The 57514-nt window shown below is 45.9% G+C and carries 55 protein-coding genes, 1 tRNA gene and 2 pseudogenes (2 of these 58 cut by a window edge); 19 read left to right on the forward strand and 39 right to left on the reverse strand.

Translation table 11 applies throughout. The features are described from left to right. Together tig and C8D85_RS04750 are read right to left on the reverse strand one after the other, a co-directional pair. Positions 1 to 714: the 5' portion of a trigger factor gene (gene tig / locus C8D85_RS04745; RefSeq protein WP_133560190.1), read on the reverse strand. 621 nt of this gene lie to the left of the window's left edge; 714 of the gene's 1335 nt are visible here — the first part of the coding sequence; it begins with the start codon at positions 712 to 714; its stop codon lies beyond the left edge, outside the window. A 108-nt stretch (positions 715 to 822) separates the two neighbouring features. Further along, positions 823 to 899: transfer RNA gene (locus tag C8D85_RS04750), tRNA-Arg, on the reverse strand. A 342-nt stretch (positions 900 to 1241) separates the two neighbouring features. On the opposite strand from C8D85_RS04750, the gene C8D85_RS04755 reads away from it, so the two are divergent. Beyond that, entirely contained in the window at positions 1242 to 2093 is an 852-nt protein-coding gene (locus C8D85_RS04755) for a YihY family inner membrane protein (RefSeq protein WP_133560191.1), read from the forward strand. A 33-nt stretch (positions 2094 to 2126) separates the two neighbouring features. Next, on the forward strand, positions 2127 to 2675 hold the full coding sequence (locus C8D85_RS04760) for a hypoxanthine-guanine phosphoribosyltransferase (protein ID WP_133560192.1): 549 nt from the start codon (positions 2127 to 2129) through the stop codon (positions 2673 to 2675). Between the two features lie 71 nt (positions 2676 to 2746). On the opposite strand, the gene sthA is transcribed toward C8D85_RS04760, so the two are convergent. The 9 genes from sthA to C8D85_RS04805 form a co-directional block, all read right to left on the reverse strand. After that, positions 2747 to 4141, reverse strand: a complete 1395-nt coding sequence (gene sthA, locus C8D85_RS04765) for a Si-specific NAD(P)(+) transhydrogenase (protein WP_133560193.1) — start codon at positions 4139 to 4141, stop codon at positions 2747 to 2749. An 18-nt stretch (positions 4142 to 4159) separates the two neighbouring features. Then, complete coding sequence (gene nqrM / locus C8D85_RS04770; protein ID WP_133560194.1) at positions 4160 to 4393, reverse strand: (Na+)-NQR maturation NqrM; 234 nt, start codon at positions 4391 to 4393, stop codon at positions 4160 to 4162. Between the two features lie 17 nt (positions 4394 to 4410). Continuing rightward, complete coding sequence (locus tag C8D85_RS04775) at positions 4411 to 5427, reverse strand: FAD:protein FMN transferase (protein WP_133560195.1); 1017 nt, start codon at positions 5425 to 5427, stop codon at positions 4411 to 4413. 74 nt (positions 5428 to 5501) lie between these two features. Continuing rightward, positions 5502 to 6725: an NADH:ubiquinone reductase (Na(+)-transporting) subunit F gene (nqrF, locus tag C8D85_RS04780; RefSeq protein ID WP_133560196.1), complete on the reverse strand. Its 1224-nt coding sequence runs from the start codon at positions 6723 to 6725 to the stop codon at positions 5502 to 5504. 42 nt (positions 6726 to 6767) lie between these two features. Further along, positions 6768 to 7376 (reverse strand): NADH:ubiquinone reductase (Na(+)-transporting) subunit E, encoded by a 609-nt coding sequence (nqrE, locus tag C8D85_RS04785; protein WP_133560197.1) that lies wholly within the window; start codon positions 7374 to 7376, stop codon positions 6768 to 6770. Continuing rightward, entirely contained in the window at positions 7377 to 8039 is a 663-nt protein-coding gene (locus C8D85_RS04790) for an NADH:ubiquinone reductase (Na(+)-transporting) subunit D (protein WP_133560198.1), read from the reverse strand. It lies immediately after the preceding gene. A gap of 2 nt (positions 8040 to 8041) precedes the next feature. After that, positions 8042 to 8839 carry a Na(+)-translocating NADH-quinone reductase subunit C gene (locus tag C8D85_RS04795; protein WP_133560199.1) on the reverse strand — a complete coding sequence of 266 codons (798 nt, stop codon included), beginning with the start codon at positions 8837 to 8839 and terminating at the stop codon, positions 8042 to 8044. After that, complete coding sequence (locus tag C8D85_RS04800) at positions 8832 to 10028, reverse strand: NADH:ubiquinone reductase (Na(+)-transporting) subunit B (RefSeq protein ID WP_133560200.1); 1197 nt, start codon at positions 10026 to 10028, stop codon at positions 8832 to 8834. Before C8D85_RS04800 ends, C8D85_RS04795 begins: the two co-directional genes overlap by 8 nt. Positions 10029 to 10031: 3 nt before the next feature. Further along, positions 10032 to 11369, reverse strand: coding sequence for a Na(+)-translocating NADH-quinone reductase subunit A (locus C8D85_RS04805; RefSeq protein ID WP_133560201.1), 1338 nt, complete (start codon positions 11367 to 11369; stop codon positions 10032 to 10034). A 399-nt stretch (positions 11370 to 11768) separates the two neighbouring features. On the opposite strand from C8D85_RS04805, the gene folX reads away from it, so the two are divergent. From folX to C8D85_RS04820, 3 genes are read left to right on the forward strand one after another with little or no spacing between them, the layout of a single operon-like run. Then, positions 11769 to 12134, forward strand: a complete 366-nt coding sequence (folX, locus tag C8D85_RS04810) for a dihydroneopterin triphosphate 2'-epimerase (protein ID WP_133560202.1) — start codon at positions 11769 to 11771, stop codon at positions 12132 to 12134. Positions 12135 to 12164: 30 nt separating this feature from the next. Continuing rightward, complete coding sequence (mfd, locus tag C8D85_RS04815; RefSeq protein WP_244936898.1) at positions 12165 to 15548, forward strand: transcription-repair coupling factor; 3384 nt, start codon at positions 12165 to 12167, stop codon at positions 15546 to 15548. After that, a complete protein-coding gene (locus C8D85_RS04820; RefSeq protein ID WP_133560204.1) occupies positions 15545 to 16318 on the forward strand; it encodes a hypothetical protein in 774 nt (257 codons plus the stop codon). The genes mfd and C8D85_RS04820 overlap by 4 nt, the downstream gene beginning before the upstream one ends. A gap of 98 nt (positions 16319 to 16416) precedes the next feature. Here C8D85_RS04820 and C8D85_RS04825 read toward each other — a convergent pair whose 3' ends face one another. The 3 genes from C8D85_RS04825 to msrP all read right to left on the reverse strand — a co-directional run bounded on the left by C8D85_RS04825 (position 16417) and on the right by msrP (position 18325). After that, positions 16417 to 16662: a hypothetical protein gene (locus tag C8D85_RS04825; RefSeq protein ID WP_133560205.1), complete on the reverse strand. Its 246-nt coding sequence runs from the start codon at positions 16660 to 16662 to the stop codon at positions 16417 to 16419. A gap of 66 nt (positions 16663 to 16728) precedes the next feature. Then, a complete protein-coding gene (locus tag C8D85_RS04830; protein WP_244936900.1) occupies positions 16729 to 17334 on the reverse strand; it encodes a protein-methionine-sulfoxide reductase heme-binding subunit MsrQ in 606 nt (201 codons plus the stop codon). A 1-nt stretch (position 17335) separates the two neighbouring features. After that, positions 17336 to 18325: a protein-methionine-sulfoxide reductase catalytic subunit MsrP gene (gene msrP / locus C8D85_RS04835; RefSeq protein ID WP_133560206.1), complete on the reverse strand. Its 990-nt coding sequence runs from the start codon at positions 18323 to 18325 to the stop codon at positions 17336 to 17338. Between the two features lie 151 nt (positions 18326 to 18476). Between msrP and C8D85_RS04840 the strand changes: the two genes are divergently transcribed. The 3 genes from C8D85_RS04840 to C8D85_RS04850 are packed head-to-tail and all read left to right on the forward strand — an operon-like array spanning position 18477 to position 19994. Next, positions 18477 to 18728 (forward strand): hypothetical protein, encoded by a 252-nt coding sequence (locus C8D85_RS04840; RefSeq protein WP_133560207.1) that lies wholly within the window; start codon positions 18477 to 18479, stop codon positions 18726 to 18728. Between the two features lie 44 nt (positions 18729 to 18772). Continuing rightward, complete coding sequence (locus C8D85_RS04845; RefSeq protein ID WP_133560208.1) at positions 18773 to 19240, forward strand: CreA family protein; 468 nt, start codon at positions 18773 to 18775, stop codon at positions 19238 to 19240. 43 nt (positions 19241 to 19283) lie between these two features. Next, entirely contained in the window at positions 19284 to 19994 is a 711-nt protein-coding gene (locus C8D85_RS04850; protein ID WP_244936902.1) for an endo alpha-1,4 polygalactosaminidase, read from the forward strand. Between the two features lie 42 nt (positions 19995 to 20036). Here the strand turns inward: C8D85_RS04850 and lldD are convergent, their stop codons facing one another. Beyond that, positions 20037 to 21173 (reverse strand): FMN-dependent L-lactate dehydrogenase LldD, encoded by a 1137-nt coding sequence (gene lldD, locus C8D85_RS04855; protein WP_133560210.1) that lies wholly within the window; start codon positions 21171 to 21173, stop codon positions 20037 to 20039. 49 nt (positions 21174 to 21222) lie between these two features. Beyond that, positions 21223 to 22920 carry an L-lactate permease gene (locus C8D85_RS04860; RefSeq protein WP_133560211.1) on the reverse strand — a complete coding sequence of 566 codons (1698 nt, stop codon included), beginning with the start codon at positions 22918 to 22920 and terminating at the stop codon, positions 21223 to 21225. A 173-nt stretch (positions 22921 to 23093) separates the two neighbouring features. Between C8D85_RS04860 and C8D85_RS04865 the strand changes: the two genes are divergently transcribed. Next, the gene (locus tag C8D85_RS04865) at positions 23094 to 23993 is read left to right on the forward strand and encodes a LysR family transcriptional regulator (protein WP_133560212.1); all 900 of its coding nucleotides are present in this window, start codon (positions 23094 to 23096) and stop codon (positions 23991 to 23993) included. Between the two features lie 73 nt (positions 23994 to 24066). Here the strand turns inward: C8D85_RS04865 and ribB are convergent. From ribB to rutA, 9 genes and pseudogenes are all read right to left on the reverse strand, one after another. After that, positions 24067 to 24666 (reverse strand): annotated as a pseudogene (gene ribB / locus C8D85_RS04870) (3,4-dihydroxy-2-butanone-4-phosphate synthase); the annotation flags it as partial. A 43-nt stretch (positions 24667 to 24709) separates the two neighbouring features. Beyond that, the gene (locus C8D85_RS04875) at positions 24710 to 25468 is read right to left on the reverse strand and encodes an SDR family NAD(P)-dependent oxidoreductase (RefSeq protein ID WP_133560214.1); all 759 of its coding nucleotides are present in this window, start codon (positions 25466 to 25468) and stop codon (positions 24710 to 24712) included. A 101-nt stretch (positions 25469 to 25569) separates the two neighbouring features. Next, entirely contained in the window at positions 25570 to 27051 is a 1482-nt protein-coding gene (locus tag C8D85_RS04880; protein ID WP_133560215.1) for an NCS1 family nucleobase:cation symporter-1, read from the reverse strand. Positions 27052 to 27189: 138 nt separating this feature from the next. Further along, positions 27190 to 27753: a flavin reductase gene (locus tag C8D85_RS04885; RefSeq protein ID WP_133560216.1), complete on the reverse strand. Its 564-nt coding sequence runs from the start codon at positions 27751 to 27753 to the stop codon at positions 27190 to 27192. After that, on the reverse strand, positions 27746 to 28336 hold the full coding sequence (locus tag C8D85_RS04890; protein ID WP_133560217.1) for a malonic semialdehyde reductase: 591 nt from the start codon (positions 28334 to 28336) through the stop codon (positions 27746 to 27748). The genes C8D85_RS04885 and C8D85_RS04890 overlap by 8 nt, the downstream gene beginning before the upstream one ends. Before the next feature lie 10 nt (positions 28337 to 28346). After that, positions 28347 to 29123 (reverse strand): pyrimidine utilization protein D, encoded by a 777-nt coding sequence (rutD, locus tag C8D85_RS04895; protein WP_133560218.1) that lies wholly within the window; start codon positions 29121 to 29123, stop codon positions 28347 to 28349. Positions 29124 to 29142: 19 nt separating this feature from the next. Further along, positions 29143 to 29535 (reverse strand): pyrimidine utilization protein C, encoded by a 393-nt coding sequence (gene rutC, locus C8D85_RS04900; protein WP_133560219.1) that lies wholly within the window; start codon positions 29533 to 29535, stop codon positions 29143 to 29145. A gap of 10 nt (positions 29536 to 29545) precedes the next feature. After that, on the reverse strand, positions 29546 to 30256 hold the full coding sequence (rutB, locus tag C8D85_RS04905) for a pyrimidine utilization protein B (protein WP_133560220.1): 711 nt from the start codon (positions 30254 to 30256) through the stop codon (positions 29546 to 29548). Next, positions 30253 to 31344, reverse strand: a complete 1092-nt coding sequence (gene rutA, locus C8D85_RS04910) for a pyrimidine utilization protein A (protein ID WP_133560221.1) — start codon at positions 31342 to 31344, stop codon at positions 30253 to 30255. The genes rutB and rutA overlap by 4 nt, the downstream gene beginning before the upstream one ends. A 415-nt stretch (positions 31345 to 31759) precedes the next feature. Between rutA and rutR the strand changes: the two genes are divergently transcribed. Further along, on the forward strand, positions 31760 to 32455 hold the full coding sequence (gene rutR / locus C8D85_RS04915; RefSeq protein WP_133560222.1) for an HTH-type transcriptional regulator RutR: 696 nt from the start codon (positions 31760 to 31762) through the stop codon (positions 32453 to 32455). A 12-nt stretch (positions 32456 to 32467) separates the two neighbouring features. Here rutR and C8D85_RS04920 read toward each other — a convergent pair whose 3' ends face one another. Continuing rightward, positions 32468 to 33277, reverse strand: coding sequence for a TSUP family transporter (locus C8D85_RS04920; RefSeq protein ID WP_244936904.1), 810 nt, complete (start codon positions 33275 to 33277; stop codon positions 32468 to 32470). 105 nt (positions 33278 to 33382) lie between these two features. Between C8D85_RS04920 and C8D85_RS04925 the strand changes: the two genes are divergently transcribed. Beyond that, entirely contained in the window at positions 33383 to 34294 is a 912-nt protein-coding gene (locus C8D85_RS04925) for a LysR family transcriptional regulator (protein ID WP_133560223.1), read from the forward strand. A gap of 28 nt (positions 34295 to 34322) precedes the next feature. Here the strand turns inward: C8D85_RS04925 and C8D85_RS04930 are convergent, their stop codons facing one another. Beyond that, positions 34323 to 35180, reverse strand: a complete 858-nt coding sequence (locus tag C8D85_RS04930; protein WP_133560224.1) for a delta-class carbonic anhydrase — start codon at positions 35178 to 35180, stop codon at positions 34323 to 34325. Positions 35181 to 35416: 236 nt separating this feature from the next. Between C8D85_RS04930 and C8D85_RS04935 the strand changes: the two genes are divergently transcribed. Further along, entirely contained in the window at positions 35417 to 37180 is a 1764-nt protein-coding gene (locus tag C8D85_RS04935; protein WP_133560225.1) for a hypothetical protein, read from the forward strand. A gap of 32 nt (positions 37181 to 37212) precedes the next feature. Here C8D85_RS04935 and C8D85_RS04940 read toward each other — a convergent pair whose 3' ends face one another. Beyond that, positions 37213 to 37794, reverse strand: a complete 582-nt coding sequence (locus C8D85_RS04940) for a 3'-5' exonuclease (protein WP_133560226.1) — start codon at positions 37792 to 37794, stop codon at positions 37213 to 37215. Between the two features lie 282 nt (positions 37795 to 38076). Between C8D85_RS04940 and C8D85_RS04945 the strand changes: the two genes are divergently transcribed. Then, positions 38077 to 39384, forward strand: a complete 1308-nt coding sequence (locus tag C8D85_RS04945; RefSeq protein ID WP_133560227.1) for a YjiH family protein — start codon at positions 38077 to 38079, stop codon at positions 39382 to 39384. Between the two features lie 196 nt (positions 39385 to 39580). Next, a complete protein-coding gene (locus C8D85_RS04950) occupies positions 39581 to 40435 on the forward strand; it encodes a PA4780 family RIO1-like protein kinase (RefSeq protein ID WP_133560228.1) in 855 nt (284 codons plus the stop codon). A 56-nt stretch (positions 40436 to 40491) separates the two neighbouring features. Here the strand turns inward: C8D85_RS04950 and C8D85_RS04955 are convergent, their stop codons facing one another. Continuing rightward, on the reverse strand, positions 40492 to 41562 hold the full coding sequence (locus tag C8D85_RS04955; RefSeq protein ID WP_133560229.1) for a GGDEF domain-containing protein: 1071 nt from the start codon (positions 41560 to 41562) through the stop codon (positions 40492 to 40494). Between the two features lie 289 nt (positions 41563 to 41851). Here C8D85_RS04955 and C8D85_RS04960 point away from each other — a divergent pair, with 289 nt between their 5' ends. Continuing rightward, positions 41852 to 43192 carry a GH1 family beta-glucosidase gene (locus C8D85_RS04960; protein ID WP_133560230.1) on the forward strand — a complete coding sequence of 447 codons (1341 nt, stop codon included), beginning with the start codon at positions 41852 to 41854 and terminating at the stop codon, positions 43190 to 43192. A 66-nt stretch (positions 43193 to 43258) separates the two neighbouring features. On the opposite strand, the gene C8D85_RS04965 is transcribed toward C8D85_RS04960, so the two are convergent. The 4 genes and pseudogenes from C8D85_RS04965 to C8D85_RS18280 form a co-directional block, all read right to left on the reverse strand. Next, positions 43259 to 43603: a cupin domain-containing protein gene (locus C8D85_RS04965; RefSeq protein WP_055461276.1), complete on the reverse strand. Its 345-nt coding sequence runs from the start codon at positions 43601 to 43603 to the stop codon at positions 43259 to 43261. Between the two features lie 186 nt (positions 43604 to 43789). Beyond that, positions 43790 to 44770, reverse strand: a complete 981-nt coding sequence (locus C8D85_RS04970; RefSeq protein ID WP_133560231.1) for a hypothetical protein — start codon at positions 44768 to 44770, stop codon at positions 43790 to 43792. A 34-nt stretch (positions 44771 to 44804) separates the two neighbouring features. Further along, the gene (locus C8D85_RS04975; protein ID WP_133560232.1) at positions 44805 to 45317 is read right to left on the reverse strand and encodes a hypothetical protein; all 513 of its coding nucleotides are present in this window, start codon (positions 45315 to 45317) and stop codon (positions 44805 to 44807) included. Positions 45318 to 45629: 312 nt separating this feature from the next. Beyond that, positions 45630 to 45773 (reverse strand): annotated as a pseudogene (locus C8D85_RS18280) (IS91 family transposase); the annotation flags it as partial. A gap of 652 nt (positions 45774 to 46425) precedes the next feature. Here C8D85_RS18280 and trpB point away from each other — a divergent pair. After that, complete coding sequence (gene trpB, locus C8D85_RS04985) at positions 46426 to 47676, forward strand: tryptophan synthase subunit beta (RefSeq protein ID WP_133560233.1); 1251 nt, start codon at positions 46426 to 46428, stop codon at positions 47674 to 47676. A gap of 2 nt (positions 47677 to 47678) precedes the next feature. Next, on the forward strand, positions 47679 to 48464 hold the full coding sequence (trpA, locus tag C8D85_RS04990; RefSeq protein ID WP_133560234.1) for a tryptophan synthase subunit alpha: 786 nt from the start codon (positions 47679 to 47681) through the stop codon (positions 48462 to 48464). Positions 48465 to 48535: 71 nt separating this feature from the next. Here the strand turns inward: trpA and C8D85_RS04995 are convergent, their stop codons facing one another. The 6 genes from C8D85_RS04995 to C8D85_RS05020 all read right to left on the reverse strand — a co-directional run bounded on the left by C8D85_RS04995 (position 48536) and on the right by C8D85_RS05020 (position 55752). Next, positions 48536 to 50542, reverse strand: coding sequence for a methyl-accepting chemotaxis protein (locus tag C8D85_RS04995; protein ID WP_244936906.1), 2007 nt, complete (start codon positions 50540 to 50542; stop codon positions 48536 to 48538). A gap of 151 nt (positions 50543 to 50693) precedes the next feature. Next, positions 50694 to 51689, reverse strand: a complete 996-nt coding sequence (locus C8D85_RS05000; RefSeq protein WP_133560236.1) for a YeiH family protein — start codon at positions 51687 to 51689, stop codon at positions 50694 to 50696. An 85-nt stretch (positions 51690 to 51774) separates the two neighbouring features. Further along, positions 51775 to 52845, reverse strand: a complete 1071-nt coding sequence (locus tag C8D85_RS05005) for a TRAP transporter substrate-binding protein (protein WP_133560237.1) — start codon at positions 52843 to 52845, stop codon at positions 51775 to 51777. A 39-nt stretch (positions 52846 to 52884) separates the two neighbouring features. Then, entirely contained in the window at positions 52885 to 54177 is a 1293-nt protein-coding gene (locus C8D85_RS05010) for a TRAP transporter large permease (protein ID WP_133560238.1), read from the reverse strand. A gap of 56 nt (positions 54178 to 54233) precedes the next feature. Beyond that, the gene (locus C8D85_RS05015; RefSeq protein ID WP_133560239.1) at positions 54234 to 54785 is read right to left on the reverse strand and encodes a TRAP transporter small permease; all 552 of its coding nucleotides are present in this window, start codon (positions 54783 to 54785) and stop codon (positions 54234 to 54236) included. Between the two features lie 64 nt (positions 54786 to 54849). Continuing rightward, positions 54850 to 55752, reverse strand: coding sequence for an aldo/keto reductase (locus C8D85_RS05020; RefSeq protein ID WP_133560240.1), 903 nt, complete (start codon positions 55750 to 55752; stop codon positions 54850 to 54852). A 321-nt stretch (positions 55753 to 56073) separates the two neighbouring features. On the opposite strand from C8D85_RS05020, the gene C8D85_RS05025 reads away from it, so the two are divergent. Together C8D85_RS05025 and C8D85_RS05030 are read left to right on the forward strand one after the other, a co-directional pair. Next, on the forward strand, positions 56074 to 56790 hold the full coding sequence (locus tag C8D85_RS05025) for a GntR family transcriptional regulator (RefSeq protein ID WP_133560241.1): 717 nt from the start codon (positions 56074 to 56076) through the stop codon (positions 56788 to 56790). A gap of 28 nt (positions 56791 to 56818) precedes the next feature. Continuing rightward, positions 56819 to 57514, forward strand: the 5' portion of a protein-coding gene (locus tag C8D85_RS05030; RefSeq protein WP_133560242.1) for a Gfo/Idh/MocA family protein. 429 nt of this gene lie beyond the right edge of the window; the window shows 696 of its 1125 coding nt (coding positions 1–696); it begins with the start codon at positions 56819 to 56821; its stop codon lies off the right edge, out of view.

Here is a 57514-nt window from a genome sequence, read left to right on the forward strand (position 1 = left end):
GTGGGCAGTAATTTTGAATGATGCTTCTTTACCCGCTAGGTGCTCAGCTTGGTAGCTTTCTGGGAACGTTACAGTGATTGTACGCTCTTCGCCAGCTTTGATACCTACGATACCTTCTTCGAAGCCAGGGATCATTGAGTTAGAACCTAGAACCAGTTTGTGGCCTTGTGCTGCGCCACCTTCAAATGCTTCTTCACCTAAGAAACCTTCGAAGTCGATAGTTACTTGATCGCCGTCTTTCGCTTCACGCTCAACTGCAGACCACTCAGCATTTTGCTTACGTAGTGTTTCAAGCATAGTATCAACGTCTGCTTCTGTTACATCAGCAACAACGCGATTTACTTCAATTTTAGAAGCGTCTGCAAGTTCAATCGTTGGGTAAACTTCAACTTTTGCAACGAACTCTAGATCAGCGCCTTCAGCGATGTTCTTAGGTTCGATAGCAGGCATACCAGCTGGGTTAATTGATTCAGCTTGGATTGCCTCAACGTAAGCGTCACGCATAACTTGCTCAAGCGCTTCCATACGGATGCTTTGACCGAAACGCTTTTTAACAACGCTAACTGGCACTTTACCTTTACGGAAACCATCGATACGTACTGTCTTAGCTGTTTTAGCTACTTCAGCGTTAACTTTATCATCAATACGTGCAGCAGGAACGCTAATAGTAAGAACGCGTTCGATTGGAGACGTTGTCTCTACAGAAACTTGCATAAAACTTCCTCTTGGGAACGTGCTTTATTTGTTGACGCCGCCGCGAAGAATCACGACTTAACTTATAGCTCAGTCAACAAGACCAAAAATTTTATTAACGTAATGTAATGGCACGCCTGGAGGGATTCGAACCCCCGACCATCCCCTTAGAAGGGGGATGCTCTATCCAACTGAGCTACAGGCGCAGATACTACATCACAAATAGTGACGCGCTATTATATGGAAGGAATATCAATCGTCAACTCAAAGACATAAAAAAGCCCAGCAAAGCTGGGCTAAAAGATAATATATGACTTTTCGTCACCAAGGAACCGAGAATATATCTAAGCTATACCCTAGTCACTCAACAGTACAAATATCACAAAAGGAACGAGAGTGATATTAGTCGCCTGCGTACTGTTTTGCAACCAAAATGGATCACTTTTATTCCCCTTGCACTATAGATGTGCACTTACCACATTACTTACACATTAGATTGATTGAGCTTTTCTCGCTACAATCCTCTTAAGCTGTTTGAGGTAACAAGAATGGAAACGAAAGCTGTTAAAAATGCCGCATTACAAAGCTATCAGCTATTAAGATTGGTTTGGAACAGAGCGCTGCGCTACCAGGTATCTCTTAGAGCCGCACACTTAACCTTAGCAACGTTACTTGCCGCAGTCCCGATTATTACGATTGTATTTGGCATACTTCGCCTCACGCCTGCGATGGTTGCCATGCAAGATTCTCTCGTAGCGTATGTGGAAGCACATCTTGCCCCCGGCAGTAGTAGCACCGTAATCCCCTATTTATTATCGTTTTCAGAACAAACCAAAAACCTACCTGCCGCAGGCATTGCCACCTTGATACTGACAGCACTTCTTCTTCTCAATAGCTTTGAGGGCTCAGTACAAGCCATTTGGCAAATTAAGCAACGAAGAAAAATCCGTGAAAGACTGCTTACCTATTGGGCTATTTTAACGCTCGGCCCCATCATGCTCGCAGTAGTAATGAGCTTATATGGCACGCTACTTTCCTATCAGTTAACAGGAAATTACATACCTAGTGTGCTGGAAGGACTGTTTGAGTTCAGTAGTTACGTGGTTTACTTTCTTCTGCTCTTTACGATTAATTTTTTAACTCCTAACAACGAGGTAAAAGTGAAATTAACTGCGATTTCAGCAATGCTTGGCGCGATCGCAATTGTTTTACTGAACTCTGTGTTTGCCAATTTCGCACAATTTTTTGCCAGCTATCAGATTGTTTACGGAGCCTTCGCCGCACTTCCTATTTTTCTAATTTGGCTGCAAGTTAGCTGGCTAATCATATTGCTAACCGTCAGTCTTAACGCAACTTTGCATAAACTGGATCGCTATAAAGAGCATTCTAAGTTAGAATGATCGGTCAAACTTTCCTATTACCTAAATATACCTATGCATAATATCGACGAACTGAATTCCATTATGAACGAGGCGGATTGCCTAATTTCTGAGGCTGAACTGAATGACGCCCTAGATAAAATGGCAAAACAAATCACCAACGACCTAGCAGACAAACTTCCTTTGGTTATCTGCGTCATGAATGGCGGTTTATTACCAACAGGCGCACTTATGCAGCGTTTGCAATTCCCACTTGAGCTAGATTACGTTCATGCTAGTCGCTACGGCATGGAGACAACTGGCAGCACTCTAAACTGGACTCGCTATCCGCAAGCAGACTTTAAGGGTCGCGATGTGCTCATCGTTGATGATATTTTTGATCAAGGACACACCTTAGAAGCTATCATCAAATGGTTTGAGGAAAACGGCGCGCAAAATGTTTACTCTGCAACGGTCGTTAACAAGCTACACAACCGTAAAGTTGATATGCGCCCAGACTACAATGGCCTAGACGTAGAAGACCGCTTCTTATTTGGTTACGGCATGGACTACCAAGGTTACTTCCGCAACTTACAAGGCATATACGCAGTAAAGGGTAAATAAGAGACTCGAAGGCGTATCAAGAAGCATAAAAAAAGGCGCCTAGCGCCTTTTTTTGTGGGTTTAACTCGACGTTAGAATACTCGGTTAAAGCCGTTCAATGCCGCAACACGATAAGCTTCAGCCATTGTTGGGTAGTTAAACGTAGTATTTAAGAAATACTTCAAAGTATTCAATTCACCTGGCTGCTTCATGATTGCCTGACCGATGTGAACGATCTCAGAAGCTTGGTCACCGAAGCAGTGAATACCAAGGATCTCAAGTGTTTCTCGGTGGAACAGTAGCTTCAGCATACCCACCGCTTCACCAGTAATCTGAGCTCGAGCCGTATTCTTAAAGAATGCACGCCCAACTTCATAAGGCACTTTTTCAGCCGTTAATTCCGCTTCAGTTTTACCTACTGATGAGATTTCAGGGATAGTGTAGATACCTGTCGGAACTTCTGAAATAAAGTGTCCACCTTCAAGACCTAACATGTTAGCCGCAACAGAACGACCTTGGTCGTAGGCAGCACTCGCTAAGCTTGGCCAACCGATCACATCTCCGGCCGCGTAGACGTTCTCAACGGCCGTTTGATACGTATCATTAACAGCTAGCTGGCCACGAGAGTTCGTCTCAAGGCCAATATTTTCAAGACCAAGATTCTCTGTATTGCCAGAGCGACCGTTACAGAACAACAACGCATCAGCACGGATTTTCTTTCCAGACGCCATCGTCATCACTACATCACGATCAGAACCTTCGACTTTCTCAAATGTTTCGTTATGGCGAATCAAGATACCACCATCACGTAAGTGATAACTTAGCGCGTCTGTGATTTCATCATCCAAGAAGCTCAATAGTTTCTTGCCTGGGTTAATCAACTCAACTCTTACACCTAGACCACAGAAGATCGAGGCATATTCACAACCGATAACGCCCGCACCGTAGATAATCAAGGAACGTGGAGTATGGCTAAGCGTTAAAATACTATCAGAACAGTAAATACGTGGATTCGTGAAGTCGATGTTCGCAGGGTGATATGGTCGCGAGCCTGTCGCGATCACAACTTTCTCAGCCACTAGCTCTTCAGGACCTTTCTCGTAGGTGTTTACTTCAATAGTGTGTGCGTCTTTAAAACGACCGCGACCAAAAAATACATCGATACGGTTTCGAGCGTAGTATTCCGTACGACCTAGTACCTGCTTATCGATAACTTTGTTTGCATGCTCAAGCACTTTCGGAAAAGAGAACCAACGTGGCTCACCGATGTCTCGGAACATAGGGTTGGTGTTGAAAGCAATAATCTCTTTAACCGCATGACGCAGTGCTTTCGACGGAATAGTACCTAAGTGAGTACAGCTACCGCCGACTCGCGGACTAGCTTCAATGACTGCAACTCGCTTACCCGCTTTAGCTGCATTCATCGCAGCCCCCTCCCCAGCGGGACCGGTACCTAGTACCACGACATCATAATGTCTAGTCGTCATAAGATTTTACTACCTCATCTATTTCGTTGCGTCATAAAACTGATCATCAGAGACCTTGGCTGCTTGTGCTTTCTTAGTTTCCTTTTCGCACTTCCCTTTATCACCGCCACAAATATCACAAGCCACTTCCATGCCCAGAGCGCTCATGCCGCCACAAGAACCAGAAATAGGCTTACGCCCCATCAGAACACCCACTGCCATGGCTACTACCAAAGCAATCATTAATACAAATGCTAATACAATCGTTGTCATAGTTACCTCAATACAGCTTAATTAGAAAGATAAGGTTCAAATGCATCGGAGTATTGCTCCGCAAAACCAAAGTCTTCTTTCACTAACATATAGGCTGCAATATTGTTGTCTTGAGCAAATTTCAAGCCCGCTTCGGGACCTAACACCGTTATCGCAGTTGCCAAGCCGTCCGCGCGGGTTGCATTGGCATCAATTACCGTTACAGACACTAATCGATGTGTAATTGGCTTACCGGTTGTTGGATCAATCGTGTGCGAATAACGCACACCATTCTTTTCAAAATAGTTTCGATAGTCACCAGAAGTCGCAATCGCAATATCGTTTGCTTCGATAACACGCTGAGCGACGTTATGACCGCCAGCAGGACTTTCCACCCCTACCAGCCAAGCACTACCATCAAGCTTAGTTCCTGAAACAGACAATTCGCCACCTACTTCAACAAGATAGTTTTGAATTCCCGCTTTTCTAAGCACTCGCGCCACTTCATCAACACCGTAACCCTTGGCAATAGAAGATAGATCGACATATACATTACGAGCCTTGGTTAATTCATTGTCTTCCAGGCGCACATAGTGATAACCAACTCTCTCTTTGGCTTCTGCGATATCAGTATCCGTTGGAACTTTATCTTCATGTTTACCTGGACCGAAACCCCATAAGTTAACCAATGGTCCAACAGTAACATCGTATTTCCCAGCGCTTAATTCACTGATTTTGAGCGCTTCACCCACCACATACGCCATGCCATCAGACACTGTCACAGTCGAACCAGCTGGCTGCTTGTTAAACAGTGACAACTCAGAGCTCGGGTCATAAGTGGACATCAACTTGTTCACATGAACCAAAACATCATCAACCAATGTTTTTAGCTCTTCTCGAGAAGGGGCATCGGCTGTCGTGGTGTATTTAATGGTATACGTTGTTCCCATCGTTGGACCTGAAAAGCTTTCCAACTCTGGAGAAAAAGAAACTGCTTTAAAAAGAATGGTGGCAAGAACAATGGCCACTAAAGCCAGTAGAAATTTGTTTTTCATAGAGACCTAACGTCCTAACAGGGAAAGAAAAACAAAGACCCACCAGTTACGGTGGGTCTGTGTTTTACTCAGTGCTAGCCACCAAAGTCATCAAGAAGAATGTTTTCCTTCTCAACGCCTAAGTCTTCTAGCATCTTGATTACAGACGCGTTCATCATTGGAGGTCCACACATGTAGAACTCACAATCTTCTGGCGCTGGGTGATCTTTCAGATAGTTTTCATACAACACGTTGTGAATGAAACCAGTCTTACCTTCCCAGTTATCTTCTGGTTGTGGATCAGATAGAGCTAGGTGCCACACGAAGTTATCGTTCTCTTCTTGTAGCATGTCGTACTCTTCTGTGTAGAAAGCTTCACGCAAACTACGCGCACCGTACCAGAAAGACATCTTACGCTTAGAGTTCAGACGCTTAAGCTGGTCGAAAATGTGCGAACGCATAGGCGCCATACCCGCACCACCACCGATGAATACCATCTCAGCATCAGTATCCTTAGCGAAGAACTCACCAAACGGACCGTATACCTTAATTTTATCACCTGGCTTCAAGCTGAATACGTAAGAAGACATTTGACCTGGTGGTACATCGTCTTTACCTGGTGGCGGTGAAGCGATACGAATGTTGAACTTAACAACACCTTTCTCTTCAGGGTAGTTCGCCATTGAGTAAGCACGAATAATGGTCTCATCAACCTTAGAAACAAATTTCCATAGGTTAAAGTGATCCCAATCACCACGATACTCTTCTTGAATATCAAAGTCTTTGTAGTTAACCGTATGTGGTGGCGCTTCAAGCTGCACATAACCACCAGCACGGAAGTCTACGTTTTCACCTTCCGGTAGACGCAACGTCAACTCTTTAATGAAGGTCGCAACGTTCGGGTTAGACTCAACAGTACATTCCCAAGCTTTTACGCCGAATACTTCTTCAGGCACTTCAACGTCCATGTCTTGCTTAACAGCAACCTGACATGAAAGACGGTAACCTTCTTTTTCTTCACGGCGTGTAAAGTGTGACTGCTCAGTAGACAGCATTGAGCCACCACCAGATGTCACTTTACATTTACACTGAGCACAAGTACCACCACCGCCACATGCAGACGATAGGAAAATACCACTATTCGCTAGGGTTTGTAGAAGCTTACCACCGGCTGGTGCTGTCACTTCCTTTTCCCCATTAATTCGGATTGTCACGTCACCGCTGCTAACTAGGCGAGCACGGGCGAACAAAATGATCGCCACTAGCGCTAGTACGATAGCGGTAAACATCACAACACCTAGAATGATTTCTAAGTTCATGCTAGTTAAACCTTATTCTTGGTTGTCCCAACAGTGCAGCGATTAAAGCTGCACACCAGAAAATGACATGAAGCCCAAGCTCATCAAACCTACAGTGATGAACGTGATACCCAAACCGCGAAGACCCGCAGGTACGTCAGAGTATTTTAGCTTCTCACGGATACCGGCCAGAGCTGCAATCGCAAGCGCCCAACCAATACCAGCACCGACACCGTAAACCAAACTTTCAGAGAAGTTGTAGTCACGCTCTACCATGAATAGAGAGGCACCCATGATGGCACAGTTTACAGTGATCAGTGGAAGGAACACGCCCAATGCGTTGTACAACGCAGGCATGTACTTATCCAATGTCATTTCCAAAATTTGTACGATCGCTGCAATAACACCGATGTAACTTAATAGACCCAAGAAACTAAGGTCAACGTTTGGCAGACCAGCCCAATCCAATGCACCTTCAGCTAGAAGGTTTTGGTAAAGCAAGTTGTTCACAGGAACCGTTACCGCCAATACGATAACTACCGCAATACCAAGGCCGATCGCAGTCTCAACTTTCTTAGATAGTGCCAAGAATGTACACATACCTAGGAAGAAAGCCAGCGCCATGTTTTCTACGAAAACCGCCTTAATAAAAAGACTAATTAGGTGTTCCATTTATAGGGCCTCCTGAGAACGCGAGTTTTTCGCAATCTTAAACTCTGGCTCTTCAACCTGTTCTTTCTTGTATGCACGTAGCGCCCAGATAACTAGACCGATTACGAAGAAAGCACTTGGTGGAAGAAGCATCAAACCGTTTGGCTGGTACCAACCGCCGTTTTGAACTGTTTCGAAAACAGGCACACCAAACAATTTACCGGCACCAAGAAGCTCACGGAAGAAACCTACAATGATCAGCATTGCACTGTAACCCAGACCGTTACCGATACCGTCAAGGAAACTCATTGCTGGACCATTTTTCATCGCGTACGCTTCAGCACGACCCATTACGATACAGTTCGTAATGATCAGACCAACGAATACCGAAAGTTGCTTACTGATTTCGAAAGCAAATGCTTTTAGTACTTGGTCTACCACAATTACCAACGAAGCAATGATAATCATCTGTACGATGATACGAATGCTGTTAGGAATGTGTGAGCGGATCACCGCGATGAACAAGTTAGAAAATGCTGTTACAAGCGTCAGTGCGATGGACATAACCAAACTAACACTTAAGCTACTTGTAACCGCTAACGCAGAACAGATACCAAGGATCTGAAGCGCGATCGGGTTATTTGAAAGAATCGGTCCAAAGAGGACTTTTTTCACATCAGACATGCTTACACTCCCTCACTACGCAGCTTGGCAAGGAAAGGACCGAAGCCATCTTCACCCAACCAGTATTGAACTAGGTTCGTTACACCACGGCTTGTCAACGTTGCACCAGAAAGACCATCTACTTTATGAGACGCTTGTGGATCGTTAGGATCAACAGCACCTTTCGCTAGGGCAATCACAGCATCACCCTGCTCATTGTAAACTTCTTTACCTTCCCACAATGCTTTCCAAGCTGGGTTATCTACTTCACCACCTAGTCCAGGTGTTTCAGCTTGTTGGTAGAAACCAAAACCAACCACTGTAGAGAAATCACCTTCAAGCGCCATAAAGCCGTACATTGTTGACCATAGGCCGTAACCATGAACAGGCAAGATGATACGCGCATCAGCGTTTTCGTCTTTCACAACATAAACTGTTGCAAAGTTAGCACGACGTTTGATGCTTGCAGGATCCTGATCACCGCTCAAAGAAACAGACAATGCAGGGTCTTTAGCGGCTGCTTGTTGGTTGTAAGCCGCAACAGTAATACCTGCTTGCGCAAGCTCTTCTTCTGTCGCAAAACGACCTTCAGCTACATTTACTAGACGCTTCTCAACGTTAGCAAACACCTCATCAATATTTTGACCAGGCTGAAGCATTTGTGCAGCGGCCAAGATATTGCGCTTACGGTCAAGGTCACGGTTTTCTTGCTGAATTGGCTTTAGACCAACCGCAGCACCCGCAACGAAAATTGAACATACCAAACACAGTGCAACCGCAACAATGATGGTTTTTGAAATGCTATCGTTACTGCTAGCCATTGCGAGCGATCCTCCGTTTGATGTTTGCTTGCACTACAAAGTGGTCAATGAACGGAGCAAACAAGTTAGCGAACAAGATCGCCAACATCATACCCTCTGGGTATGCTGGGTTAACCACACGAATCATCACAACCATCACACCAATTAGTGCACCGTAGAACCACTTACCGCGGTTAGTCATAGACGCAGACACTGGGTCAGTCGCCATGTACATCATACCGAAAGCGAAACCACCGATAACAAGGTGCCAGTACCATGGTGTAGCAAACATAGCGTTAGTGTCAGAACCAATTGCATTAAATAGCAAAGAGGTAGCCACCATACCAAGCATCACACCAGCTACGATACGCCAAGCAGCAATCTTCATAATTAGTAGTGCGCCACCACCAATTAGGATCGCAAGAGTAGACGTTTCACCCATAGAACCTTGGATAACACCGAAGAATGCATCAGACCAAGCAACAGAAACAGCTTCTACACCGCCTGCTGCCATCTGGCTTAACGCTGTCGCACCAGAGTAACCATCCACTGCAGTCCAAACCGCATCACCAGACATAGATGCTGGGTAAGCGAAGAATAGGAATGCACGACCAGCAAGCGCTGGGTTAAGGAAGTTTTTACCTGTACCACCAAATACTTCTTTACCTAGTACCACACCGAAAGTGATACCTAGCGCAACCTGCCACAATGGGATCGTTGCTGGAAGAGTTAGAGCAAACAGGATAGAAGTAACGAAGAAACCTTCGTTTACCTCGTGCTTACGCACAGCAGCGAACAACACTTCCCAGAAACCACCCACAACGAACGTTGTTAGATAGACTGGCAAGAAGTACATCGCGCCATAAATCATGTTGTCCCAAATACTGTCCACATTGTATGCAGTTAACGCACCAATGATACCTTGACGCCAAGTATCAGCAGGCGCTGCACCCATTGCGTCAAGCGCAGTATTCGCTTGGAAACCAATGTTGTACATGCCAAAGAACATGGCAGGGAATGTACACATCCACACCAAGATCATGACACGTTTCATGTCAACCGCATCACGAACGTGAGAACCACCTTTAGTTACGTGGCTTGGGCGATAGAAAATCGTATCAACCGCTTCGTACAATGCGTACCATTTTTCGTATTTTCCGCCTGAGTGAAACTCTGGCTCCATTTTATCTAGAATAGTTCTAAGACCCATGGATTAACCCTCTTTCTCAATCGTTGTGAGACAGTCTCGTAGAATCGGGCCGTATTCGAACTTACCAGAACAAGCGTAAGTCATTAACGCTAGATCTTCTTCGTCAAGTTCAAGAGCACCCAATTTCTGTGCCTGCTCAGTGTCGCCTACTACCAAAGCGCGCAATAATTGAGTTGGAAGAATATCCAACGGCATCAAACGCTCAAAGTTGCCAAGAGGCAGCATAGTACGATCACTACCATTCGTCGTGGTGGTCATATTGAACGTTGACTTACCTGTAAGCTTAGAGATAAACACGTTCAATACAGAGTGTTTCTCAAAGCCGGCACGTAAGTAATGTACCATTTGACGCTCACGACCTTCTGCAAGCACTACAACTTGAGAGTGGTATCGACCAAGGTAAGCGTATGGGCCAGTCGCTTTGCGACCAGACAACACAGAACCTGATATAATACGATTGTCGCCTTCAAGTAGTTCACCAGCCAATAGCTGAGTTAGTTCGGCACCCAACACAGTGCGTAGTAGTCGAGGCTTAGACACTTGTGGTCCACCAATCGATACAACACGTGTTACATCTAATACACCATTAACAAACAGCTCACCAATCGCTACTACATCTTGGTAGTTGATTGACCAAACCGTTTTCTTATCGCTAACAGGGTCTAGGAAATGGATATGCGTACCCGCTAAACCAGCAGGGTGCTTGCCCGCGAACTCTTCGACAACAACATCAGATGTTGTTGGAATACTGCTTTCAGGAGCCTTACAAAGGAACACCTTACCTTCAGTCAAACGAGTCAACACGGTTAAACCATCTGCAAACGCTTCAGCCTTATCAGCTAATACCACTGCAGGATCAGCAGCCAGCGGATTTGTGTCGATAGCGGTTACAAAGATTGAGTGCGGTACTGAATCAACTTCAGGAACCTTAGAGAAAGGACGAGTGCGGAGTGCAGTCCAAAGACCAGACTCGACAAGGTTTTCAACAACCTTTTCACGCTCAAGAGATTTCAACTCAGAACCAGAGTATTTGGCAAACTCAACTGCTTCATCGCCTTCAACTGTAATCACTACAGATTGAAGCATACGACGCTCACCACGATTAATCGCAGTCACAGTACCTGAGGCTGGGGCGGTATACTTTACACCTTCCGTCTTTTTATCCGTAAAGATAACCTGCCCTTTTTTGACCTTGTCACCTTCCGCAACCATCATGGTAGGTTTCATACCATGGTAGTCAGGACCGATGACCGCAACCGATTTCGCGGCTGGAGCCTCCTCAATCACCTGATTGGGAGCACCACTGATCGGTAGATCTAGGCCTTTCGTAATTTTATACATATGTTCTGCCCAACAAAAATTGAACACCAAAGCGCACTTACGTTACTGTGCCAAATCCCCTCCGGGAAAGCATTTTGGCACTCACACCATAAATGGTAGTTTTATAACGTAATATCACTTCACCGAAAAAACCGCTGTATTATAGAGATCATTACCATCGTTGACTACTCTTCGACGCTCTCTTTACCCACATTGGCGAGGCAAAAACGTAGAAATAACAACTATAAGCGCCATTTATTTTAGTATCTGCGACAGATTTTTTGTTTTTTTCTTCCTAAATTGAAAGCCCCCTCCATTTACGCTTTTTTCCCCTGCTGTTTGCACTTCCATGGTTGCGACAACGAGGCTTACGCGCCAAAATACTGGCTCGACACGAATCTCGTAATAAGGAAGCAAGTTATGTCTCAAGCTGTTGCTCAAATTCGTATTAAGAATCTACGCCTTCGAACGTACATTGGCTTTAACGAAGAAGAAAAGAAAAACCGCCAGGACATTATCGTCAACGCCTTGATCGAATACCCAGCCCAGCATGCTTGCGAAACCGATGACGTGGCCAACGCTGTCAACTACAAAACCATCTGTAAAGAGATGATTGCCCACGTTGAAACAAATCGATTCTTACTTCTAGAAAGCTTAACCGAACAACTTTTGGACATCTGTCTCAAACCAGACCAAGTGACTTTTGCTGATGTTGAAGTGGATAAACCTCACGCCCTTCGCTTCGCAGATTCTGTATCCTTCCGTTTAGCCAAACACAAATCATAATTAGCCAATCAGATGACCAAACAAAACGTAATGAATTTTTCTGCCGGGTTCAAAAACCATCTAGAGGCTCAGAACCTTAGCCACAAAGCCAAACAGATCGTTGATCTCGTTGCGCAACATAAAAAACCGCTGCTCTACATCGCAGCCAGTGCGACGGAATTAAATGAAATTGAAGACAACATCCGTTTCTTTGCCGACCAAGCAACACCCGTATTACGTTTCTCAGATTGGGAGACTTTGCCCTACGACAGTTTCTCCCCACACCAAGACATCATTTCTGATCGCCTTAATACCTTAGCTCAAATTCGTGATTTGTCAGCTGGAATTGTTTTAACAACGACTTCTTCAGCCTTGACTCGAATCTGCCCTGAAGAACACATCGATGCTCAGCGCTTTGAGATCGTGTTAGAACAGAAGATCGACCAAAAGCAACTCGTAGATCGTTTGACCAATGGTGGCTACCTAAATGTTGAAACCGTCAACACCCATGGTGAGTTCGCTGTTCGCGGTGCCATTATGGATGTTTTCCCAATGGGGGTTGAGCACCCTATTCGAGTTGAATGGTTTGATGATGAAATCGAATCCATTCGCTGGTTTGATGTGGACAGCCAGCGCACCATTGAAAAAGTCACTGAGATCAAAATTCTTCCGGCACGAGAAATCGCGACCACGCAGCATGGTATTACTGGATTCCGTAAGCGCTTCCGTGAACGTTTCGACATCGACCCACTAAGTAGCCCTATATATCAAGACGTCAGTGAAGGCATTATCCCTGGTGGGATCGAATATTATTTACCACTCTTCTTTGATCAAACAGGCACATTATTCGACTATTTATCAAAAGACACACTGATTGCTCGAAACGAGCAGATCAACGAATATGTCGGAGCTACATTACTTGACTACAAAACACGTCACGAATCGTTAGCTTACGACATCCAAAAGCCGATTTTAAAACCGAGTGAGCTTTGCCTGATCGAAGATGAGTTTTTCGCCAAACTGAACCAACATCCTGGTGTTATTTTTGGTCAGATAAGTGACTCTGAATCTTTGCTACCCAACTTAGCGACAGACCCTCAAAATCGTTCTAGCTTTGATAAGCTCAGTCACTTTATTGAACAGCAAAACAGTACGTTAATTGTGGCAGAGTCAGCGGGTCGTCGTGAGGCGTTACTGGATCTACTACACGACGCCGCAATTCGTCCTAAAGTCTGTGAGGATTGGCAGGACTTCCTCACGAAAAATGACGGCGTTTTTATCACCGACGGTTTGCTCTCAAAAGGTTTCTTACTAGATGAACACAATGCACTCGTGGCCGAAAGTGATTTACTCGGCGAACGGGTCACTCAATCCCGTCGTCGCAAAGCCTCCAACATCGATGAAGATGCCATCATACGTAATCTCACAGAGTTACGCATGGGCGCTCCTGTCGTTCACATTGATCATGGTGTGGGACGCTATCTAGGTCTGACTAACTTATCGATTGATGGACAAGAAACGGAACTACTGACCTTAGGCTACGCAAACGACGCCAAGCTATATGTACCCGTTTCCTCGCTTCAGCTAATTTCTCGCTACACTGGCGCTGATGAAGAGCATGCACCGCTGCATAAATTAGGCACAGAAAAATGGAGTGCAGCGAAGCAAAAAGCCGCGGAAAAAGCCCGTGACACGGCTGCAGAACTGCTCGACATTTATGCTAAACGTGAGTCGAAAAAGGGTCATGCCTTCGCTTCACCGGATGAGGCTTACAAACAATTTTCGGCAGGCTTCCCGTTTGAAGAAACCCCAGATCAACAGCTGGCTATTGATGCAGTCATTCGCGATATGTCTTCAGCTAAAGCCATGGACCGCCTAGTGTGTGGTGACGTAGGTTTTGGTAAAACAGAAGTCGCCATGCGCGCGGCGTTCTTAGCGGTTCAAGATGGTAAGCAAGTCGCAGTGTTAGTCCCTACCACTCTGCTGGCACAGCAACATTACGACAACTTCTGTGACCGTTTCGCTGATTGGCCCGTTCAAGTAGAGCTGCTATCACGTTTTCGTTCAGGCAAACAGACCAATGCTGCCATCGAACGTATTCAAGAAGGCAAAGCGGACATTGTCGTCGGGACACACAAGCTGATCCAAGGTGATATTAATTTTGCCAATTTAGGACTGGTCATCATCGATGAAGAACACCGCTTTGGAGTGAAGCAAAAAGACCAGTTCAAAGCACTCCGTGCAGAAGTCGATATTCTAACGCTGACAGCAACACCGATCCCTCGAACACTCAACATGTCCCTGAGTGGTATTCGCGATCTATCGATCATCGCCACGCCACCAGCAAAACGCCTGTCAGTCAAAACATTTGTCAAACAAAAAGACGACCATCAAATCCGTGAAGCGGTTCTACGTGAGCTGTATCGTGGTGGCCAAGTGTATTACCTACACAATGAAGTCCAAAGCATCGAAAAAGCAGCGGAAGACCTCAAAGCATTGGTTCCAGAAGCACGTGTGATTGTGGGTCATGGGCAAATGCGTGAGCGCGAGCTGGAACAAGTAATGTCCGACTTTTACCACAAACGCGCCAATGTACTGGTATGTTCAACCATCATCGAAACCGGTATTGACGTTCCAAATGCCAACACCATTTTGATTGATCGAGCAGACAAATTTGGTTTGGCTCAATTACACCAGCTACGTGGCCGAGTGGGACGCTCGCACCACCAAGCTTATGCCTATTTGCTTACGCCGAACGATCGCAAGATCACACCAGATGCCGAGAAGCGACTTGAAGCAATTAGCATGGCAGACACTCTAGGAGCAGGCTTTACTCTAGCCACCCATGACCTTGAGATTCGAGGCACCGGTGAGCTGCTAGGTGAAGGACAAAGTGGCCACATCGAGCACGTTGGCTTCTCTTTGTTTATGGAAATGTTAGATCGTGCGGTTCAGTCTCTTAAAAATGGCGAATCTCCTGATGTCGACATCAGCACTCCATCGCAAACCGATATTAACCTTCGTATCCCAGCTTTGATCCCTGAAGACTACCTTGGGGATGTACACACTCGCTTAATGTTGTATAAACGCATAGCAAGCGCCAAAGATGATGCGCAGCTAAAAGAGCTACAAGTTGAAATGATCGACCGTTTTGGACTTTTGCCTGATCCGACGAAAAACTTATTCCGTCAAACAGCACTGAAGTTCAAAGCAGAGAAATTAGGCATCAGTAAAATCGAGGCCAACCAAAGCGAAGGTAAAATTCACTTTAAAGCCAACACACCTGTTGACCCGATGAAGCTGATCACTTTGATTCAAACCAAGCCTGATCAATTCAAGTTATCTGGTTCGGACACCTTGCGCTTTATTGCTAAAATGCCGAATGCTGACGAGCGTTTTACTCACACATTAAAAACATTGGAATTGTTACATTGAAAGCCATCTCTCTAATTTTGTTAGGCCTGCTGTGCAATACATACGTTCAGGCCAACTCACTTGACTCATTAGACTTGAACAAAGCACGTGCCTACCAAGCTTACGTTATGACCTTTGTGTGGCCAGAGAATATGACCTCCGAAGACATCGAATACCAAGATATCTTCTCTCATGAAGGCATTCAGCCTTTAGCCGACTGGTCAGGCGAAAACGATGGTGCAGCAATGCCTGCGTCATCTCCGTTTGAAGCATTCACTAAAACCCTATCAGCTCGCACTGAGGTGTTAAGCAATAAAACGTGGACATTGATCTTTCCAGACACTGGCAGCTCTATCAGCGAATCTTTTCATAGCGCTCAAGCTGAACATGGCTATCCTGTGATGACCGCCAATGTCACCTTTACTCTGGGGCGCTATTTAGAGAGCAACCTGCATTATAAGCACTATCAGTTTGGTCAACCTGTCGCAACGGTAGAACACCAGACACAAGATGGAGTTATGTCGCCAATTGATGCAACCACTACGAATAACGCATCAGTATATAGTTCTAACTCTCAAGTGACAGGCCTAAATACCGCCGCTTATTCAAGTACAGATTACAATGTCTGGAATGGGCCAACTCAAGTGCTACCGCTGCACTTCGTCAACAAAACCGCTAGTAAAAAGCTTAACTACATCGATCACCCTGTCATTGGCACACTTATTTACTTTGAGCCGTTAGACCTTGAAGAGGCCATCGACATGGTGACGCACGCAAGCGTTGCTCAGTAACAGGAAGGGCATAAAACCCATTAGGGGATAGATGGGATTGTACAGCAGTCGTCCTATATAGGACGACTGCTATGAGTCACTAACAAGAGTGGGAGTTATCAGTGTTTGGTCGGTCCACGGCGAACCAATTCCTTGCCGTTTTCAAACACCTCTTGAGTGACCCAACGCCCTAGCAACAACTGATGATTATCGTCTAACACAGCAACGAATGGGCGGCCATCAGCATTATTTGTCGCCAAGGCAACGCCCGCTACATTGTTCAAACCGAAACTGCCATTCTCTACCGCTAGCAAAAACTCCTCTAGCTCTTCAAGGTTATCAATCACTCGTTCGTCGTTAATCATTACCAATACTCAATTACCGCTTTAAAACAGATAGGATACCAGTTATCCGATTACGCCAACACCTATTCACAAACTGAACACACGCCTTAAACTCTTTGAATGAATAACCAATCGATAAACCAGTAAGCCGCCTAATATCAACGTAAAGACAACCGCCAGCGAAGTATCGCTTTTAACCTGCCACCACAAGTGCGCAATCATCGCGAGAGCCGCAAGATAGACAAAACGGTGTAAGCGTTTCCAATTGCGCCCCAGTCGCTTCATCATATTTTTCGTACTGGTCACAGCAAGCAGCAATAAGATGACAAGCGCCAACACTCCCGCATAAATATAGGGTTTCTCCACGAGATCTGAACGAATCCACGTCCAGCTTAGACCAGCAAACAGCACCAAATAAATAATCAGATGCAGCACTGTGTAGAAAAACGCTGCCAACCCTGTAAAGCGCCGATACCTTGCTAAGTTTTTAAATCGTTGAAACGTCATCAATGGCATTACCGACAATGCTCCCGCCATAAACACGCAAGCCCAAATGCCGCTTAAACGCATCAAAAGCTTACCTGGATCAGGAAAATATCGCCCCAAGAATAACGAGCAAAACATCCATAAGAATGGCAATAAGAATACCGCCAAGACATAAGGCTTTTCTTTTCGATCCCAGAATGACTTCACGTTAGTAGTTTCTCTTTAGATCCATGCCTGCGTATAGGCTGGCAACTTCATCGGTGTAGCCATTAAACATTTGTGTTTCAATCACATTTGGAAACAGCACACCACTGGGCAATCTTCGCTCTTCTTTTTGAGACCAACGAGGATGATCTACCTCAGGGTTCACATTCGCGTAGAAACCATATTCATTGGGTGCCAAGGTACTCCACGTTGTGATCGGCATACTTTCCACAAAGCGAATTTTGACAATCGACTTGATGCTCTTGAAACCGTACTTCCAAGGCACAACTAGACGTACAGGAGCACCATTTTGATTCGGCAAAACACTGCCATACATACCCACACTCAACAACGCTAAGGGGTTCATGGCTTCATCGATGCGTAGGCCTTCTCGATAAGGCCAATCTATAGAACCGCCCCGCTGCTCTGGCATTTGCTTCGGATCGTACAATGTTTCGAAGTAGACATATTTAGCCTTAGAAGTCGGCTTAAACTTCTTCAACACATCTGCCAACGGGATACCAATCCAAGGCACCACCAAAGACCATGCTTCAACACAGCGCAAACGATAGATGCGCTCTTCTAACAATGACTCTTTAATAATGTCATCTAAATCGAATACACCGGTAACATCCGCTTCTCCTTCAACAGTAATCGTCCAAGGTCGAGTTTCTAATGAGCCCGCTCTTTTTGCTGGGTCACCTTTGCCGTAACCGAACTCATAGAAATTATTGTAAGACGACGTCACATCATAGGGCGCTGGGGTTTCATCTTTGCCATATGGTGTTTCGATGACACGATCAAATGCAGCTTGTAGTGGTTGAGCGGGAGATAAAGGATTACCCGATTGCAATGCCGCAAACGCATTACCAAAACCCAAGCCAAGTGCTGTACCACCTGTCACCTTCATAAATTGTCGACGGTTTAGATAAACGGATTGATCCGTCACCTCATTCTCCGAGCAGTCAGACCGTTTTTTATGTTTAATCAGCATATCGCGCTCCTTGGTTACTCTTAGGATGGACTATCAAAGTGTGTTCTGGTTCGAGCATTACCGGTATCGTCACATTTAAACCACAATCGTTGACAGGTACTCAGTGAGCAGTCAGGATGGCCCACTTTCCCGTCAACACGAGCGAAGAGTCATGGCAAAACCGAATAAAAAAGGCCCCACGAAAACCATCGATATTTATTGCCAAAACTGTCAGGCTCAGCTGTTCAAATATCGAAAAGGCGGCAAAGGCGCATTAGTCAAATGCTTCAAGGAACGCATTGTTGAGGACTTCACCAACACACCTTGTCATTGCCCTCAATGCAACAAAGAATTCGCCCGTGACACACTAGTACGAGGTACACCTGCTTATAAGTTTATTGGTGGCAAAGTTAGGTTTAAATAATACACTAGCAACCCAACACAGAACGTTAACAGGGATTAGACGATATGAAGAAGCGATTTATTACAGCCCTTTTTGCCCTCACGCTTGCTGGCTGTTCCGACGACGAAGTGGGCGATGTGTCTCTTGGCCTATTTACCTTAAAAGACATTAAAATCTCGAACTTGGTGGATGATAAAATCCCAGGCGTTACCTGCCACATCGCTTCAGTGGAGGCGAACCTAAGTTTTTCTGATCCAAGTGATAGCTCTATCGCCTGTCGTCAAACGGGGGCAATCACCCCAGAGATGCTTGCAACCATTGATAAAAGTCCGTCCGGTGAAGTGGTGTTTCGAAAGTCTAAAAGCATCTTCTTCAAAACCATGAAAGTACGCAGAATATTCGACGCCGACAGTCAAACCTTGATGTACTTGTCATACACCACCAAAGAAACAGAAGGCAGCTTTAAGCACAGCCTTTCGACTGTACCGCTATGGGGAACGCAGGCCTATGTTGAGCCAGTTCAGACACCATAAATCCTGCCTGACTGCTCTGTTCGTACTGTGGAGTACCAACACTATGGCTGAAGCTTGGTACCAGCCCAGTGTGAGAACCTCTTGGCAATGGCAATTACAGGGGCAATTGGATACACGCTACAACGTCGATGTTTACGATGTGGATTTGTTCGACACTTCAGTAGAGCAAATCCAGTTATTACAGCGTCAAAACCGTAAGGTCATTTGCTATTTCTCAGCAGGTTCTGTGGAAGACTGGCGTGATGATATTCGATCGATCCCAGCAGGCGCTATCGGCAAACCACTTGACGACTGGGCCGGGGAACGTTGGCTCGACATTCGGAACAAGCAAGTTTGGCGGACCATGCAAAACCGCATAAAACTTGCTGCTAAAAAGGGCTGTGACGGCATCGAGCCAGATAATGTAGACGGCTACCAAAATGATTCAGGCTTTCCTTTAACCGCCCAAGATCAAATAACGTTCAATCGTTTCTTAGCTCAAAGTGCACACATTCTAAAACTCTCAATTGGCCTAAAAAACAGCCTTGGCATCGTTCCGGAGTTGGTGGATGACTTTGACTTCGCCGTCAACGAGCAATGCTTAGAATTCCACGAATGCGATTTATTAATGCCCTTTATCCGACAAAATAAAGCCGTATTCCATGCGGAATACCAAGCTAGCAGCGACCTTTGCCAACCAGCGAAGTCCATGGGGTTTAGCACCCTATTACTGCCCCTTGCACTGGATGGCAGCTTTCGTAAAGCCTGCCCTTAACTTTTAAGGCGAAGAAAAATAAGTGGCAGTACATACACCTGCTTAGCCCATGACCAATGAATCACGGCTGAGATCTTGAATGCTGTTCGCTCCAGTAAGCGTCATGGCTACACGCATTTCTTTTTCAATAAGATCCAGTACGTTTTCAACGCCAGCCTGGCCTGCAGTGGCTAACGCATATACAAAAGCACGGCCTAACAGGGTACAGTCAGCTCCCAGCGCCAACATACGAACCACATCCAGACCTGTTCGGATGCCGGAATCCACTAGAATTTTAATGTCGCCTTTTACCGCATCAGCGATTTCAGGCAAGGCACGAACAGATGACATAACACCATCTAGCTGGCGGCCACCGTGGTTGGAAACAATGATCCCGTCAGCACCAAAACGGACAGCGTCTTTGGCATCTTCTGTATCGAGGATCCCTTTGATAATCATAGGGCCGTCCCAGAAATCACGGATCCATTCTAGGTCTTTCCAGGAAATAGAAGGGTCGAAATTTTTACCTAGCCAACCAATGTAGTCTTCCAGTTTCGTTGGTTCACCACGGTAGGTGGAAATATTACCCAGATCATGAGGTTTACCATTAATGCCCACATCCCATGCCCAAGCAGGATGGGTCATGGCTTGCATGACTCGACGAATCGCTGCATTAGGACCACTCATACCAGAATGCATATCACGGTAACGAGCCCCCGGTACTGGCATATCTACCGTGAACACTAGATTTTTAATGCCTTGAGCTTTCGCACGCTCTAGTACATTTTTCATAAAACCACGGTCTTTTAGAACGTACAGCTGAAACCAAATCGGCCGAGTAACGGCCGCACTGACTTCTTCGATAGGACACACCGACACCGTCGAAAGTGTAAAAGGAATGCCTTTATTTTCAGCGGCCTTAGCGGCTTGGACTTCACCACGACGGGCATACATACCGGTCAGGCCGACTGGAGCTAAAGCAATGGGTAATGACAACTTTTCGCCAAAAAGCTCAGACTCAAGGTTTAAGTCAGACATATTCTTTAAGATACGTTGGCGCAGCGCGATATCCGACAAATCATCCGTGTTACGTCGTAGGGTATGTTCTCCGTAAGAACCACCATCAATGTAGTGGAACAAAAACGGAGGTAACTTCGCTTTTGCCGCCGCTCGATAGTCTGTCGATGCTGAAATGATCATTGTTGCACTCCAAAGTATCAGGGGGCTTATTCCCCCCTCTTTTTTAGTTTTAGTTATTCATTAGGGCGTCAGTTATGCTCAAACCATAAATCATGACTGTCCCAACGACACCAGTTAAGATCAAGTAGTAACACGTTGGGATAATGGTTTTGCGTAATGTTTCACCCTCTCGGCCAAGTAAACCAACGGTTGCAGAAGCGGCGACAACATTGTGTATCGCAATCATGTTTCCAGCAGCAGCACCAACAGCTTGTAAAGAAATCACTCCAGCAGTGGAAACACTTAATGCCTGCGCTACCTCAAACTGGAACTGACTAAACATCATATTTGAAATGGTGTTTGAGCCCGCAATAAACGCACCTAAAGCTCCAATAACAGCACTTATGCTTGGAAATGCAGTACCTACCAAATCAGCAACAACATTGGCCGTGGTAACAGGCATACTTGCTAGATCAGCTGAATTAACCCCTGAGTTGATAAAAATACGTACCATAGGAATGGTAAAGACTAATACGAAGCCCGCGCCAATCAGTGTCTTGGTGGACTCACCGAAAGCATCTTTCAATGCACTTAAATTTTTGCCTTGAATGATCGCAGCAATCAACGCGGTGAAAACCAGAATACCGCCCGGTAAATACAGAGGTGAAAATGAAGCACTGACCCCAACCTCTCCTAGGATATCTTTAAAACCAACCGTTGCAGCAAGCAGTAACGCTTTGAACTCAGCACTCACTCGACTCAGAACTAGAATCACAGCCAGTACAACATATGGAAACCATGCTTTAGCAAGACTCATCACACTTTTATCATCTTGCTCGCTCATATCCATCTTCAGTGTACCCAACCAGCTGACCGGCCAAGTTTTCTCGTCCGCAAATTCCCATGATGTTTTCGGGGTTAGGAAGCCAACTTTTGCCGCACTGACAACCAACATTAAGCTAACCAAACCACCTACGAGCGAGGGAAACTCAGGGCCTAGGAAAATCCCTGTTAACGCGTAAGGCACGGTAAATGCCAATCCAGCAAATAGAGCAAACGGTAAAATACTTAGTCCTTCACGCCAGCTTCGGTTTGCGCCAAAAAAGCGAGTCAACATCACGGCCATAAATGCAGGCATAAGCACCCCGACCATGGCATGAACTAAAGCAACGTTCGTAGTTATTTGTTGAAGGTAGAAATCCCAAGATGAACCATTGGCAGCTAGCGTGGCACTAATCGTATGTACATCTAAACCGTTATTAACACCAACCAAAATTGGTGTGCCAATGGCACCGAATGATACGGGGGTTGATTGAATCATCATACCAACCATCACGGCAGCTAATGCAGGAAAGCCGATTGCAACCAATAACGGAGCAGCGATCGCAGCCGGTGTGCCAAAACCAGAGGCCCCTTCAATAAAAGATCCAAAACACCAAGCGATAATAATCGTTTGAATACGACGATCAGGGGATATGTTGGTAAAGCCATTTCGTATTACGGTTATGGCTCCCGTGTGTTTGAGTGTATTCAATAGGAAGATCGCGCCAAATACGATCCATAACACAGTAACAGTAATTCCTAGTCCTTGAAGCAATGAAGCAAGAACTCGGTTTAAAGACACTCCCCACGTCGTCAAGGCAATAACAATGGTAAGCGCTAATACGACAGGCATAGCTTTCTTAGCAGGCCAATTAAGACCGACCAGTAAAATACCAGCAACAACAATAGGAAAAAAGGCAATCGCTGCCAGGAAGGTTTCGTTCATTTCGACTCCCACAACGAGGTCTTCTTACTCAGCAAGTACTTTTCATAGCGACTTGTTGAATAAACAGCCCCGAAAACATGTGATTATTTTTGTTGCAAGAGAATCTAATGGTTTATCTTTAGTTGATATATACCCATAATCAAAAACATTATTTCCAAAAGTTACATAATCTTATGCATTCTGATGATCTGATATTGTTTTCACAGGTGGTTGAGTTAGGCAGTTTTAGCAAAGCGGCTGAGTTAAATAACTTAACTAATTCTGTTGTTAGCAAGCGTATCGCACGCTTAGAAAAAGCCCTCAATGTTCAGCTTTTATATCGTACTACTCGAAAGCTAACACTCACCGAAGGGGGCCAAGCACTGTTTATCAAAGCTCAAAAAGTAGCGCTTGCCACACAAGAGGCTACCAACTCCGTCGCTGGGTTTGGTGAAGCCATTCAAGGGCATATCAAGATGTCCGTGCCAACAATTTCAGGAGAGCTTTTGCTCGCTGATGCGGTCGCGGAGTTTTGCAAATTGCACCCTGGGCTTACGGTCGATATGTCGCTGAATAATCAGTTTGTGGATTTAGTGAAAGACGGTTTTGACTTAGTCATCCGCACTGGCTATCTGGAGGACTCCAGCTTAATCGCTCGCCATATCTTAGACTCTCACTGGATCGTCTGTGCTTCCCCTGCGTACATTCGACAGCACGGCAAACCTCAGACCCCTGAAGAACTAGTCGGACATAACTGTTTACTGTATTCCTTTCAAACAAACGGTGCCAATGAGTGGGAATTTAAAGGCGATGAGCAAAATTATCGCGTGACAGTCGAAGGGATTTTCTCCAGTGATAACGCCATCGCCCTGAGAAAAGCCGCGCTCGGCGGCCACGGCATTGCGTACTTGCCAAGGTGTCTGGTGTACCACGACCTTCGCAACGGTGAGTTGATAGACCTATTACCCCAACAAGTCGGAAAAGTAATCGGTGTTTACGCGGTGTATCCGTTTACACGCCAGCTCCCCAAAAAGCTCAAACTATTGATTGAGCACATTCGACAGCGATATCTGGCAATAGAGCATTATTTTTAACCTATTAAGCAGGCTCTAAGACGCGGGGAGTCGCCTTTGCTGATCTGGGAACCTTTTGGTTTAGCAAAGAACGTCGGTATTCGATCAAATCAGCAATGGTGCCGATCTTGAGCCCATGTAATTTAGCAAAGACTTCAAGGTCCGGACGGCGAGCCATACTGCCATCCTCATTAAGGATTTCGATAATGGCGCAAGAAGGTGCAAGACCTGCTAATTGAGCAAGATCACAGCCCGCTTCAGTATGCCCATTTCGCTCCAGCACACCGCCCTTTTTCGCGACAATGGGAAAAACATGGCCAGGTGATACGATATCCATCGGCGTAGATTGAGGTGCCGCCGCAACTTGAATGGTTCGAGCACGATCAAACACAGAAATTCCTGTCGTCACCCCTTCAGCCGCTTCAATCGAGATCGTAAAATTGGTACCAAACTGCTCTGTGTTATGCGCCACCATCGCAGTGAGTCCCAATTGCCTCGCCATGGTTTCCGTAAGGGTTTGACACAAAAGTCCACGCCCTTTTGACACCATAAAGTTGATAATCTCAGGGGTGACCTTTTCAGCAGCCACCATTAGATCCCCTTCATTCTCGCGGTCTTCATCGTCCATTAAAATCACCATTTTACCTAAACGTATGTCTTCGATGATTTCTTCTATGGTGTTGAGTGCTGTCATAACTTGCTCCTGCGTAATCGTTTTAAACGCTGGTTTTGAAACGTTATTCTCGGTGAATCGCAAATGGTGACCAAGCCTGCCTAGTAGGCATGACCTCCATATGATTGATGCAAATATGAGGTGGCAACGTTGCGATGTAATACATGGCATTGGCAATGTCTTCTGCGCTGAGAGCTTGCGTGTTGGCATACAGGGCATCCGATGCCTGTTGGTCTCCTCCGGTTCGCACCAAGGTAAACTCTGTTTCAGCAATCCCAGGAGCCAAATCCGTCACCCTTACCCCTGTCCCCAAAAGATCACAGCGTAAGTTGTAGCTAAATTGCTGAACAAAGGCTTTTGAGGCGCCATAAACGTGGCTTCCAGGGTAAGGCCACTGCCCTGCGATCGAACCCACATTGATAATGCTCGCCCCCTCTCCAACTTTGATCAGCGAAGGAAGGAGAGCGTGGGTCATATTCACCAGCCCAGTAATATTGGTATCGATCATAGTGTGCCAATCGGCCAATTCAGTTTCTTGTGCAGGTTTGGGTGATAAAGCCAGTCCAGCGTTATTAATCAAACAAGCCACTTCATTAAACGGGTCTGGCAATCCCTCCACCAACTGTTGGACATCTGCTTGGTTACGCACATCCAAGGTTTTATAAAATACCGGCACCGTTTCCACGAGTTCAGCTTGTAATGCTTGAAGGCGATCTTCACGACGACCAGTGATCACCAGAGCCCAACCTTCTGAAGCGAACTTACGAGCTGCCGCTCGGCCAAAGCCTGACGTGGCACCAGTAATGAATACAACTTTTTTCATTAACGCGAATCCTTTGTCTTTGACTCACCACCAGCCCGCAGGCTGGGGTGAATCGATACATCATGACAGGCTTAAATAAGCCGCTTTTTATGAGTCATCGTTTACACATTTGAAAGTTCGGAGTTTACATAGAGCTTAGGGCTAAACTGATTGATGACGTAATACAGCACAGCGCCACTGATTGCCCCAGTAAACCAGCCGTAGTTGTAGAACCACATTAAAGTATCGAAGGTGATGGCAACCATGGTCAGCGAGACAGGGATTAAAAATGCGAACATACCCGCCCAGTTAAACGCTGGATAAGCGTCTTCCTTATAAAGAGCCAGCACATCCAAAGACTGCTTTTTAACCATGAAGTAATCCACAATCATGATGCCTGCAATAGGGCCGAGTAAGCTTGAATAGGCCAGCAACCAGTTGGAAATAAAGCCTTCAACACTGACATCGGAAGCAATCCAACCTAGCTTTTTCATTAACTCCCAGCTCATTAAGACAATGCCTGCTAAGCCTGTTAGCAACACACCTTTGGTATGGTCAATGTACTTCGGAGCAATGTTTTGGAAATCATTGGTAGGCGACACCACGTTCGCGGCCGTGTTAGTTGACAAGGTAGCAATAACAATCATGATCATGGCAATGGCCACGACCAACGGATTTTCAATCTGACCAATTAAAGTAATTGGATCAGAAATAGTCACTCCGAACATTTGCACTGATGCTGCGGTCATCACCACACCAAGAGACGCAAACATGAACATCGTTAGCGGCAAGCCAAGCACTTGGCCAATGATTTGATCTTTTTGCGATTTAGCATAACGACTGAAGTCAGGAATATTCAGAGATAAAGTGGCCCAAAAGCCCACCATAGCTGTTAAACCAGAGAAGAAATATTTGGCAAAACCGTCCGTCTCTGGGCGGCTGGCTGGAGTTGCTAACAACTCAACGTAGGACACCTTGCCGCTGGCCCAAAACAATAAACCCAATGACACGATTAAAAGCAAAGGAGCAGAAAGGGTTTCTAGCCATTTGATGGAGTTAGCTCCCTTGAGTACGACCACGATATTCAGCAACCAAAAGATGAAAAAGCCAATCACTTCCCCAACGCCACCCAAGCTCGCCCAAGCAGACGAGATCGACGATAAAAACAGATGGATGGCCAAACCCCCAAACATGGTTTGAATGCCAAACCAACCACAGGCCACTAAGCCACGGATCATACAAGGGATGTTAGACCCCTTAATGCCAAACGAAGAACGCAACATAACGGGGAAAGGGATGCCGTATTTGGTGCCCGCAAAAGCGTTTAACGTTAATGGGATCAGCACGATAATGTTAGCGATTAAGATCGTCACCAACGCTTCCACCACAGATAAACCAAAGTAGTTCGTTAAGATCCCACCGAGTGTATAAGTGGGCACACAGATGGCAATCCCAACCCATAACGCAGCGATATTGAATTTACTCCAGGTCCGCTCGGAGACTTTCGTCGGCGCTAAATCTTCATTGAAATTTTTGCTCGACTTAAGATCATCCCCTACTTCTAACTCGTAAAACTCATCAATCTTTTTCATGCTTGAATTCATTTCTACGTCTCCATTCGACTAGAAAACAGTTTTAGTTAATCACTCGTTTCATCCACGTATTGCACAAACATGACTTTGTTTTTATTAAGATTTCAGCGGTTTGTTTGGTTATCGTTGAGCCATACAAAGAGCACTCTGCTAGCTCAGACTTTGGTATTTGCGATTGAAGTACACCAGGTTGGTCGCTTCCTCAGCTAAACCAACAGCGAGCACTTCGCAAAAAAACACTTCATGGGTGCCGACGGTATTGCGCGATGCAATACGGCAATCAAAAACGGTTGCACTGGCGCTCAATGACGGAGCCCCCGTCACCATCGGCTGCCATTGAGTCAATTCAAATCGCTCTGGCTGCGTCAGTTTGCTGGCGAAGGTACCCGATACCGCTTCTTGCCCAGCTCCCAGCACATTGACACAAAGATGCTCAGCTTGATCGAAGGCCGGGAACACTGAAGAAGAGCGATTTAAACAAACCAACAAGGTTGGCGGTGTGTCCGTCACGCTGGTGACTGCCGTTGCAGTAAAACCAACTGGCCCAGCTGGCGTCATCGTGGTGATGACATTGACCGATGCGCCCAATCTCGACATGCCTTCTCTAAAAAGCTTGGCTACCTCTTCTTTCTGGATCGGAGACTCAACAGCAAGGGCGTTCACATCAAAGGCAGCTGTTTGTTCATTGACAGTGGTGGAAATAGCATCAGACATACAAACATGCCTCCTCTGCTGGTAGGCGTGGCAAGCGGCCATACAATTTAGAGTCGTCGCCATAGCCAATGTTGATGATTAAATTTGCTGACCAATCGGTGCCAGCAAAAAACTCGCTGTTAAGTGCCTCTACATCAAAACCAGACATCGGGCCGGTATCCAACCCCATAGCTCGAGCTGCAAAGATCAAATACGCTGCTTGCATAGAGCTGTTACGCATGGCGGTTTCTTGAGCTAGCGCTTCGCTTGAGGTGAACCAGCTTTTCGCATCACCATGGGGAAACAAGGTAGGAAGCTGGTCATAAAACTTACGATCGTAGGCCACGATCACCGTCAGCGGCGCCGTCATGGTTTTCTCTAGATTACCTTTTGATAACGTTGGGGCTAATCGAGCTTTACCTTCTGCTGAGGTTACAAACACAAACCGAGCTGGAGAGCAGTTTGCAGAGGTGGGGCCAAGACTGGTTAAACGATATAGCTCATCCAGTTGCTCTTTCGTTAGGCTTTTATCTAACCAGCCGTTATGGGTTCTTGCCGCCGTAAACAATTGTTCAATGCTGGCCTGTTCTAATGCTGCTTTCATTATTTTGCTCCTAACGCAAAGCATCGTAAAACGTCTCAAGTATGTGGTTGAACGCCTCCGGTTCAGTCACATTGCATCCGTGACCGCCGTGTTCTAAGACATACAGACTTGATTGGGTTAATTTTTTATCAAGCTCTAAAGAGCAGGAATAAGGCACCAGTAGATCATCTTTGCTGGCCACCAGACCGACTGGGCAAGCAAGCTCTTGCAAGGATTGAGAGACATCAAAGGCTTCAATCGCTGCGATTCTTGCGAGCAAGTTGTCTTCACTAAAACCGGATGACAAAAGATGATCTAGCTCTCGATCCAACAGCGCCCGGTTGGATTTCATCCATTCTGATGGGTACAAAAATAGAGGCTGTGCTTTGAGATAGACTTCCAAGCCGGCCTGCTTAAGAATCGACTTTCTAATGTCGAAACAGCGCTTGGTATGCTCGTCGGTTTTATCCCAAGCATTAATAAGCAACAAACTCGCGACCTTTTCAGGACTTTGCAGAGCCAACTGCAAGCCAATTAAGCCACCCAGCGCATGTCCGATAATATGCGCGCGCTCGGTTCTACTTTGCGCCATCACCGTTTCAATTTCGGCCGCCATATCTGCAATCTTGTAGCCATGGGGCAACACACCAGCACTTTTTCCTGTACCGTATTGATCGTAAATAACGACCTTGAAACGTTTGGCTAATTCCGGTACTTGCGCCTGCCAATACTGATGAGAACCTCCCAACCCTGAGGACAATAAAACCGCCTCAGAGTGGGATGCGTCACCATGGATTTCGTAATACATGGTCTTCCTTAGCCTGTGCTTAGCTGTCTTTGCCTACATGAGCAATCGATGCAATCTCAATAAGCGCCGCTTCTTTCACAAGGCCACATTGAATGCAGTAACGAGCCGGTTTGTCGCCAGGGAAAAACTCTGCGTACACTTCGTTGATGGCGGCGTAATCACTCCAGTCTTTGATCATGATCATATTGAATGTCACGTCGGCCATGGTGCCGCCCGCTTCTTCTACTACGCCTTTGATAATCTCTAGAACATGACGTGTTTGCGCACTCGCATCGCCTGGGTACACCACGTTGTTTTCGCTATCAAACGGCAGGGTTCCAGACACATAAACAATGCCATCGGCCATCGTTCCTGGGACAAAAGGGGCAAGTGGCTTTCCGGTTCCTTTAGGCATTACAGTTTGCTTTGGCATGAATGATTCCTTATACAGAGAGAGCGTTTTGATAGTCTTCTAGGCTGGCAACCCAACCAAAAAACGTACTGATGTTTTTCAATGCTGCGTCATGGGCCGATGCTGGCCCTGCTGGATACGTTGCATCGGACAAAGCGATTCCAAAATATTCAAGATGGAAGCCATCACGCAGGGTCGACTCCACACATACGTTAGTGGCGATACCGGTAAACACGAGATTTCGAATGCCGCGCGCACGCAACATGCTGTCTAAGTTGGTATTAAAGAAACCGCTGTAACGAGTTTTCGGAATGATCCAATCCCCTTCTTGAGGTGTTAGCTCATCCACCAAGGCGTAGTCCCAACCCCCTTTGGCCAAAAAACGGCCTTCCAGCTCAGGATGTTTACGCATGGTTTTTAAGGCATTGGATTTGTGCCAATTGGGCGAACCTTCGCCACCAGCTTCCACATATTGAGGGTCCCAGCCATTTTGCAAAAACACGACTTGAATACCTGCTTTGCGGGACAGCTCAATAGCAGAGTTGATGTTTTTCACCACTGGCGCCGTAGCGGAGACATCAAATCCCGCAAGATCCAAATACCCTTCAATGGTGGTGTAGGCGTTTTGCATGTCCACCACGATCAAAGCCGTCTCACTGGGTTTGATCGCAATGGCCTCCGGCTCAGCTTGAATCAGCTTGCTCGCTTGCGCGCCGGTATTTAAAGCGTACCCTGAAGTCATGCAGCGTACCCCCCTTCAACGGTGACGTGCTGACGGGTTTTCATCAGTGGTTGGATACGTTCACCAAACGCTGTTACCCCTTCAACAAAGTGGTCAAAGGTCAACAGGACACCGCCAGTTCCTTCCACTTCAGCCACTTCATCCAGCAGTTTCGCAACGGTTTCGTAAGAGCCAACTAACGTCCCCATGTTGATATTGACCGCTGACGTTGGGTCCGACATTTGACGCACATTGGTATCCGAGCCAGACGTTTTGTCTTTGGCGGCTTGAACGCCTAACCACTCTAACGCGGCGTCGTCTTTGCCTTCTTTGTAGCTTTCCCATTTCGCGCGAGCCGCTTCGTCGGTTTCATCGGCAATCACCATAAAGAGCACAAACGAGCTCACGTCACGCCCTGTTTTTTCAGTCGCATCCTGCAAACGATTGACCGCAGGTTGGAAGGCTTTTGGTGTGTTCACCCCTTTACCAAAAATAAAGTTGTAGTCGGCAAACTTCGCTGAAAACGCCATGCCCGCATCACTTGAGCCAGCACAGATGATTTTCATTTTGTCTTGTGGTTGAGGGCTTACGCGGCAATCTTCCATGGTGAAGTGATCACCTTTGAAATCGGATTTACCTTCGTCCCATAGATCACGCAGTACTTGTGCGTATTCAGATAAGTAATCATAGCGAGAGGCGAAAAACTCATCCCCTGGCCAAAGGCCCATTTGCGTGTATTCAGGTTTTTGCCAACCCGTCACAAGGTTCACACCAAAACGACCATGGGAAATGGAATCAATAGTGGATGCCATGCGCGCCACAATCGCAGGAGGCAATGTCAAAGTGGCCGCGGTTGCGAAAAGTTTGATTTTTGAGGTGGCTGCGGCAAGACCCGCCATCAGCGTGAAAGACTCTAGGTTGTGATCCCAGAACTCGGTTTTACCGCCAAAGCCACGCAACTTAATCATGGATAAAGCGAAGTCCAGACCGTAATGCTCAGCACGTAAAACAATCTCTTTATTGAGATCAAACGTCGGCATGTACTGAGGCGCATTTTCAGAGATCAGCCAGCCATTATTTCCAATCGGGATAAAAACACCAATTTGCATAAAAACTCCTTGTATCTTTCAAACTATTTTGTTGATCACGTTTTGATCTATATCAAGAAAGATGCCAAATAATTTTTATTTATAGTTTACAGAGACTTAGCTAAAAACCGCCCTAACTTTTCAGACCAAATGGTCTGTTTTAAACCAACTAGAATGGTGCAAGCATTTTCATTACGCACTTAAATTGCTCAAAAAGTGCACTCGAAAGCCGAATCAAAAACAGCCCAAAGAGTCAGAAAAGCATCGAAGCCAGCCCTTAAATGGATGCAGAAATCTGGCATATTCAACACAAGAAAACTTAGATAAGAGACAAACAAATCAAGTTAGTCACACACAGCGAAGCAAGTGGTACAATCAATGCTCAGTACAGCTCTGAGCAAAAAGAAAAACCCTCTGTAAGGAAGTAGCGTTTTCAATGACTAAAGCCGACATTTCTCTGAAAGGCACAAAGGTTCAACCATTAAAGAAGCCTCGTACCGAATTGGAACCAGGTGCGCGTAGACGTAAGAAGTTTGATGATAAAAGGCAATTCATTTTGGAAACCGCATTGTCTGTCTTCTCGAAATACGGCTTTCATGGCACGACCATTGAGCAAATCGCCAACAGTGCGGACATTTCCAAAACCAACCTGTTTTACTATTTCAGTAATAAAGAAGAACTGTATCTAACGATCTTAGAAAATATCCTCAATGACTGGCTAAAGCCAATTACCGTTTTTGAAGAAGTGGATGACCCTGAAGATGTGTTGAAAAACTACATCCGTTTGAAACTAGAGCTGTCTCGTGATCAACCCGAAGCGTCTCGTCTATTCTGTCTTGAGATAATACAAGGTGCGCCCATCCTAAAAGGCTACTTGGAAAACGAGCTGAAGAGCATCTTGCAAGACAAGTCCAAAGTCATCGAAAGCTGGGTCAGTAAGGGGAAAATCAAGCCGATCAATCCTATTCAATTGATCTTCTTTATCTGGTCAACCACCCAGCACTTCGCGGACTTTAATGTTCAAGTGAAAGCCATCACTGGCAAAGACTTATCGAATAAGAAATTCTTCGAAGAAACCTGCAGTGCAATCCAGCAACTGATTATTGATGGCTTGAAACGACCCAGGCTTTGAGCATCGCGCCGCTTAAAAGGCGGCGAGAGAATGGGCAATCAGCTTAAAAGGAACTTCCTCATACAAAAGCTTACCCGTCATTAACAGAGTGACAGTAATAAACACTGGGCGAACGATCTGGTCACCACGAGTAACCACAAGCTTCCCCCCGATAAGTGAGCCAATGACTTGCCCTGCTCCCATCATCAATCCCAGCCTATAGTCCACCGCGCCAATGAACATAAAGAAGCCCAAGGAAACAATGTTTCCCATCAAGTTCAGTGGCTTGGTCATAATCGAGGCCTGCTTGATGGTTTTACCCAGCAATATGACAAAGGCCAGCATCCAGATAGAACCTGTTCCTGGGCCAAAAAAGCCGTTATAAAAGCCGATGATCAATCCGCACAAACACATAAACGTTTGCGTAGTGAGCTTTGGCAGAACCGCTTCAGAGCGTCTTATCTGTTTCGAGAAGATCGCGTAACAGGTGATCCCCACCATCAAGATAGGTAGCAAAATTTCGAGGGTTTCTTTATCAAACAGACTGATTGAGAAAGATCCCAACAAAGCACCCAGCGCCGTAAAAACCAACCCTCGAATAAGCCCAGGCAGAGAAACTTGTTGATGGTATAAAAATGTCGCGAATGCAGTGGCCTCACCTATTACAGCCTGTAGTCGATTGGTTCCGAGGGTTAATATAGGCGGTACACCCGCGATCAAAAGACTCGGGATCGTGATCAAGCCGCCGCCACCAGCAATGGCATCCACCACACCCGCAATGATTGCTACGGCGAACAACATCCATAGCACTTCTATATTCGCCATATCGAACAACTCAACCACTTTTAACCTCTCAGATTGGATAGAAAAATCGATGGCTTATTAGTAGCATTGAGCAATATTAATAAAAATTAATGAATTCTAAACATAATAGTTAGGTGAACCTTAATGCTGTCATCCCAAGAGATTGCTTTCTTTATCACCCTTGCCCAAAGCAAATCTCTTGCTGCGGCGGCCAGAAAATTGAATGTCACGCCACCCAGTGTTTCCCAACGCCTGCAAGCATTAGAGCAAAAGCTAAATGTTAAACTGGTCGAGCGAGGTACCCGTGCGATCTCTCTCACGAGCGAAGGAGAACTGATTTTCGAAGAAGGCAGGCAAGTGCTGCAGCAGATTGAGTTACTTGAAGAGAAGGTTCAACAAAACAAACTCGCATTGTCAGGCAAACTGAGAATCATCGCCCCTGTTGGCTATGGTACCGAGCGCATTGCGCCTATCGCAGCACAATTTCAAAAAGAACATCCAGATTTAACCATCGACCTACACCTTTCGGATGCGCCCAGTTGGTCACAAATCGATCCACCTGACATTATAATTTTCATCGGCCAACTCAAAGACTCATCTTTAAAACGCATTTTATTAAGTGAAAATAAGCGCTTTCTAGTGGCATCTCCCACCTATCTTGCCACCGCCGATACCATCAGAACACCTCATGACCTTTTGCAACATCAATGCATCGCACTAAACGAAAACGATGATGACTTAACCATGTGGAAATTTACGCATAACGCAACAGGAGAGGATGTCAGCGTGCGCATCACACCATCACTGACCAGTAACATTGGGCCTGTAGTAAAACACTGGGCACTAGCAGGGTACGGCATCATCCAACGATCCGAATGGGATATCGTCGAAGACTTAAAAACGGGACGCTTAGTGAAACTGCTTCCTGACTACAAGCTACCCAACGCGAACATCGTGGCACTGGTATCGTCCACTCAAGAAAAGCGCCCTGCTAAAGTGAATCGGTTTATTGATAGGCTAAAAAGAAGTCTCTCACAAAGGAATGACGCCCACTGATGACCAGTGGGCAGTCGCTACGTATCGCTTATTGAATTGGCGACAATAATGCAGGATTGGTCACTAGGTTACGTACACCGTGAGCGTGATCTTCTTCGAACACGTTGCCGTCACACCACTTACCCAGAGAAGCAATGCTAACTTTCTTAACTTCAGGTCGAACGCTCCAAGTCACTTGGTAAGGAGAGCCTTTTTCGTTGTAGCCTGGGCCTGTTGTCGAGCCTGTGTATAGAACTGGCGTACCAGTATCCGCTGGGATGTTGATCGCTTGCGGGCGGTTATTTCGGTTTTCAAATGCTGTTAGCTCATTGAAGTCTGCCGCTTTTTCATCGTTAACAACAACGAAAACTTGGCCTTCAACACGTAGCTGAGGATTTAGGATTGGGCTTTTTACACATGCGCCCAACGTTGCACCAGGCTTAACCTGAGCAGTGGAATAAACGTAGTGTACTTCGATCGTATCACCAGCTTGGACTGGGCCATGGTCGCTGCTACAAACACCTTTCCCATATGGTTTCTGTTCAGCAGCAGTCAGACTGCCTGAGTATTTGTAACCCGTTTGGTAGCCTTTACCGTCACCATTACCCGCGTAAGTCGTGAACTCACCACCTTTGTGCTCAGCATTTTTATGCAAGTGGATGTTACACAAGTTCATGTTTTCTGAAGATGGCGCTTGGCTAAATACAACAGAGTTCGTCCCTACTTTACTGTCGATGTCACGAGGTGACTGAGGGCCAATACCTGTGCCCTCTGTGTTAGCGGCTAATGCAGCACGCTGCTCAGCAATCACACTGACCGAAACATTGGCGTCTCCAGCAGCAATCGCTGCTGAGGTAAATAGAGGCAACGTGAATGCTGCCAGCTTTATAGAAGCGCTGTATTTCATAAAACTCTCTTTAAATGCGAATCAATAACAAAAAAGAGCGTGCATACTGCCACATAGCAACTATAAGTTTTCATTATGAAACGTAGAATTTTGTTAAAAGTGTAAAAATTATGTAAGCGATAAAAAGGATATCCGAAGCAAAGCCAATGCAAAGAACACCTATGCTCAAGTTTTAACCATATCCGCCGCTAACACTCCATTGGCTCAGAAAAGTGGCTTATAAAAGGATTTAAGGTATGGCGCATATTTCCATCACTGGCTTGAACTCAACAACACTCTCGTTATCCAGTTCTCGTTCAATCGACACGACGGTTACTCAATCTACCTCCAGTGAATTGCAGGCCGCTCTAACTGAGTTAAGTACGTCCATCGTGAAGCAAAGTGACTCAGACATTCTCGCTGATTCCACTTTTTCTTTAACACGCCCCAAAGGCGATCCGTACAACTTATATGAAGATCAACCCGAGCTTAAAGAACTCGCCAAAGCGCTAGCAGAACGCTTAGATGGGCCTGTTCATGAGGCCAATTCAGACCACTTTTTTTATCAAGACAGCATGCGTGATTTTCTGCGAGCCGGAGTATTAACCGACCCAGAATTCCTCGATATGGCAACTTCCATGAGTGATGAAGAGCTGGCAGATTTTGCCGTAACAATTAAAGCGATGATGTTGCCTGCCTCTTTAAACTACACAAGTCATAACGAAGCCGAGCGCTCCTATAAGGATAAAGTGGCCGAGTTTGTTAACGTATTAAAAGACAGCAATACGACTGACCGCACCGCCATACTCAATCGCTCTGCGGACTATGCAAAGCAAGTCGATGTGGATGCTGCGGTGAGCTTTGAGCAAAATGTCTTTGGCCAAACGCTAACTAACTTTAAGTTTGATCCTTATCGCAGCGATACCTCGGCCAACAATTTACATAACTATATTTCTGCCGTTGTCACGACCGAAGATCCTGCTGCACTCACTCAACAGCTTGATAATATGAGCGATGAAGCCCAAAAAGGACTGCTCAATATTTATGGTTTAGATACTGAACTTGGTGAGCGCTTATCGACACTCATTGGTACAGAAGGCAGTAATGTTCCATCCTCACTACTCAGCGCTCTGGGAGAGATGGCAGATTCGGTCAAGATTTCCTTCATCACTTCGGATGTGGACAAACAGTTTGGTTACTCTTGGCTCGGTGATGAAGTGTTATTAAAAGATAATGAAGAAAGCCAAGGACGAGACTTCGCCTTAGATTCTGTTTCCAGCATGATCACAACACTGGAGCGATACGACTTTTCGCAAGAGCAAAAAGAAACCATGGGCAGTGAGTTAAGTAATTTATCTAATCCAGAGAAACGTGCTTACATCGAGATCACCACCACTGGCCTTGATGATATGTTGCAAAGCAAAGTAGATGAAAGCTTTAACAAAAAGAACCTGGATGAAGCGATCGAAGTGGTAAGCACTCTTCGCAGTAATCAAAATGTGCTCTCACTGGTGAATGGCGCTCGCTATCATGACGTAACACTTATTGAGCGACCTGATATCGAAGAGGGACAAACCGTGGTAGCGCTAGAAGGTGCCGCCGTGTTCAAAGACTTAAATACAGCTATACGGGAATCCCGAGTTTTATTAAACGCATTTCCAGAACGAGTGAATATGGTGAATGGTCACTCTGTAAAAGGTCATGAAAGCGAAAATCTTTACAGCGCCAAAAGCTTGGATGTGTACAAACAAGACGTCAATAACCTCGTTAGCACATTGGTCGCCTTTGAAAGCATGCATGGTGACAGCACAGCCGCTGAGACGGCCTCTCTCGACCAATTTGCCGAGACTCTGACAGATATGCATTCCGGTATTCGAGATGAAACCTTAGCACGAGTCAGCGATGAGCTAGATACCCACTCACTTCGAGAAAAAGCCACTGAAAACACTCAACTAGCCTTCTTCTCAAGCCTCATACAGCAAATGGCGTTTGAGACAGAGTGTGATTTTCGGAACCAGTAAATAACGCATCAATACTCAAAGGGCTTAGGTGATTAAAGCCCTTTGATCTTGTGATGAATGCAAATCGCAGAATGGGCATCGTTGGCAGCGTACAGGATTTGGCTTTCAGATAGAGGATAAGCCCCCCAATTAGATTTTTGTGCCCCCTTACCCAGACGCGCGTGCAACACCATCGCTACACCAGCTCTAGCGCCAATGTCGTTCTTTTCACTGGCCAATCTTTTCAAGGTTTTAGCGAGGTCTTCTGTATTGACGATGCTAATGCCAAGCTTGCTACGTAACTCGCGATTATCGTCCTTTAGGCCAAATCCCACTTTTTGAATCTGAGGATTCGCTAGGATTTCTGCCGCAGCCTCGAGTGCTACTGGAAAACGTGTTGGGAATAAAAAGCCTTGTGTCGCTGTTGCCAGTTGAATCAACGTAGGCCCAGGACTCACTTCGCCTTTACGAAAAATCGGTTTACTTTCCGTGTCATATCCGACACTGACTTGCTGTCGCAATACAGCCAATGCTTGAGCGGCGTCAGCTTCGCTCTCAACGACCAAAATATCGGCCAGCGCCAACCCCTTATAAGTGGGCAATTGATTAATCTGTTCTTTTGTTGGCCGTTGCATCGCGCTGCTCTTGTCTTGTCTCTAGGAAGGCCTGTTTATTTACGCGAATTATATAAGCTTGTCGAGAGAGGATCGTATCCAATAGGGAAATATAAGAAGAAATAGAGCTGCTTTATTTGTATATACAAATAAATACAAATCGCACAATTTATGTGCTAATTTGACATTTGACGCACCCTAAAGCGCCATAAAATAAAAACAAACACCCAAAGATTGTATATACATGCTGGCATGGCAATTGCTATCCCATGTTTATCCATCTCATCAAAAGGGAGCTATCTAATGGATACTAACCAGGTTCAAACGGCCTCAATGGGCTCATCTGTTCTCAAACTGATTCTTTTCAGTCTGATCGGCATTGTGTTTTTCTTTGTGCCCATCACAATCAACGAAAAGAGCACCATTCCTCTTGATCACATCATCTCTTGGCTGCGCTCTGATCATACGTCGACCATACGAATTTACGCCTTAGCGGTAGTCATTGCTGGTGGCATTTACCCTTTTATCAATGGCTCATGGAAGCAAGGCACCACCAATGTGGTGCTATCTATCCTGAAGGTATTAGGGATCTTTGCCGCAATGCTGGCATTTTTCAGCGTTGGGCCTGCATTCTTATTCGAGAAAGACATGCTGCCATTCCTGTTTGAAAAACTCGTCGTTCCAGTAGGTCTGATCGTACCGATTGGCGCTATCTTCCTAGCTTTTCTGCTTGGCTTTGGACTACTTGAATGGGTCGGCGTCTTACTCCAACCGGTGATGAAGCCACTGTTTAAAACGCCTGGAAAGTCGGCCATTGATGCGGTCGCCTCTTTTGTTGGTAGCTACTCAGTTGGTCTATTGATCACCAATAAGGTTTACAAAGAAGGCCAATACTCAGCCAAAGAAGCGGCCATTATCGCTACGGGCTTCTCCACAGTCTCTGCCACCTTTATGATCGTTGTAGCGAAAACCCTAGGCTTAATGGAAGTATGGAATACCTTCTTTTGGAGCACTTTAGTTATCACGTTCGTTGTAACCGCTATTAGCGTGCGTTTGCCACCCATTCGCTCAATGGATGACACCAAAGCGCAACCTGAGACTACGGACTTCCCACACTCTCGTTGGAAACAAGCTATGTCAGAAGGCCTAGCAGTGGCTCAACAAGCGGAGCCGTTATCCAAACTGATCCTTAAAAATGCGAAAGACGGCTTGATCATGGCCATGAGCATCTTACCGTCGATTATGTCTATTGGCCTGATCGGATTGTTACTTGCGAAATACACTCCAGTGTTCGACTGGTTGGGGCTGCTGTTTTACCCATTTGCTTGGTTACTTCAATTACCTGACCCTGCTCTCGTGGCGAAAGCCTCAGCAACGGGCTTGGCTGAAATGTTCTTACCAGCCTTGATCGCAGCAAAAAGTGTGTTTGTAGTGAAATACGTGGTGGGTGTGATCTCTATCTCGTCGATCCTGTTCTTCTCTGCTTCTATCCCTTGTATTTTGTCGACTCAAATCCCGATCTCGATTAAACAAATACTGGTTGTTTGGTACATCCGAACCGTACTGACCATGATCCTAGCCACACCTGTTGCTTACTTCTTAGCTGGCTAACCTCACTAGCTTTAACCGTGAAGTAACTTTTGGCGACGGATGAACGCATTTTTCATCCGCCGCCAATACTCCCCCTCTTGTATATCCAACCTAAGCATCCGATACTCTGCATTCAGCTTATGTATTACCATTTCAAGGAGTTTGCTATTCACGCTTACACTTCCCTGTTACGAATCTTTCAGAGCAAAGGATTGTTATGAAAACGCCCAAGAGACTACAGCCCCTTATTGAAGACGGCTTAATCGATGAAGTCATCAGCCAACTGATGAGCGGTAAAGAAGCGACCGTGTTTATGGTCCGCTGTGGGTCAGAGATTCGTTGTGCCAAGGTGTATAAAGACGCAGGCAAACACAGCTTTAAACAAGCGGTTCAATACCGTGAAGGCCGTAAAGTGCGTAACAGTCGCCAAGCCCGCGCCATGGCCAAAGGTTCAAAATACGGCCGAGAAGAGCAAGAGTCCCTATGGCACAACGCCGAAGTGGATGCACTCTACAAACTGGCTCAAGCCAATGTTCGTGTGCCTAAGCCCTATGGTTGCATTGATGGCGTACTGTTAATGGAACTAATCACTGATGCGGACGGCGATGTGGCACCGCGTTTAAACGATGTGAAACTTACACAAGAAGAAGCCCTCGCCCATCACTCGCAAGTCATCCGTGATGTGGTGCGTATGCTCTGCGCTGGCCTCGTCCATGGGGACTTATCCGAATTTAACGTCCTAGTCGACCAAGATGGTCCCGTGATCATCGACCTTCCTCAAGCAGTCGACGCGGTGGCGAATAACCATGCCGAATGGATGCTAGAGCGCGATATCAACAATATGCGCGATTACTACGGCCAATTCGCCCCTGAGCTACTTACCACACAGTACGCCAAAGAGATTTGGGAGATCTATGAGTCAGGCAAACTCACCCCTGAAACAGAGTTAACCGGTCACTTTGATGAACCGACTGAATCCGCTGATGTGGATGCCGTGATGTCAGAGATCCAAGAAGCGTTTAAAGAAGAGCAAGAGAGATTGGCTCGGATGCAGAGTGCGGATGAGGATTAAGTAATTCGGTAATCAACTTAGGGCAGAATGAACTTATTTGATCTGCCCTCACTTTTCTAAGCTGAGACCAGTTTGTAACAGTTTTTGCCGGACATTTTGGCAGAGTACAAGGCTTCGTCCACTGAGCGTAACGCGGTACGATGCGCTTTAGCGTTATGTCGCACGCCACCAAGGCTAATCGTAACGGGTCGTCCGATACCAAATGAATGATGGGAAATACCGTCTAACAAACGATCAAGTTCAGCAGTAAACTTATCCTCGCTCTCACCGTACATGACGAGAATAAACTCTTCGCCACCCCAACGACCAGCCACACCATTCGCGCCACATATACTGCGCATAATATCGGCGATCCCCACCAGCACCTCATCGCCAGCACTATGACCAAATTCATCGTTCACTTGTTTGAAATTATCAACGTCCGCCATAGCAATAAACAAATCTTGGTCAGAATTGAGGAGTAAGTCTTCCATATAACGACGGTTATATAGACCTGTCAGAGGATCTGTCAGCGCTTGTATTTTCAGCTTTTCATTGGATTCTTGTAGCAGTTTATGGGATGCCCGACGACTGAACTCGTAATAGCACGACAGGATAAACAGCAGTAAATAGATCACAACTGTATTTGAAAAAGAATCAATGTCCCATGGGGCAGGTTGCCATACACCTAGGTTATTCTCAGCAAACCAAGCAATAAAAGCTAAATACGCACCGCTGTACAACGCGCCATAAAGAAACCCTAATAGAAAGACACTCAAAACAGGGGTAACAAATGCCCAAGCCAACGAATAGTCGAGATTGTGACGATCTAAAATCACCATCAAACAGACACCGGAGACCATTAACAACAATATGAAGGACGCCAGAAGAACACGTCGAAAGAACAGCAAAGCGGATAACGAGATAAGCCCCATTAACGTACCAATGGCGTCCACGAGTAAAAGGGGTGGGTAGTAATCAATGACTAAATTATAAAAGGCAAAAAATGCCGCAACACCAGTACAAGCAAATATGGAGATCAGCACCAAACTGAGGTGGCGATACTGCTCATCGGATTTAGACACGTCCAGATATTTCACTAATAGAGATTCAATCACCCTTGCATCCTTCATTACCAATATGGTCATCCTTTCTTCATCCCTGTCCGTCCTTGCAAGAATTATTCAAACGATAATACATAAAAAATCGCTTTGATACTTTAGGGCAGGTCAATGCAGCCTATTTGAAAGTAGCATTGCTTGATGACAGTGAGTCATGAGAGGAATACATGACGCTTAACATTCATCTGAAACACCTACCCTCCACTTAAAATCTTCTTAAATTCTCGATCTACCGTCCTTAATGTTGACCAAATTTAGGTATCTCCATTACCTTTGAGGACCACATCCCAATACAAGCTAGGCACTAGAGGAACTTATGACTATAAGCTTACCGACAAATTCTAAAATGCTGATGAAAGAGTTTACTTTTGGTGTCGCAACGGCCTCGTTTCAGATCGAAGGTGCCAACAGCGCTGATGGCCGCTTACCTTGTATCTGGGACACATTTTGTGCAACACCCGGCAAAGTATTGAATGGTGACGATGGCTCCAAAGCCTGTAACCATTACAACCTTTGGCAAGAGGACGTACAACTCATCAAAAGCTTGGGCGTCGATGCGTATCGGCTTTCGATTGCGTGGCCAAGGCTGATGGATGAGAAAGGACAAGCCAATGAAAAAGGCATCGAGTTTTATCGTAACCTCCTCAGATCTCTGAAAGCACAAGGTTTACAAACCTTTGTAACACTTTATCACTGGGATTTACCTCAATACCTTGAAGATCGTGGCGGCTGGGTCAACCGAGAAACGGCTTATCGTTTTGTCGAGTACGCTGAACTGGCGACCAAAGAGCTCGGTGAGTGGGTGGACTCTTGGGCGACCTTCAACGAACCTTTCTGTGCAGCCATTTTAGGTTACGAATATGGCATCCATGCTCCAGGGCTAACCTCTCCCAAATATGGCCGACAAGCAGCGCATCACATTCTATTAGCGCACGGTTTGGCATTGCCTGTGATTCGTCGTAACAGCCCCAATAGCAAAGTTGGCATCGTACTCAATATGAATCGTACCTACCCAGCTTCAGCCAAAAGCGAAGACCAGTTCGCAGCCTTGGTTCGCGAGACCCTAGAGAATCAATTCTTTATCGAGCCATTGCTTAAAGCACAATATCCGAAACTGCTGGAAAAAGTACTACCAGACCATCTACCGACGGTACTGCCCGGAGACATGGACATCATCTCTCGCCCTATCGACTTTCTAGGTATGAACTTCTACACCTGCAATCATAATGAATTCGATGAAAACACTTTATTCAAAGATGTTAAGAGCAAACAACAGGTTGAATACACCGACATCGGCTGGGAAATCGCACCCCACGCCTTCAGCGAACTGCTGATCAACCTGAATGAGCAATATTCACTACCACCGATGTTTATTACTGAAAATGGTGCCGCCTGCGCAGATGTGATAGTCGATGGTGAGGTAAACGATGAGCAGCGTGTTCGTTACCTAAACGGCCATATTAACGCCGTGAACGATGCTATCGAGGCCGGTGTGGATATTCGTGGTTACTTTGCTTGGAGTTTAATGGACAACTTCGAATGGGCCGAAGGATACAGCAAACGTTTCGGGCTTTGTTACGTCGACTACGACACCCAAAAGCGCACCATTAAGCGCAGTGGTAAAGCTTATAAAGCCTTACTGGAAAGCCGCTGCTAAGCCCCGACTCGATCTCAGTTCAGGGGCTGCTAAAATAGAAGTAATTTTTGCAGCCCCTTCAGAAACTTACGCGAATACGAAGTATTTACGAACGGTTTCAACCACTTCCCAAGTACCTTTCATACCTGGCTCGATCACAAATACATCACCGCCTTTAAGGTGCTTAGGCTCTTCACCTTCTGGCGTGATGATGCAGTAACCTTCTAGAAAGTGACAGAACTCCCATTTGTCGTAAGCAACTTCAAATTTACCAGGAGTACAAATCCAAGTGCCCATGATCTTGCTGCCATCTTCAGATAGGTAAGCATTTAGGTTTACAGTATGTGGTTCACCTTCGATACGCTTCCATTTTGTTGCATCAACAACAGGCGTAGGGCAAGTTTCACGCATTACGGTAATGAAATCAGACATCACAGTTCCATTTATAGAGTTAATGAGACTGCATTGTAGAGCGCACAAAAGTGCTTGGGTTGCCTCGTTCCGACCAAATGTTGTGTGATTCCTGCTCTAATTTACTGGCTGGGAAATGGTAAGGGCAGGTATGACTTTGAGGCAGATGATCTTAATTTTCATCTGACCCCAATAGTTGTACCCTTGTCAACGTGGAGTATATAACCCCGTTTCAACCAGTTCTTGAAAGTTTATTGCGTCTAGCTCACTAAAACCATTAGCAATACAATCACTCTTTAGCCATGAGGCTAGTGACACAAACAAGTTGTCCAAACTCTCGTGCTTATAACGTTCTTCAACACTAGGATACGTGGCTAAAGTGTTTGCAGCTATCCAGCGATTCATATGATCGAGGTAGCTTGGATGTGTTGGTGCTAACTCAGCACAAACATGCTCAACTAGCTGATAAATATAATATAGAAGGTATGGCAGTCTGCTATATAAAAATGCCCATAAAGACAGATACTGCTCCCCATGCGCAAAAATGAAGTTGATGTTTCTACTTTCAGTTTTTAACGTTTTTCGTGACGTAAATAAATGCATTGCTTTATTACACACACCATCAAAGCTATCTTCGATAGATTTATCGTAGCGTAGTTTAGCGATGTAGCTGGCATCAAAACTTTCTAAGCCCGGAAAGTCAAGTTTGTTAAGCACCTGCTTAATTCGAGAAATATGCCCACCAAGACCTCCCGTACTGTTAGGAGATAACTTTTTCTGATCATTGGTAAAGTCTTCAATGAATTGCTTACGATCTAGAACCATTGACTCCAATACAAACAAGCTTTCTTGAAGTGGTTTTCGAATTAGCATGTATGAAACTGTCAATTTCCCTTTCTTTGAAGCCTGAAGAGCTTCATAAATACAATGCATCATGTCGGAAAGCAAAGCAGGGAGAACTGTGGAGCGAATAACCAGAGAACTTTCTTGGTACATTTTATTTTCTTCCAACCATTCTATTACGTGCTGCTCCGTAGACTCTAAAGATTTAGCTTCGACTTCTTTCAGATCAAAAGTTTGACTGAATGCTTTTTGGCTTTCAGCGGAATGAAGAAGTTGCACCATAATATCATGAATTAAAAAGCATAAATCATGAGAACCTTTGAACTTGCTATCTAATATTTCCATTCTTACTATCCAACTGCGAAAAGGGTATAACGCCCTAATCAGCCGCGCGCTTTTTGCGTCGGCTGGATTTGCTTGTTAGCTTCTCAGCCTGGCTAAGAACAGAATCCTTGACGTTTGGAGCCAATAAGCTAATAACTTCTACCGCATGTTCAAAAACTAACTTAGTATCTTTCTTATTTTTGAACTTTCCTGCATGGGCAATTTCGTTTCGATGAGTGTTAATTGACTCAATTTTCTTTTGTATTGGTTTTATTTCGTCCCAAGTGTTAGTTGCCTTAGAAGCTGGGATAATTAACTGTCTTAACTTTCCCGCAATACCGTTCGCTGACTTTAAAAGTGAATTGACAAAGTCCTCAGGGAGATCATGACGCTCTTGCAAGTAGTGTCTAATATAAATATTTGAGGCGATTTCTGATGCTGTTGCCACTCGCATAATAGATGCAGACCAATCTTCTCGTTCGAACAAACTCACGGCTTTCTTCCAATTAGAAAGAAGCTTCTCATCATCACTTCTTTCATCATAAGGTTTCTTATTATTATCACCCAACTTTAATTCTCCATTAGTAGAAGCTAACAATTAAGGGTTATACGGGAGCGTAGCTGCGGCTATAACCCACTGTTGAACGGCCGCGTTGTCTATATAGGGGATTTGCTTTTTTCATGGTGGGACTTCCCTGTTAAATAACTCGCTAAAACCAAAGATCCTCTGGTCTATTCCGCATCAGATGCGTCTTTGATCGCCGCTATGTTGATCCTTTATTGGCTCTTTTGTAACGTGATTCAACAAGCAAGGCAAGCGCTTCCCTCAGACGTTATGATCTGATCTATTTTTATACCCTGACCTCAATGAGCGCTAATGCTAACTACCATTGTCCCATGGCAGCATGACACGAGGCTGTTCCGTCACGTTACTCTCAGTGACGTCACCAAGATAAGTAACAGTTCGCTCTCCACAAACAGGACACGAACATCCTGATTCAGCTACCTTTTCACTGTCTTCCTCAGCTATTGCAGCTATTAGGGTCAGATGAAAAATTCACTCCTATAAGAGCCGGTTAGCGGTGTTCCATGCGTTTGATTTGCGCTGACGGTCGAAGGGAGGTACGACCGGAGATGTGCGCAAGCAAATTGAATTGCATGGAACGGCGCAGCAAAGCGGTTGGTGAGGCCGAAGCTGGTTATCAGCAACTTAGCGATATTATCAAAGTTGCGATATTTATCCCCGACAGAGTCGGGTCATACGGCTTTGGAGCTTCAATTTGTCGTGGAGGTTGTTGGTTTGTCGCGGGTGCAACCCGCTCACACAAAAGATTGTTTGGTTAGTCGTTTAGCAAGGTTGTCGAGTTTGCAGGCTGTTCCCTCGGGGACCGAGGTCCTACAACGTGGAGAGTTCGATTTGTCGCTTAGAATTCGATATTCATCCCCGACAGAGTCGGGTCGTATGGCTTTGAATCTTCGGTTTGCCGCAGATATTGCGAAGCTTTTCCCTCGGAAACCGAGGTCCTACAAGGGTGAGATTTTCACAAATCAATAACTACACCGAACAGTAAAGAAAAAACTGTTGACGATGGCAGTCAAGTCTATTAATTTTACCTTATCGTTTAGTTATTAACTTTGATGCCAAGGGGCATTGTTTCATCCGATAGGAGTCTTTCATGCAAAGCAATAATGGTTACTACGGTGAGTTTGGCGGGAGTTACATCCCTGAGATTCTCTACTCTAGCCAGCAGCAAATTCTTCACGCTTTTGAAGAGGCGAAGAACGATCCAGCGTTTATTGCGGAGTTGAAGGACACTTGGCAGAACTATTCTGGCCGCCCTACGCCGTTGACGTTTTGTAAGAACCTAACTGACCACTTTGGCGGTGCGCAGATTTATCTAAAACGTGAAGATTTGAACCAGTCTGGTGCGCATAAGATGAATAACGTGATCGGCCAAGCGCTGTTGGTGAAGCGTATGGGTAAAAAGCGAGTGATCGCGGAAACCGGTGCGGGTCAGCACGGTGTGGCGACGGCGTTGATCGCGGCGCGTTTGGGTCTTGAGTGTACCATTTACATGGGTGCCAAAGACGTGAAGCGTCAGTACCCGAACGTGTTCTGGATGAAGCAACTGGGTGCGACGGTTGTGCCTGTTGCCGAAGGTGCGCAGACGCTGCGTGACGCCTTGGACGAAGCATTACGTGACTGGTCTTCGAGCCATGAAGACAGCCACTACCTGATCGGTACGACTTGTGGTTGTGCGCCATTCCCAGAGATGGTGGCGTTCTTCCAGTCTGTGATCGGTGAAGAAGTGAAAGAGCAAAGTATGGCGCAGTTTGGCCAATACCCTGATCGCTTGTACGCGTGTGTGGGTGGCGGTTCCAATGCTTGTGGTTTGTTCTTGCCATTCCTAGAGGAAAAACAAGTAGAAATGGTCGGCGTTGAAGCCGGCGGTAAAGGCTTGGAGCTAGGCCAACACTCGATCCGTCTATCCAACGGTTTGGGTCAAAAAGGTATCGCGCAAGGCTTTGCGACCATGTTCTTACAAGATGAAAACGGTCAGCTACAAGAAACACATTCGATCGCAGCGGGCCTGGATTACGTGGGCGTGTCCCCCATCATTGCTCACTTGGCGCAAGAAGGTCGCATTCAGATGACCTACGCCATGGACGACGAAGTGGTTGCAGCGTGTGCATTGTTGCTGAAAAAAGAAGGCATTATTCCAGCGTTGGAGTCATCTCACGCTCTAGCGGGTGCGTTTAAAGATGCGCCAAACCTGCCAAAAGAATCACGTATCGTGATCAACTTGTCAGGCCGTGGCGATAAAGACATCTTTAACGTGGCGAAAGCCATGAACGATGCGACCTTCCCTGAGTTCTTGGAAGATTACTTAGCCGACTACAACACAGACAATCAAGGGGAAGCGTAAGCATGAGTCAGTTAGCACAATACATCGCTGAAAAGCGTCAACAAAAGCCAATTTTGTCCATGACGCACGTGGTTTACGGCTACCCAACGGTAAAAGATAGTTTGGATTGGATGGCAACTCTGTTAGAGGCTGGCGCGGACTTTATCGAAGTGCAGTTCCCGTTCTCTGATCCAGTGGCCGATGGCCCGACGATTGTGGCAGCTTGTCACGGTGCCCTACACGATCAGCAGTTATCCGTTGAACAGTGTTTAAAAGACATCGGTCAGTTAGGCCGTGATTTTCCTCAAGCGCGTATCGCTCTAATGAGTTACCTAAATCCAATGTACCGTTACGGTTTGGAAAAGCTGGTGAAGCGTTGTGCCGAGGAAAACATTCTTGGTTTGATCCTACCGGACTTGCCATATGAACAAGCCGGAGATTTACGCACTTACTGCGATGCGAATGGCATTGATCCTGTGTGGTTGGTGACACCTGTGACACCAAAAGATCGTTTGGCGTTCTTGGCGAGCGAAGCACGCGGTTTCTTGTACTGTGTGGCACGTTCAGGCGTAACAGGTAATTCAAATCACAATGGCGGCCCACAGCAGTCGTTGGATGAGTACCTAGCGGAAATCAATGAGCATTCTAATGCGCCAATCGGTGTGGGTTTTGGTATCCGTGAAAAAGCCCATGTAGACGCGCTGAAAGGCAAAGCTGATGTGGCAATCATTGGTTCTGCGCTGTTGGATGCGTACAACAAAGGCGGTAAAGAAGAAGGCTTGAAGCTGTTTAATAGCTTGTTTAACTAAATAACTTGCTGAACTAAACACTGTGTCACTGCGAAAAGACGCTTCAATTCGTTGAAGCGTCTTTTTTTGCTTTATACCACTTTAAAACTCCCGACATGGCTTTCTAGTGCTTGATACAAGGAAGAGATCTGTCGCGCTTGCTCGTTGATCAGTTGAGCCACTTGTTTAGCGGCTTCGGTCTGTGAGTTGAGGTGAACGAGATTTTCATTGATCTCATTGGCCACTTTTGATTGCTCACTGGTTGCTTGGGCAGTTTGCGCCGCCATACCTTCGACTTTGGCAAAAGACTGATGCAACGAATGGAACATTTCGGTGACTTTACCGAAGTTTTCAGAGGTTGTTAGCGCATTTTCTCTGCTGGATTTCGTGGATGCTGATGTGGCTTTGACGCTTTCTTTGAGCTGGTCAATCATCACTTCAATCTCGTTAGTACTGTCTTGAGTTCGAGTTGCCAGCGTCCTGACTTCATCGGCCACGACAGCAAAGCCACGTCCTTGCTCTCCTGCTCTGGCGGCTTCGATGGCTGCATTCAGTGCCAGTAGATTGGTTTGCTCGGCAATGTTTCGTATCACTTCTAAAACAGAAGCAATTGCCTCAGAGCTTACTTCAAGCTGTTTAGCATGACTTTCTGCTTGCTCTATTTCTGTTACCAATGCCGAGACAGCCTGCTGGGATTGGTTCACCGCTTGGATGCCTTGCTCCGTCAAAGTATTGGAATCAGAGGCCTCTTGTGCCGTGTTGGTCGCCACGCTCGCCATTTCTTGATTAGACATATTCATTTCATGGCCAGCACTGACAATGAACTCTGAGGAGTTGGCCAGTGAAAGTGTGATCTCCTTAGTTTGGTTTGATGCATCGTTTAAAGAGTGGGTCACGCCACCGAGAGATTTTGATTGCTCACCAATCCCTGCCACCATGACACGCAAGGTTTCAACAAACCCGTCAAATTCTCTGGCGAGATCCCCTAGTTCATCTTTTGAGTCAGAATTAATTCTCTGAGTCAGATCCCCATCACCTTCGGCAATTTCTTTGATGCGCGCGGAAATATGCTCGATGTTACGAGTAATCACTCGTGGCACGATGTAACCGAAAATCAAGGCTGCGATAAATGCGATGGCTATTACGATGATTGCAATGGTTTGATAGGACTGTATTTGTTCTGCCGTTCTCTGCTCCATGGTCCGAGCATAGCTTTGCACCTTTTCGCCGGCCTGATCTAGCATATCTCGAATGGCTTCAAAGCTTTGCTCCACGGCTAGAAACTCTTGAGGGACAGTGCTGGAGTCTTCGGACACATGGGCGCTTATGTAGCGTTGGCTGCCTTGCACCCAAGTGTTAAATAGCACATCAAAACTGCGATACTCGTCTAACCATTGAGGTTCATTTTTTAGGTAGATACGATACTCATTAAAATGCTCAATCACTTGAGCTGCGTTGTCTTGAAACGCCTTGAGCACCGCTTCTTTGCTTTCCAGCCCATTACGAAGGTGCTGTACTGCCAAACGGGCCTGATAAAGATCCCTGTCAGCATTTAACACAGCGCTAATGGCTTCTAAGTAGCGTTCTAGTTTCGCTGCAGAGACTTCGCCATTAAGCGCTCTAGTTTTATCCCTTAAGGTTTCCCCTGCTTTATCCAACATAGCTCGAATGCTAGCGAATTGCTGATCCAGCTCCATTTCCTGAGCTGTGCGTTGATGGCGTAATTCCGTGTTAGTTTGCAAACGTTCACTTTGTTGTAGCCAAGTTTGAAAAAGGTCATCAAAACCAACAAAAGGCTCAACCAGTTCTGGGGGCTCTTCGGCAAGATAGCTTCTGTAAAGCTGAAAACGGTCAAAAACTTGCTGTGCATTTTCAGAAAAGTCTTTTAGGTTTTTAGACTGGTCACCTTCGCCGGTAAGCAGTTTTTCTTGAGCCAAACGCGCTTGGTAAATATCTCGATCGGCGTTCAAAACCTCAGAAATAGCTTCGAAGTAATGCTCCGCTTGGGTTCTCATGGCTTGCGCTTGAAGCGAACTCATAAACACCATAAAACCAAACAAGCCCATCAAAATTGCCGCCAAGCATATAATGGGAAGCATTACTTTGACTCGAATAGAATGGACACGCATCATCAGATCCTTTGACTATCATTTGGTAGGAAAGTCTAGGCAAAGGATCAAAATTCCGCCAAGTACGATTGGCATTTTTATTAAGAGAAAGCGTTTAGCGAAAGTACGGCAAGTTCTTGGTTTAAATAAAGCAATACGCCAACACAGCGCCGCCGACCGCCATGAACACTGTTTCACCAACAAGAATAAGCAATGGCGCCATGCCAACTTCTTTAAGTTTATTTAACCGAGTCCGCATGCCAATTGCCGCAATGGCGAACACTAAACACCAACGAGACAGATGAGCCAAGAATTCGGTCGCAATTTCAGGAATCCACCCCATAGTGTTCACAACCACTAAGCCAATGAAAACTAATAGAAAAGGTGGTACTGGGAACTTTTTAGCAACGTTTTGACTCTGGCTTTTTCGCGCCAGCATTAGCGCTAAAATAAAGACAATGGGCGCAAGCATCGCTACACGAAACAGCTTTACCACCGTTGCATTATCACCAGTGTATTCAGAAACACCGTAACCTGCGCCTACCACTTGGGCCACATCATGGATGGTTGCACCTAAAAAGAACCCTGTTTGACGTTCATCTAAACCAATCCAGTTGGCAATCATAGGGTACACAATCATGGCCGTGGTGCTCATGGCGGTAATCCCTACAATGGTAAAGACCACTGAACGATTAGTGTTATCATTCTTAGGCAGCACTGATGCGACAGCAGCCGTTGCCGATGCCCCACAAATCGCTACTGCGCAGCCAGCCAACAGCCCCATGTTTTCCGGTAACTTCAATAGCTTTCCGGCGACGACACCAATCATAATCACGGCTAACACCAATAGTCCTGTACACAATAAGACAGGCCAACCAAAATCCGTCAGGGAGCTGATGGTGATTCTGGCTCCAAGTAGTGCCACTCCGGTACGCAGCAATGTGGATGCAGTAAACTCTAGACCGGAGCAGGTTTTCTCTTCGTCCGCCATAAAGTTAAAGCTCATGCCTAATAGCAATGCCATCAACATTACTGGTGCACCATAGTGTTCACTTAAAAAGGCCGCCGACAATCCCATCACGATAGCCAGCATGATGCCAGGAATTTTAGGCGCAAAAAGTCTCATTGGGTTATACATGACGTACCCATTGTATAGATATATAGAGTGTTGTTTGGGAAAGAGGCGGCGAACACCGCCTCTTATTTTGAAGAGCTAAGCGAGCTTATTTCAGGTCTGCATCGTATTCAGAGGCAATTTTTTGCTCAGCTTCCTTAGCAGCATCATTCAGTAGGTTGTACCATTTTTCACCGTCTTCAATGTTTTCTTGGAACCAAGTGTAAACAGGCTTAGCGGCTTCTGCGAACTGCTCTTTCTCTTCTGGAGATGGTACATACAACTCGCCACCAGCCTCAGCAAAGGCTTTGTATGCGGCAATGGATTTACGTTTTGGTGAAGCAAACGTGGCTTGCTGCAACGCAGAGAAACCATCAACCACGACACGACGCAACTCTTCTGGCATATCCATAAATACATCATTATTCATGTACCAAAGCGCTGACATGTAAGCGTGGCCATCAAGGGTCACGTACTTCAACCCGGCATCGGTGAACTTCATGCCCATGATGTCTGTGATACCGTTTTTGGAGCCTTCAACCACGCCCGTTTGGAATGATGTAAACAGATCGCCCCATGGGATCGGTGTTGGGCTAGCGCCTAGTGAACGTACTAGCTCCTGCGGCAGGTCAGAAACGACCGTACGAATTTTTAGCCCTTCGAGATCTTCTGGAGTTTTCACCGTATGCTGGGTGTTGGCAAAGTTGCGCCAGCCGCCAGTGTTACCAATCGTCATTAGACGAACTGTATCACCGGAGTCTTCAAGAATTTGGTTACGTAGTTCGCGGGCAAAGTCGCCAGTAAAGACTTCCTCTGCAACGCGGTCATCACGCAATACATACGGCAAGTCTAATACTTGAACGTAAGGGTACATTGCCGAAGCCCCACCAGATGTAGATATGTAAATGTCCACAGAACCGTATTCAACGGCTTCAAGACACTCGACACCATTACCGCAAAGCTGAGTCCCCATGTAAATGTCTACGGCTATTTTGCCGTTTGAATGAGATTCTACGAAGTCTTTAAAGACCACCAAGCCATCGTAGTCTTCATCGTTCTCGTTGGAGTTCGCCACAGCGCGCAGATTAAAATCCGCTGCCTGAGCTAGGCCACTTAACATGACTCCAGCACCGATTAACGTCGCGGCAACTACACTATTTATTTTTGTTTTCGTGAACATGTAACAGTCCTCATTAATGGTTTTGCTTTGCGTTTGCGCCTATCCAGCTACTAAGCCAAGCAACCTTGGCAAAGTCATGGATAGAGATGGGAAAAAGGTAACTAAGAAGATCACTAAAACCTCTACCGCCAAAAATGGCAGAATGGCTTTAGAGATCGTTTCGATGCGCTCACCAGAGACACTGGAAGCAACGAATAACACTAAGCCCATGGGCGGAGTTGCCAAGCCAACAGTCAAGTTGACACTCATGATGATGGCGAAGTGCACTGGATCGATGCCTAAATTGATAAAGATTGGTCCTAAGATTGGCCCAAGGATGATAATGGCCGGACCAGCATCTAGGAACATACCGACAATAAACAGAAGTAGATTAATCAAGAACAGCAACATCAGTGGGTTTTCACTGATGGTCAGTACCCAGTCAGCCAAGATTTCAGCGCTGTGAGACAGACTTACCACTGTTTTGAAAGCAATAGCGGAGCCGACTAGTAACAGCACCACAGCCGACGCCTGCGCTCCCTTGATAAAAATGTCTGGTAGGTCGCTCAATTTAACCGTTTTCATTACCCAAACACTAATAATCAAGGCGTAGGCTGTCGCAATCGCAGACGCTTCCGTTGGCGTAAAAATACCACCGATGATACCGCCTAAAATGATTACTGGAGCAAATAATGGAAAGATGGCATTGCGCGTTGCCGTACCACGCTGCTGCCAAGTCGATTTAGGCCCAGCGACAGGGAAATCATATTTCTTTGCCATTAAGGCAATCATGATCATCAAACCGCCACCGATCAAAATACCTGGCACAATGCCTGCTGCAAACAAGGCTGCGACGGACACTTCCATGGTGTAAGCATAGATAATCATAATGCCAGATGGCGGAATAATAGGACCAATTACCGAAGATGCCGCAGTAATCGCAGTGGCAAATTTACGGCTATAGCCATTCTTCTCCATAGCAGGGATCATCATAGAGCCAATGGCTGAAGTATCCGCTACTGCTGACCCTGACAATCCGGCAAACAGCATACTGGAGAGAACGTTTACATGAGCCAAACCACCACGTACATGGCCAATAAAGGCTTGTGAAAACTGCACTAAGTTCATGGTAATGCCGCCACGGTTCATTAACTCGCCGGCTAGCATGAAGAATGGAATCGCCATCAAAGGAAAAGAGTCTATGCCGTTATAGATATTACGAAACAGCAAAGAGATATCTCGTTCCATGCCTGTCATATATAGCATGGCCCCCGGTGCTGCCAACATGGCAAAAAACACTGGCATACCAATTAACAGCAAGACTAAAAATAAAGGTAAAAACAGAGCTAACATAATGTGCGTCTCTTGTTATTGTTGTTCTCTATAAGCACCGTCAAGCGGTCACTGTGTTATTCAGCTGGGGCGTCAGCGCGAACTTCGGTGCTCAGGGCCAACTGCTTTTGTCCCAATAGGCAACCCAATTCCCGTAAACACAGCTCAATGTTCGCCAGAAGCATAGTGAAAAAGCACACAGGCATCGCAAGGTAGATCCAAGCTCGGGAAATATGAATCGATGCGGCTCTTGAACGAAAGCCTCGGTCAAAGAAGTCGATACCAAGTACCGTCAACTTCACCAATACAGCGCCTGCAACCAGCAGCAAGACTAACTTAAGTAGACTTGATGCTCGTTCTGGTAAAGCACTCAAGAACATATCAATCGCCACAAATGAACCCCGCCTATAGGCTTCACCTGCCACCATGGCCATCATCCAAATCATTAATGCGCGGGCCGCTTCTTCAGGCCATGGCAAGGCGTTACCTAATACATAGCGGCAGAAGACTTGTAATAAGATGACGCTGATCATCAATGCAACCAGCACCCAAGCAATGTTGCGACCAATGCGATTCAGCAACAAATTAATGGTGGTAAAGCAGGACACCAGCATTCCTAGAATGGCCATGTGTTACTCCCTCAAAAACCTATTGTTATTGTTATCGTGTCTAACTGTTTAAGAGCTTCCCTGCTTAAGGGACTTCCTGGCCCGCCGCCGCGGTCCAAAGCTCAAACCAAGTTTCACGATCAATTTGGATATCTAAAATATTAGAAAGGTCTTTGATTCGATCTGGATTATTGGTTCCCACTACAGGCAAAATATTCGCAGGATGTGCTAACAACCAAGCAAGCGCAACATGATCAGAAGAAGTTCCCTGCTCTTTTGCTAAACGCTCAAATAACGGAGCCAAGCGACGAGTCTCAGGGGTATCACTAAACAAATCACCGCCACCTAAAGGTGACCAAGCCATCGGCGTAAGTTGATCCAACTGCATAGCACTCAAGCTACCATTGGAAAAGGCATCACGGTGAAGCAAGCTCATTTCCACTTGGTTGGCAACCAGAGGATGACGCATGTTGGCTTGCAGTAAACGCCAGTCCCATACTTCAAAGTTAGAAACACCGACAGCACGTACTTTACCGCTATCGATTAGCGCATCTAATGCTGCGCCGGTTTCAGCGGCATTCATTAAAGGATCGGGGCGGTGGATTAATAACAAATCTAGGTAATCCGTGTGTAAGTTGTTAAGGCTCTGCTCAACACTAGCGGTTACATATGCAGCACTGGTGTCATAGAACTTCACACGACGATCTGGGAATTTTTCAGACATCAGAGCGATGTCACATTTTGAGATAAGTTGCATCTTAGGACGCAAACTAGGGTCTTGGGCTAAGGCTTTTCCGAATAGCATCTCGCATTCGTAGTCGCCGTAAATATCAGCGTGGTCAAAGGTAGTAATCCCCTGCTCAAGGCACAGGTCAATTTTCTGTCTGACGTGGGTCAGAGACACATCAAAAGCGTCTGCTAAACGCCAAACACCGTACACTAGACGGCTGAATTGTAGGTCAGACTTGCCAATTTGAACCATTCGCATTGTTTTCTCTCTCCGAATTTTGAGCGTTCCTGGCTTCCTGTGGACGCTCAGAATTTTGTTTTTGTTTTATGCTCCTCGCTTTGGGTCAGATCAAATCGATACCATCACGAGAGGTTGTATATTTACCCTAACAGTGTATTCTTGTGATGTAAATCAATAGTGAATGAATTTTCCTAAAAAGTTCTTTTTCCCTCCTAAACCATGGTTGGTTTGGTGGGCGAATACTCTGCCAAGTCAGTCACTTAGGGCTCTTTAGCTACTTACAATTGCCCATTTGACTTGTAAGATAGGGATACATATTGCGCAGGTTTAGGTGAAAAAGTGGAAAAGAAAAACAAGACAAAACAGCTACCGCTCTATATCCAGATTAGCGAATTATTAAATCGCGAAATTGCAGCAGGACATTGGTTACCCGGAGATCGGTTACCCATAGAAGCAGAGCTTGCTGCCAAGCTGGGCGTGGCGATTGGCACTCTTCGTAAAGCCCTTAAAAAGCTTGAAGAAGATGGTTTTTTAGAACGCCGCCAAGGCTCTGGAAATTATGTGAAGCGTGCGCCAGGTGGCCGTGCTATTTACCAATTTTTCCATTTGGAAACTCTGGAAGGTGGTGGAGTACCGACGGCTGATATTTTGTCTGTCACGATTGATGACGATGAGTTTGTGAAACGACAGTTAAACATTGAAGCAGACGGCAAGCTATGGTGTATCAAACGTGCTCGTTATCTTAATCGCGAACTTGTTGCTATGGAGCAGATTTGGTTCAAACACGCCCATGCACCAACTCTAAAACCAAAAGATTTACACGAATCGCTGTACCTCCATTATCGAGACAACTTTTCTTTTTGGATTAGTCGAGTGGAAGACGAAGTCGATTGTGCCCCCGCACCCAAATGGGTGACGGACAACCTGGAGTTAGCTCCAGAAACAACAATGCCAAAGGTGTATCGTAGAAGTTGGTCAAACGAAGGCAATATCGAAGAGTTTTCGTTTACATGGTATGACCCAGCCAAGTGTCGTTACGTTGCCCGGTGGCACTAACATTCAATAAAAGCAAGAGGTTAGAAAAATGGGGAATTCCGTTCGATATGGCATCCTAGGTTGCGGAATGATGGGGCAAGAACACCTCAGAAACTTGGCTTTGATCGATGGCGCACAAGTCGTCGCGATCACTGAACCCAATCAAGCTATGCAGAGCCGTTGCAGAGAGCTAGTGCCTGACGCACAATTTTTCGACACACTGGATGATATGCTGAATGCCGACCTCGGCCTTGAAGCACTGGTCATCGCTACGCCAAACTATCAACACGCGGAGCAACTGATAGAGCTATTTGAGCGCACCACCCTACCGATCTTAGTAGAAAAACCGGTGGTCAGTGATATCGCCCAAGTAGCCAAAATCCGTGATGCCGCGGCGAAGCACCCCGCTCCGGTTTGGGTCGCTATGGAATACCGCTACATGCCACCAGTAGCTCAATTTCGCAAACAGCTTTTAGATGGCGACATTGGTGCCCTAAAGATGTTGAACATCCGCGAACACCGTTTCCCATTTCTTGAAAAAGTAAACGATTGGAACCGTTTCAATCGTCAAACCGGCGGTACACTGGTCGAAAAATGCTGCCACTTTTTCGATCTAATGCGCCTTTTGATGCAGGGCGAAGTGAAGCGCGTATATGCTTCCACAGGACAAGATTGCAACCATCTAGAAGAACGCTACGACGGTGAAATGCCAGACATCATCGATAACGCGTTTGTCGTGGTAGAT

The organism is Marinomonas communis (assembly GCF_004363305.1).
Classification (GTDB): domain Bacteria; phylum Pseudomonadota; class Gammaproteobacteria; order Pseudomonadales; family Marinomonadaceae; genus Marinomonas; species Marinomonas communis.

What these genes read in the sequence shown, in the direction of transcription:
- C8D85_RS04970 (WP_133560231.1), bottom strand. Translation starts at nt 44,770, where the DNA reads ATGGAAATATTAGATAGCAAGTTCAAAGGTTCTCATGATTTATGCTTT.
- C8D85_RS04850 (WP_244936902.1), top strand. Translation starts at nt 19,284, where the DNA reads ATGGCTGAAGCTTGGTACCAGCCCAGTGTGAGAACCTCTTGGCAATGG.
- trpA (WP_133560234.1), top strand. Translation starts at nt 47,679, where the DNA reads ATGAGTCAGTTAGCACAATACATCGCTGAAAAGCGTCAACAAAAGCCA.
- C8D85_RS05015 (WP_133560239.1), bottom strand. Translation starts at nt 54,785, where the DNA reads ATGGCCATTCTAGGAATGCTGGTGTCCTGCTTTACCACCATTAATTTG.
- C8D85_RS04925 (WP_133560223.1), top strand. Translation starts at nt 33,383, where the DNA reads ATGCTGTCATCCCAAGAGATTGCTTTCTTTATCACCCTTGCCCAAAGC.
- C8D85_RS04935 (WP_133560225.1), top strand. Translation starts at nt 35,417, where the DNA reads ATGGCGCATATTTCCATCACTGGCTTGAACTCAACAACACTCTCGTTA.
- C8D85_RS04955 (WP_133560229.1), bottom strand. Translation starts at nt 41,562, where the DNA reads ATGACCATATTGGTAATGAAGGATGCAAGGGTGATTGAATCTCTATTA.
- C8D85_RS04880 (WP_133560215.1), bottom strand. Translation starts at nt 27,051, where the DNA reads ATGAATTCAAGCATGAAAAAGATTGATGAGTTTTACGAGTTAGAAGTA.
- C8D85_RS05020 (WP_133560240.1), bottom strand. Translation starts at nt 55,752, where the DNA reads ATGCGAATGGTTCAAATTGGCAAGTCTGACCTACAATTCAGCCGTCTA.
- C8D85_RS04995 (WP_244936906.1), bottom strand. Translation starts at nt 50,542, where the DNA reads ATGCTTCCCATTATATGCTTGGCGGCAATTTTGATGGGCTTGTTTGGT.
- mfd (WP_244936898.1), top strand. Translation starts at nt 12,165, where the DNA reads ATGAATTTTTCTGCCGGGTTCAAAAACCATCTAGAGGCTCAGAACCTT.
- C8D85_RS05010 (WP_133560238.1), bottom strand. Translation starts at nt 54,177, where the DNA reads ATGTTAGCTCTGTTTTTACCTTTATTTTTAGTCTTGCTGTTAATTGGT.
- C8D85_RS04890 (WP_133560217.1), bottom strand. Translation starts at nt 28,336, where the DNA reads ATGAAAGCAGCATTAGAACAGGCCAGCATTGAACAATTGTTTACGGCG.
- C8D85_RS04965 (WP_055461276.1), bottom strand. Translation starts at nt 43,603, where the DNA reads ATGTCTGATTTCATTACCGTAATGCGTGAAACTTGCCCTACGCCTGTT.
- C8D85_RS04805 (WP_133560201.1), bottom strand. Translation starts at nt 11,369, where the DNA reads ATGTATAAAATTACGAAAGGCCTAGATCTACCGATCAGTGGTGCTCCC.
- msrP (WP_133560206.1), bottom strand. Translation starts at nt 18,325, where the DNA reads ATGCTGATTAAACATAAAAAACGGTCTGACTGCTCGGAGAATGAGGTG.
- C8D85_RS04760 (WP_133560192.1), top strand. Translation starts at nt 2,127, where the DNA reads ATGCATAATATCGACGAACTGAATTCCATTATGAACGAGGCGGATTGC.
- trpB (WP_133560233.1), top strand. Translation starts at nt 46,426, where the DNA reads ATGCAAAGCAATAATGGTTACTACGGTGAGTTTGGCGGGAGTTACATC.
- rutR (WP_133560222.1), top strand. Translation starts at nt 31,760, where the DNA reads ATGACTAAAGCCGACATTTCTCTGAAAGGCACAAAGGTTCAACCATTA.
- rutC (WP_133560219.1), bottom strand. Translation starts at nt 29,535, where the DNA reads ATGCCAAAGCAAACTGTAATGCCTAAAGGAACCGGAAAGCCACTTGCC.
- folX (WP_133560202.1), top strand. Translation starts at nt 11,769, where the DNA reads ATGTCTCAAGCTGTTGCTCAAATTCGTATTAAGAATCTACGCCTTCGA.
- C8D85_RS04875 (WP_133560214.1), bottom strand. Translation starts at nt 25,468, where the DNA reads ATGAAAAAAGTTGTATTCATTACTGGTGCCACGTCAGGCTTTGGCCGA.
- C8D85_RS04885 (WP_133560216.1), bottom strand. Translation starts at nt 27,753, where the DNA reads ATGTCTGATGCTATTTCCACCACTGTCAATGAACAAACAGCTGCCTTT.
- C8D85_RS04845 (WP_133560208.1), top strand. Translation starts at nt 18,773, where the DNA reads ATGAAGAAGCGATTTATTACAGCCCTTTTTGCCCTCACGCTTGCTGGC.
- nqrF (WP_133560196.1), bottom strand. Translation starts at nt 6,725, where the DNA reads ATGAACTTAGAAATCATTCTAGGTGTTGTGATGTTTACCGCTATCGTA.
- C8D85_RS05005 (WP_133560237.1), bottom strand. Translation starts at nt 52,845, where the DNA reads ATGTTCACGAAAACAAAAATAAATAGTGTAGTTGCCGCGACGTTAATC.
- C8D85_RS04755 (WP_133560191.1), top strand. Translation starts at nt 1,242, where the DNA reads ATGGAAACGAAAGCTGTTAAAAATGCCGCATTACAAAGCTATCAGCTA.
- rutA (WP_133560221.1), bottom strand. Translation starts at nt 31,344, where the DNA reads ATGCAAATTGGTGTTTTTATCCCGATTGGAAATAATGGCTGGCTGATC.
- C8D85_RS05000 (WP_133560236.1), bottom strand. Translation starts at nt 51,689, where the DNA reads ATGTATAACCCAATGAGACTTTTTGCGCCTAAAATTCCTGGCATCATG.
- rutD (WP_133560218.1), bottom strand. Translation starts at nt 29,123, where the DNA reads ATGTATTACGAAATCCATGGTGACGCATCCCACTCTGAGGCGGTTTTA.
- C8D85_RS04775 (WP_133560195.1), bottom strand. Translation starts at nt 5,427, where the DNA reads ATGAAAAACAAATTTCTACTGGCTTTAGTGGCCATTGTTCTTGCCACC.
- C8D85_RS04800 (WP_133560200.1), bottom strand. Translation starts at nt 10,028, where the DNA reads ATGGGTCTTAGAACTATTCTAGATAAAATGGAGCCAGAGTTTCACTCA.
- C8D85_RS04840 (WP_133560207.1), top strand. Translation starts at nt 18,477, where the DNA reads ATGGCAAAACCGAATAAAAAAGGCCCCACGAAAACCATCGATATTTAT.
- C8D85_RS04940 (WP_133560226.1), bottom strand. Translation starts at nt 37,794, where the DNA reads ATGCAACGGCCAACAAAAGAACAGATTAATCAATTGCCCACTTATAAG.
- C8D85_RS04945 (WP_133560227.1), top strand. Translation starts at nt 38,077, where the DNA reads ATGGATACTAACCAGGTTCAAACGGCCTCAATGGGCTCATCTGTTCTC.
- C8D85_RS04790 (WP_133560198.1), bottom strand. Translation starts at nt 8,039, where the DNA reads ATGTCTGATGTGAAAAAAGTCCTCTTTGGACCGATTCTTTCAAATAAC.
- rutB (WP_133560220.1), bottom strand. Translation starts at nt 30,256, where the DNA reads ATGACTTCAGGGTACGCTTTAAATACCGGCGCGCAAGCGAGCAAGCTG.
- C8D85_RS04960 (WP_133560230.1), top strand. Translation starts at nt 41,852, where the DNA reads ATGACTATAAGCTTACCGACAAATTCTAAAATGCTGATGAAAGAGTTT.
- lldD (WP_133560210.1), bottom strand. Translation starts at nt 21,173, where the DNA reads ATGATCATTTCAGCATCGACAGACTATCGAGCGGCGGCAAAAGCGAAG.
- C8D85_RS04950 (WP_133560228.1), top strand. Translation starts at nt 39,581, where the DNA reads ATGAAAACGCCCAAGAGACTACAGCCCCTTATTGAAGACGGCTTAATC.
- C8D85_RS04825 (WP_133560205.1), bottom strand. Translation starts at nt 16,662, where the DNA reads ATGATTAACGACGAACGAGTGATTGATAACCTTGAAGAGCTAGAGGAG.
- C8D85_RS04930 (WP_133560224.1), bottom strand. Translation starts at nt 35,180, where the DNA reads ATGAAATACAGCGCTTCTATAAAGCTGGCAGCATTCACGTTGCCTCTA.
- sthA (WP_133560193.1), bottom strand. Translation starts at nt 4,141, where the DNA reads ATGACGACTAGACATTATGATGTCGTGGTACTAGGTACCGGTCCCGCT.
- C8D85_RS04865 (WP_133560212.1), top strand. Translation starts at nt 23,094, where the DNA reads ATGCATTCTGATGATCTGATATTGTTTTCACAGGTGGTTGAGTTAGGC.
- C8D85_RS04795 (WP_133560199.1), bottom strand. Translation starts at nt 8,839, where the DNA reads ATGGCTAGCAGTAACGATAGCATTTCAAAAACCATCATTGTTGCGGTT.
- C8D85_RS04860 (WP_133560211.1), bottom strand. Translation starts at nt 22,920, where the DNA reads ATGAACGAAACCTTCCTGGCAGCGATTGCCTTTTTTCCTATTGTTGTT.
- nqrM (WP_133560194.1), bottom strand. Translation starts at nt 4,393, where the DNA reads ATGACAACGATTGTATTAGCATTTGTATTAATGATTGCTTTGGTAGTA.
- nqrE (WP_133560197.1), bottom strand. Translation starts at nt 7,376, where the DNA reads ATGGAACACCTAATTAGTCTTTTTATTAAGGCGGTTTTCGTAGAAAAC.